Here is a 54,898-nt window from a genome sequence, read left to right on the forward strand (position 1 = left end):
AAATCCCAAACCCCAACAAACCCATAAAACAAAACCCCGCCGAAAATGACGGGGTTTGTCAGCGGTCTGAGGGCGCCCGAAGGCGCCCGCTCTTTTCGCATGGGACAGCCCGTTCAGTGAACCGCTGACCACACCTTGCGCTTGGTGAGATACACAAGCCCGCCGAACAGGACGAGGAAGACCATCACGGTGAAGCCCGTGGCCTTGCGCGCCTCGAGGTGCGGCTCGGCGGCCCACATCATGAAGGCTGCGACATCGCGCGCATACTGATCGACCGTCTCCGGGCTGCCATCGTCATAGGTTACCATTCCGTCGGAAAGGGGTGGCGCCATCGCCAGCGATGCAGCGCTGACGAAGTAGGGATTGTAATAGGTTCCCTCGGGAACCTCGTGCCCCTCCGGCGCCTCGCCATAGCCCGTCAGAAGCGCATGGATGTAGTCCACGCCTCCCTCGGCATACTGGGTGAAGATGTCGAAGAGGAAAGTGGGAAAGCCACGCTCCACCGCGCGCGCCTTGGCAAGCAGCGAGAAATCGGGCGGCACGGCGCCGTTGTTGGATGCCGCGGCCTGCTGAGGATTGGCGAAAGGATCGGGGAAATAGTCCGAGGGCTTGCCGGGACGGGTGAACATGTCGCCATTCTCGTCCGGTCCGTCCTCGATCTCGTACTCGGCGGCGATGGCGCGCACCTGCTCGTCCGTATAGCCCAACGCCTCGAGATTGCGGAAGGCGACGCGGCTGAGCCCGTGGCAGGAGGAGCAGACTTCGCGATAGACCTTGAAGCCGCGCTGGAGCTGGCCCTTGTCATACGTGCCGAAGGGACCGGCGAAGCTCCATTCCAGCTCCTGCGGCTTCTTCAGCGGATACTCCGCCGCCGGTGCCGCGGTGGCGAAAGCAACACCGAGACCGAGCGCAGCCAGCCCATGGAAAAACATCTTCATGTTGAAAATCCCCTTGCGCATTCGCCCGCTTACGCCTCTCTGGCGGTGGCCGGCGCGCCGGCCTGCTTCTTCTCGAGAACCGCCTCGGTGATCGAGTTCGGCAGCCGGCGCGGCGTCTCGATGAGCCCGAGCACGGGCATGACGACGAGGAAGAACGCGTAGTAGTAGAGCGTGCCGGCCTGCGCCATCGCAACGTAGATCCCCTCCGCAGGACGGGAGCCCAGCCAGCCCAGGAAGATGGCGTCGGCCACGAACAGCCAGAAGAACAGCTTGTACCAGGGCCTGTAGGCGGCGGAGCGCACCTTCGAGGTGTCGAGCCACGGCGCCAGGAACAGAAGCGCGATGGAGCCGAACATCACCAGCACGCCGCCGAGCTTGGAATCGATCGGCCCGATGTTGAAGGTGATGGCCCGCAACATCGCGTAGAATGGCAGGAAGTACCATTCGGGCACGATGTGGGCAGGCGTCTTGAGCGGATCCGCCTCGATATAGTTGTCCGGATGGCCGAGATAGTTGGGAATGTAGAAGACGAAATAGGCGAACACCAGCAGGAAGACGACCATGGCAAAGCCGTCCTTGATGGTCGCATACGGGGTGAAAGGCACGGTATCCGTCTTCTGCTTGACCTCGATGCCCGTCGGGTTGGTCTGCCCCGTCACGTGCAGCGCCCAGATGTGCAGCACCACGACGCCCGCAATCATGAAGGGCAGAAGATAGTGCAGCGAGAAGAAGCGGTTGAGCGTGGGATTGTCCACCGCGAAGCCGCCGAGAAGGAGCTGCTGGATCCAGTCGCCGACAAGCGGAATGGCTGTGAAGAAGCCGGTGATCACCGTGGCGCCCCAGAAGCTCATCTGCCCCCAGGGAAGCACGTATCCCATGAAGGCGGTGGCCATCATGAGGAGATAGATGATGCAGCCCAGAATCCACAGGAGCTCGCGCGGCGCCTTGTAGGAGCCGTAATAGAGGCCGCGGAAGATGTGCACATAGACGGCGATGAAGAAGAAGGATGCACCGTTGGCGTGCAGATAGCGCAGGAGCCAGCCGGAGTTGACGTCGCGCATGATCTTCTCGACCGAACCGAAGGCGATCTCCGTGTTGGCCGCATAGTGCATCGCAAGCACCACGCCGGTGAGGATCTGCACCGCCAGCATCATGCTGAGGATGCCGCCGAAGGTGTAGGCGTAGTTCAGGTTGCGCGGCACCGGATAGGCGACGAAGGAATCGTAGACCAGACGCGGCAGCGGCAGGCGCGCGTCCATCCAGCGCCCGAGGCCCGTCTTTGGGGTATAGGTCGAGTGTCCACCGCTCATGAAGAATGCGCTCCCTTGCCTACCCGATCTGGATGACCGTGTCGGAGATGAATTCGAAGGTCGGGACGGGCAGGTTCTCCGGCGCCGGTCCCTTGCGGATGCGCCCTGCCGTATCGTAGTGCGAGCCGTGGCAGGGGCAGAACCAGCCGCCGAAATCGCCAGCCTCGCCAAGCGGCACGCAGCCCAGATGCGTGCACACGCCGATCATCACCAGCCAGTTCTCCTTGCCTTCGCCGGCCGAACGGTCGATGTCGGTGGCCGGTGCGTCGGCAGGCAGGTTGGCGTTGCGCGCCACTGGGTCCTTGAGCTCCGACAGGGGAACCTCCCTGGCGGCCTCGATCTCGGCTTCGGTGCGATTGCGGATGAAGACCGGCTGGCCACGCCATTTCACCGTCAGCGACATGCCGGGCTCGACGCCGGAGACGTCCACCTGGATGGAGGCCAATGCGCGCGTGGAGGCATCGGGGCGCATCTGGTCGATGAACGGCCAGGCGGCAGCGGCGGCGCCCACGGCGCCGGCCGTGGCCGTGGCCACGTAGAGGAAATCGCGGCGGGTATGTTCGGTCGAATCGGTTGCGCTCACGGGACTGCGGTCCTTTCACCTTGATACTGCCGGAAGAAGGCATGTCGGCGGTTCCGCCTGCCCGTCGGATTCGCCACGACGGGCTGGCCGTTCCCCCGGCAATTGGCGATGGTTTCTATGCGCGACGACTTGACTTGTCCAGACGCCCGAAGGGCGAGATGGCAGATTGTCGCGGGAAAACATCCTCCTGAGCGATCGGGAGAAACATGTTCGGCCAGCAGCGCAGGCCGGGTGCCGCCGGCGCGGCGGAACAAACCCGGTGCGGACGCCTTCATCGCGCCCCAAGAAGAGACCGCACCGGAACGATCGGCCTCACGCCGTTTCCCCTCGGTATCTCAGGCTCGGCGGATGATCCCGAACCTCCTTGGGCTGAAGCGGGTGCGGCCGATGATTCCAGGCGCGCCGGTTGTCCCCGAACGAATGGACGGGCCTGAAACACCACGGACAGCGGACGGCCGCCCGCGGCACACTGCGACTGCAATGATCGCAAACGAATGACATGAAATGAGCAGACACGGATCGTACTCCCCGCGCGCAGGCGCATTGGCAAAGCTGGCTTTCAGGATTTGCTTGGGAGACCCGGAATGGAGCGGGCGCTGTTGTCTCAGGCCGTCGTCAACCCATCCCGGGCAAAGACATGCGTCTTCCGGGGCACCCTGGGCAGAAGCTGGCAGATTCGCATCGACATGACCCCCGCATGGCCGCCAATTGCGGCAAATGCAAGGAAACGGGCAGGCTTTCCACGCCCTTCGCGGAGCACCGTCCCCTATCGCGCGCCGAGCCGAGCGAGCACGGCGCGCGGAATGGCAAGCTGGCGCACCACCTCTTCGTGGCGTTTCAGGCCGCACAGCTCGCGCTGGATGAAATAGGCATAGACGGCTTCCGCCGCCTCCGCGAGCAGGGCATTGCGCTCCCCGCCCCTCTCCTGATGCGCGGCCAGTCTGGCAAGGGTCTCCTCGGCGCGCCGGCCGGCACGGCCCAGGGCCACCGCCATCTCCTCGGCCAGTTCATGATCGAGCGTGGCAATCCCGGTGCGCGGCCTGACGGAGCCTCCGGAATCGGCCGGACCATGCGTCATGGATGCCTCCCGCAACATGTCTCGTCTCGTGCCATCCCGAGGCAGCCCTATTGTGCCCGCCCCGGCAGGGGCGATCAACCGCCACGGCAGCTCCGCGGGGAGCCGCAGAAGCGTTCGGGATTGCCCGACGACAGGCCGCTCACGGCCACTTCACCACCGGCGGCATGCTGGAAAGGATGGAGTGCACGTTGCCGCCGGTCTTCAGCCCGAAGATCGTGCCACGGTCATAGAGCAGGTTGAATTCCACATATCGCCCGCGGCGGACGAGCTGTTCTTCCCGTTCCTGCTCGCTCCAGGGCGTGTTGAAGTTGCGTCGCACGAGCTGCTCATAGATGTCGAGAAAGGCAAGGCCGACATCCTTGGTGAACGCGAAATCGGCCTGCCAGCCGCCCTTCTCCTCGGGGCTTTTCAGCCAGTCGTAGAAGATGCCGCCAATGCCGCGCGGCTCTCCCCGGTGGGGCAGGAAGAAATACTCGTCGCACCAACGCTTGAAATGCCGGTGGTCGGCGACCGCGGCATGCCGCTCGCACACGCTGCGCATCGCTTCGTGGAAAGCGATCGAATCGGGGTCCTCGCGGGTGCGTCGGCGATCGAGCATCGGCGTCAGGTCGGCGCCGCCGCCGAACCACTGGCGTGTGGTGACGACCATGCGCGTGTTCATGTGCACGGCCGGCACATGCGGGTTCTGCGGATGGGCGATGAGCGAGATGCCGGACGCCCAGAAGCGCGGATCGTCTTCCGCGCCGGGAATCTGCCGGCGGAACTCGGGCGAAAACTCGCCATGGACGGTCGAGGTATGCACGCCCACCTTCTCGAACACGCGCCCGCGCAACATCGACATGACGCCGCCGCCGCCCCGGCCTTCCTCGCGCTGCCACGGCGTGCGCTCGAAGCGGCCCGGCGCGCGCTCCGCAAGCGGCCCCTCCAGCGCCTCCTCCAGAGCCTCGAAGGCGGCACAGATGCGGTCTCGCAGCTCCTCGAACCATGCCATCGCCGCCGCCTTCTTGTCTTCGATGTCCTCGGGCAATCCGGCCGGTATGTCGGGTTTGTCCATCGGGTTCCTCGTGGCAGCGGCAGACAAAGGACTCGCATTTTTCGTCTGCGATCCCTAATCTTCCTTTCCAACGGGTCAAGGAGTTCTTTCGTGCGTGTGCCCGCCAAGCCTCCCCTCGAGGGCCTGAAGCGTGCCCTCGACAAGAAGCGCGCCAGCGGCCATCGCCTGCCGCGCGACGGCTTTTTGCGCGAGACCTTCTCTCTGCCGCGTGAACAGGCGCGCGCCAAGGCGCGCGAGTGGCTGGAGCGCTGGCCCAAGCAGGCTTACTGGACGGAAATCGAAAGCTGGTGCGAGCGCCCCGGCGACATCATCGAGTTCACCATGCGCCGCCTGCCGAGCGCCGACTGAAGCGTCCGCCGCGACGTTCCCGGCCTCGCCCCACTCGCCCGGTCGAATGTACAGGAGAGAACGCGGCGCTACGCCGCGTTCCGGGCCTGCGTGATGCGCGAGCGGATGGCCTCCACCATGCTCTCGCGGATGATCGTCTCGCCATGCACCTCGCGCAGATGCGCCACCGCGCGGCGGATAACCTCCGCCTCCTCCTCATGCCGCGTGTGCCATTCGCACCCGGGGACAAGCGATCCGCAATGAAATTCCTTCATTGTCGTTCCTCCTTCGTTTTGCGCGTTGGCCATGCACACACTATAGCACATTTGGGCAGGCTGGCCGAATGCGGACGGGATCTGCATGGTCACAATTTGTACTGCGCTGCGATATCGGCAGTCTCTTCCCGGATCCAGGCCTTGAAATCCTTTACCTTTTGCGGCTCGGGCCGGTTCTGCGATGTCACCATCCAATAGCTGAACGCGGTTTCCGCCAGCTCCCGGAAGGGCCGCACGAGCAGCCCGGCCGACAGGGCATCGTGGGCAAGAAACGGCCAGGCGAGCAGCACCCCCTGCCCGGCGATGGCCGCATCGAGGGCGAGCGCCGCATCGGTGAAGCTGTCGCCTTCGGGCAGGTCGTTCTCGCTCATGCCGTGCGATGCAAGCCACAGATCCCAGCTCAGGTTGGAATTGGCATCGCGCACGATCGGCGCGCGGAGCAGGTCGCGCGGCGTCTTCAGGCGCTCGCAGAGCGCCGGCGCGCAGACGGGAAAGACCGCCAGATCCAGGACCCGCTCCGCCCTCACCCCCGGCCAGCCCCCCTTTCCCACGCGAAACGCCAGGTCGATGTCCGAAGCGTCGGGATTGACGAGCGCGACGGAAGCGTCGAGCCTCAGACGCAACTCGGGATGCCGTGCGGAGAAGCGCGAAAGCCGCGGAACAAGCCATTTTGCCGCGAGGACGGGCGCGGCGGAGATGGTCAGCACCGTATCGGCATGGCGGCGCGACAGCGCCACCGCCTCATCCAGCCGGCCGAAGCCCTCGCTCAACCAGCCGGCAATCCGCCGTCCGAAGGCCGTCGGCACCAGCCCCTTCCGGGTGCGCTCGAACACGGCCTGGCCAAGCTGGCGCTCGCAGCGCAACACATGCTGGCTCACCGCTCCCACCGAGACACCGAGTTCTTCCGCAGCGGCTGCCAGGGAGCCCAACCGCAGAACCGCCTCGACGGCGCGCAGGGCGTTGAGATGGACGCGATTCAGGTTTCTCATATAGTTTTTCTATATCAAAGCGCAGGCAATCTCCATTGAAGACTGCCGCAAAGAGGGGAAAATTGCGGTTATACAGCTCGGAGAACGAAGAAATGGTACAGATTTTCTTGAGATTGACCACCACCCTGCGCCGCCGCGGGCAGCAGCTTGAGGCGGTCGAGGACCACACGCGCGAGCAGGAGCCGTGGTGCCGCGATCCGCTGCTGCATCCCGACATTGCGGCGATGAGCCCGCGCGAACAGGCCGACCTGCCGTTGCGTGGCACGCATGCCTGCCGCTGCTGACGGCAGCCTACTCCGCCGCCAGCCTTCCGCCCAGGAAACCGCCCGACTGGCGCTTCCAGAGCTGGGCGTAGAGGCCGCCACGGGCCACCAGCGCCTCGTGGCTGCCCTCCTCCACGACGGCACCGTTGTCCAGCACGATCACGCGGTCGAGCGCGGCGATGGTGGAGAGGCGATGGGCAATGGCCACCACGGTCTTGCCTTCCATCAGCGTGGCGAGGTTTTCCTGAATGGCCGCCTCGATCTCCGAATCGAGCGCCGAGGTCGCCTCGTCGAGGATGAGGATCGGCGCGTTCTTCAGCATCATGCGGGCGATGGCGATGCGCTGGCGCTGGCCGCCGGAAAGCTTCACCCCGCGCTCGCCCACATGCGCGTCATAGCCTCTTCTGCCCTTCGGATCCGTCACGCCGAGGATGAAGTCATGCGCGGAGGCCCGCCGGGCGGCCGCCACGATTTCCGCCTCGCTGGCGCCGGGCCTGCCATAGGCGATGTTGTCGCGGATGGAGCGGTGCATCAGCATCGGCTCCTGGCTGACGACGCCGAACTGGGCGCGCAGCGAAGCCTGGGTGATCCTGCGGATGTCCTGCCCGTCGAGCAGGATGCGCCCGCCCTCCACATCGAAAAGCCGCAGCAGCAGGTTGACGACGGTCGTCTTGCCGGCGCCGGAGGGCCCGACCAGCGCCACCCGCTCGCCGGGCCGGATGTGCAGGTTGAGGCCGTCCAGCACGCCGCCATCCTTGCCGTAGTGGAACGACACGTTTTCGAAGCGGATGTCGCCCCTGGCCGTATCCATCACCCGCGCGTCCGCCGCGTCGCGGATGGCCGGGCGGCGCGAGATCACGCCCGTGGCGTCCTGCACGGTGGCATAGGCGCGGATCAGCCCGTTGACGGAGAACATCATGTAGCCCGACATCTGGTTGAGCCGGAAGACCAGCCCCATGGCGGCGGCGATCTCGCCCGTGGAGGCATTGCCGTTCATCCAGCTCATCACGGCCAGCGTGCCCACCGCCGCCATCATCATGCCGTTGAGGATGAAGACGGTGGCCCGCACGCGCGTAATGGCGCGCGTCAGCGTTCGCACCGCCCTCAAAAGCCGCGTCATGCCGTCGCGCACATAGGCGTGCTCGCGCCGTCCGCTGTCATACAGCTTCACGGCCATGATGTTGGTAAAGGCGTCGACCATGCGCCCGTTGAGGATGGAACGCTCGTCCGCGCGGCGCCTGCCGGCCTCGCGCAGGGGCGGCAGAAGGTAGCGCGCGGCCAGGAGAAACGCCGCAAACCACAGCCCCAGCACGAGGCCGAGCAGCGGGTCGAGCGCGGCCAGAATGGTGGCGGCCAGGAAAAGGAAGGTCAGGAAGCTCCAGATGGTCTGCAGCGCGGAGACGATGAAGTCTCCGGTCGCCTCCCCGCCCTGCATGATCTTGGTGGCGATGCGGCCGGCAAAATCGTTCTGGTAGAACTCGTAGGGCTGGTCCATCACCCGGCGGAAGGCCTGCCAGCGCACCCGCTGATAGAAGGAGGGCGCGATCACCTGTTCCTCAAGAACCGTATTGGCGAGCATCACCGCCGCGCGGGCGAAGAGAACGAGAAAGCCAAGTCCCAGCAACACCGGCCAGTGCTCGGCGAGAAGCGTGTCGGGTGTCGAGGCGTCGAGAATGTCGATCAGCTTGCCGAGGCCCCAATACAGGCTGGCATCCACCGCGCCCGCCAGGCCGCCGATCAGCAGCAGCAGGATGAACGGCCCCTTGGCCTGGGCGGCGAAGAAAAGGATGAAGCGGAAGGCATCGGTCGGCAGCACCTCGCGCTCGGTGTCGCCGAAGGGGTCGATCACCCCTTCGGCGCGCCGCCACAGGCGCTCGCTCAGCCCTGGCCGTTCCTCATCCGTGCTCATCTCTACTCCGCAGCCTCCGCCGCCTGTTCGACATTGATGAAACCGCCCGACTGGCGCTGCCAGAGCTGGGCGTAGATGCCGCCCCTAGCGATCAGCTCGTCATGGCTGCCTTCCTCGACGATGCGTCCGCCGTCCATCACCACCAGCCGGTCCATGGCGGCGATGGTCGACAGCCGGTGGGCGATGGCGATCACCGTCTTGCCGGCCATCAGCGCCGCCAGGTTCTCCTGAATGGCGGCCTCCGCCTCCGAATCGAGAGCCGAGGTCGCCTCGTCCAGGATCAGGATCGGCGCGTCCTTCAACATCACCCGTGCAATGGCGATGCGCTGACGCTGACCGCCGGAAAGCTTGACGCCGCGCTCGCCCACATGCGCGTCGAAACCCTTCCGCCCCTTTATGTCGGCCAGCCCCTCGATGAAGTCCAGGGCCTCGGCGCGCCGAGCCGCCTCGCGCATCATCTTCTCGCTGGCATCGGGGCGGCCATAGAGAATGTTTTCGCGCACCGAGCGATGCAGCAGCGAGGTATCCTGAGTGACCACCCCGATTTGCGCGCGCAGCGAATCCTGCTTCACCCCGCGGATGTCGGTGCCGTCGATCAGGATGCGGCCACCCTCAAGATCGTAGAAGCGCAGCAGCAGATTGACCAGCGTCGACTTGCCGGCACCGGAACGGCCCACCAGCCCCACCTTCTCGCCCGGGCGGATCGTCAGCGACAGGTCCTCGATCACGCCGCCCTTCTTGCCGTAGTGAAAGCGGATGCGATCGAAGACGATCTCGCCCCTGGTGACCTGCAGTTCCCTCGCCCCCTGCTTGTCCTCGACAAGACGCGGCAGCGAGATGGAGGAGATGCCGTCCTGCACCGTGCCGATGTTCTCGAACAGCATGGTCAGTTCCCACATGATCCACTGCGACATGCCCCACAATCTCAGCACCAGGCCGATGACCACGGCAACGGCGCCGATCGACACCATCTCGCCCAGCCACAACCAGATCGACAGCCCGCCGACGGCGAACAGGCACAGCGAATTGAGAAGGTAGAGCAGGCCGTAGAGGCCCGTGACGAGCCGCATCTGCCTGTAGACTGTCTTCAGGAAGCCCGACATGCCCTCGCGCGCATAGTCGGCCTCGCGGCGTGCATGGGAGAACAGCTTCACCGTCTGGATGTTGGTGTAGCTGTCCACAACGCGGCCGGTCATCACCGCGCGCGCGTCGGCCTGTTCCTTGGCCACGCGTCCCAGCCGCGGCACGAAATGGCGAAGCAGCAGGACATAGCCGACCAGCCAGGCCGCCAGCGGCGCGGCCAGCCGCAGGTCGGCCGACGCCACGATCACCAGCATGCCGGCGAAATAGACCGTGACGTAGTTGAGGACGTCGATCAGCTTGATGACGCATTCGCGCACGGCAAGCGCCGTCTGCATGAGCTTCGTGGCGATGCGCCCGGCAAACTCGTCCTGATAGAAGGCCATAGACTGCTTGAGCAGGTAGCGGTGCACCTGCCAGCGGATGCGCATGGGAAAGTTGCCGAGCAGCACCTGATGGTTGGTCAGGGAATGCAGCACCACCGTCAGCGGCAGGAAAACGAGGACGATGAAGGCCATCCCCGCGAGCTTCCAGCCCTCTTCCTGGAGGAAGGTCTCCCGGTCCCGGTTGGCCAGCCAATCGACGATGTTGCCGAGGAAGGAGAACATCCAGACCTCGGTGATCGCGATCACGGCGGTAAGAATCGCAAGCAGCGTCAGATAGCCCCACGCGCCCCGGATGAAATACAGGCAGAAGGCAATCAGCGTCCTGGGCGGCTCCCCCGGCTCCTCGGCGGGAAAGGGCGGCAAACGTCGTTCGAACCAGCTAAACATCGTATCGTCCTCGATGGCGTCTCTCGCCCCTCAACGGTGCCCCTTGCGCGGCACGGTGGGCATTGCCGGCCCCGAATGTGCGCTCGGCCGGGCTTTGGTCTCGGTGGGAAGCCGCTTGGTGCCGGCATCCTTCCCTGGCACTTGCAGTGGGGGATGCGGCATTTGCACTCCCTTGCCAAGGGCGGCGGCAAAGGCTCCTGACAGGGTTTTGGCGGGAGCCTGCGGTGGCAGTGCGGCGACGGATTGTGCGGGCGCCTTGCGCCCCCTGGAGATTCCTGCAGACATGAAGCGAATCCTTGTTCAATCCGGAAAGGGTTCCCGGCGGATTCGCTCGCTGGACTTCTAGAAAGTAGGGAGAATCTTCGGAACGAAAACCGCCGTCAGGCCATGCGCCCAATGCCGGGCCGCATACGGACGAAGGAAATGAGAACCAGATTGTCCATACCTGCCTCCAGCGGTTTAAGTGAATTGCCGCGCACTTATATCTATGGTGGATGGAGATGACCAGAGGCTGCCCCCTTGCCGGCACCCCCTTCTCCGCCGATGTGTCCGGAAAGCTACACTTGAGAGCGTCATGAACCGCCGTGGCATCCGCATTGCGCTTTACCAGCCTGACATTCCGGGAAACACCGGGGCCGTGCTGCGTCTTGCCGCCTGTCTGGGCCTTACGGTGGATCTCATCGAGCCGGCAGGCTTCGATCTGTCGAACCGGGCGCTGAAGCGCGCCGGCATGGACTATCTGGAGCTTGCCGCCCTGCAGCGCCACGCCTCCTGGGAGGAGTTCGAACATTGGCGACGTCGGGAGGGATACCGGCTGCTGCTGTTCACCACCGCCGCTGCCGTGCCCTACACGGCCTTCTCCTTCCGTGATGGCGACATCCTGCTGTTCGGGCGCGAATCCGCCGGCGTGCCGGAGGAGGTCCACGCGGCGGCCGACTGCCGGCTGCGCATCCCCATGCGGCCGGAGGCCCGCAGCCTCAATGTCGCCCTCGCCGCCGCCATGGCCTGCGGCGAGGCGCTGCGCCAGGCCGGATAGCGCCATCCATTTCTTGTCAAAAAGCGGCAGGCCCATGGCTTCCTCGTTCCGTCATCGAGGAGGCCGGGCTACACCCTCAAGCTTGGTTGAGGTCAAGGCTCAATTGCGCTTTTTCTGCGCGGGCTTGCCGGCCATCTCCAGAAGTGCCTGGCGCGTCAGCGTGAAGCCGGAGTCGACCCACGCATCTTCCAGCCGGGAAAGAAGGGCCCCCAGTTCGGCGCCGGGTGCATGGCCCCCTGCCAGCAGGTCCCTGCCCTTGACCGGCATGATCGGCCTTTCCCAGCCTGCCAGGATGTCGAGCAGTCGCCGGAAGCCTTCCGCCGCGCCCTGCGCCTTCTCATCCGTGCTGGCGCGCGCGGCCGCCAGAGCCAGGCGCAGGCGCGTCTCGATGCCTGCGGCATCGCTGCGGTAGAGCAGCCTGGCGAAATCGCTCTGGCTCGATGCCGGATCGGGAAGCGGCGCCTCGGCCCAGGCGAGAAGAGCCGCCGTCTCGGCGCGGGAAAGCCGCAGCCGCGACGCAAGCCCCCTCACCCGCTGCACATCGGGCCGGATCATGGCTGCCAGCCGCAGCAGCGGATCGGGCCGCCAGCCGAGCGCCTGCTCGGTCTCGACGAGGGAGGGAATGGCATCAATGCCCCATTTCTCCGTTTCGGGCAGCAGAATGCCCAGCACGTTGGTGGTGCGCATCCACAGCAGCGCCCGCCCCGGATCGGGCGCCGAAAGCAGCTTCTTCAGCTCGCTCCACACCCGCTCGGCGGAAAGACGGGCAAGCCCCTCCTTCAGACGCGCACAGGCCTTCAGCCCCTCCGCGTCGGGCCGGCCCGCGCCATACCAGGCAAAGAAGCGGAAGAACCGCAGGATGCGCAGGAAATCCTCGCGGATGCGCGTTTCCGCGTCACCGATGAAGCGCAGGTTGCCGGCCCTCAGGTCTTCGAGCCCGCCCACCAGGTCCACCACCGTCCCGTCAGCCGTGGCATAGAGCCCATTGATCGTGAAGTCGCGGCGCTGCGCATCGCTTTCCCAGTCCCGCCCGAAGACGACCCGCGCCCGGCGGCCGTCCGTCTCGACGTCGGCGCGCAGCGTCGTCACCTCATAGGGTTTTCCCTTGGCGACCACGGTCACCGTGCCGTGCTCATAGCCCGTGGGCACCACCTTGAAACCGGCCGCTTCCGCCCGCCGCGTCGTCTCGTCCGGCGGAGTGGTCGTGGCGATATCGACATCGGTGACCGGCTGGCCCAGAAGCGCGTTGCGCACGGCCCCGCCGGCAATGCGCGCCTCCTCGCCATCTGCGTTGAGAACGGCAAGCAGCGCCTGCAGACCCGGTTCATCGAGCCAACCGGCTCCCGAAAGCGTCACGGGGCTCATCGCGCATACAGCCTTTCATAGAGCATATGGAGGATGCCAGCGGTGACTCCCCATATGAAGCGTTCGCCATAAGGCATTGTGTAATAAAAGCGTTCCCGTTCCTGCCAGATGCGGCTTTCCCGCCGGTGATTGGCAGGATCCATGAGAAAGGACAGAGGCACCTCGAAGGCCGCCTCCACCTCCTGCGGGTTGAGGCGGAGCGTGAAGCCCGGACGCACCACCCCGATGACGGGACGGATGCGATAGCCGCTGCCCGTCACGTAGTCCGGCATGCGGGCGACGATTTCGACATGCGCCGGATCGAGGCCGATCTCCTCCTGCGCCTCGCGCAGGGCGGCGGCTTCCGGCGAAGGGTCCGCGTCGTCGATTCGCCCGCCGGGCAGCGCGATCTGGCCGGAGTGGCTGCGCAGATTGGCTGACCGCTGGGTGAGGATGACGGTGCCTTCCTCCCCGTGATCGACGACCGGCACGAGCACGGCCGCATCGTGCAGCCGGCTTCTGAGGAGGAGCTGGGCAATGTCGGGGTTGAGCCGGTGATCGCCATAGAGATCGGGCCTGGCTTCCAGCTCCTGCGCGGCCGCGCGGCGGCGCAATTCCTGCGCCGAGAACAGAGAGCTTTCGGTTGCGCGCGCGCTCATCCGCTCAGCGCCTTAAGTTCCTGTGCCGGCATGATGGGAAACACCGCCCCGGCCGAGCGCACCGCAAACATGCGCCGGCCACCAATCTCCAGCTCCTCGCCGAGCGCGGCAAGCTCGTAGGTCACCGGCCGCGCCAGCAGCGCCTCCAGCCGGCCACGCACCAGAAGATAGGGCTTCATGCCGCTCGTGCCGTCCTCGTCGGCAAAGCGGATGGGATGGTCGGGGCCCGCCTCGACCACATCGCCCACATTGGTGCGAAAGGTCAGACGCTGGCTTTCGCCCCGCCCTGTCACCGCCATCTCGACGGCAAGGAAGGGCGCGTCCTCGACACGGATGCCCACCTTCTCTGCCGGCGTCACGAGATAGGTCTTTCCGTCCTTGTCCTTGCGCAGCACGGAGGAGAAGAGCTGCACCAGGGGCATGCGGCCGATGGGCGTGCCCAAATAGAACCAGGTGCCGTCGGCCCGGATTTCCATGTCGAGATCGCCGCAGAACGGCGGATTCCATCGCTCCACGGGCGGCACACCCCGTCCCGCACGGGCTGCGCGGGCAATCAGGGCAGACAGCGCGGCGGCATCGGGAGCCTCCGAAAGCGGCTTCTGCTGGCCGGAATTGTTGCGGTCCGCATCAGTCATGGTCACGAAATAGTCACTGTTCTTCGGCTTGTCAGCCTTGGGAACTGATTTAAGCTTCCCTGGTGGCTGCCTGTGAGTCCCATCTATCGCAGAGTGGGCCATTTCGGCAAAGCAAGGACAACAGCCGCATGAGCATCATCGCCAGGGAAAATCAGGCCGGCGCAAGGATCGGCGAGAAGGAAATGGTGGCCGAGGCCGAAGCGGCGCTCGCCGACATCGCGCGGGTGCGGGAAGGCATCGGCCGCGTGATCTTCGGCCAGGAAGCGGTGGTGGAACGCACGCTGGTGGCGCTGCTGGCCGGCGGGCATGCGCTTCTGGTGGGTGTGCCGGGACTTGCCAAGACCAAGCTTGTGGAAACCCTTGGCGTGGTTCTGGGGCTTGATGCACAGCGCATCCAGTTCACGCCGGACCTTATGCCATCGGACATTCTGGGCTCCGAGGTGATGGAGCAGGACGAGACGGGCCGCCGCGGCTTCCGCTTCATCCCGGGGCCGATCTTCGCCCAGCTCCTGATGGCCGACGAGATCAACCGCGCAAGCCCGCGCACCCAGTCCGCCCTCCTGCAATCCATGCAGGAATATCATGTCACCGTCGCCGGCCACCGGCATGACCTGCCCTCCCCCTTCCACGTGCTCGCCACGCAGAACCCGCTGGAGCAGGAAGGCACCTACCCGCTGCCCGAGGCCCAGCTCGACCGTTTCCTGATGCAGGTGGACATCCTCTATCCCGAACTCGACGCGGAAAGGCGCATTCTGCTGGAGACCACGGGCGCCGAAGAGGCAAAGCCCGAAAACGTGCTTGGCCCGGAGCGGCTCAAGCAGGTGCAGGCGCTCATCCGTCGCATGCCGGTGCCCGAAAGCGTGGTGGAGGCCATCCTGGCACTGGTGCGCTCGGCGCGCCCCGGCCTCGGCCATCCAGAGACGGATCGGCATGTGGCCTGGGGTCCGGGCCCGCGCGCCAGCCAGGCGCTGACGCTGTGCGCCCGCGCCCGCGCGCTTTATGACGGGCGTCTTGCCCCTTCGGTGGACGATGTGCGCGCGCTGGCAGAGCCGGTGCTGCAGCATCGCATGGCGCTCACCTTCGCCGCACGGGCGGAGGGCATGAGCGTGCGCGACGTCATCGCCCGGCTGGTCAAGGCGCTGGGGTGACGGGAAAGCGGGGCTGATGGCGCGGATTGGAGAAGTCACCACCACGGTCGAGACACAGGACGCGCTGGTGCGTGCCAAGACGCGCGCCGCGTTGGTGCCCGACATGCTGGTGGAGGCGCGCCGCGTGGTCAACAACGTGATCGCCGGCTGGCATGGGCGACGCCGGCGCGGAATCGGCGAGAATTTCTGGCAGTTCCGCCCCTATGTCGAGGGCGAGGCGCTGTCTCGCATCGACTGGCGCCGTTCGGCACGCGACGACCACATCTATGTGCGCGACAGGGAGTGGGAGGCCGCCCATACGGTGTGGCTGTGGGCCGACCGCTCGCCTTCCATGCTGTTTCGTTCGAGGCACGCGGCAACCTCCAAGGAGGCGCGGGCACTGGTGCTGATCCTGGCGCTGGGGGAGCTTCTGTCGCGCAGCGGCGAGCGCATCGCCTGGCCGGGCCTTGCCGCCCCCTTCGCGGCCCGCAACGGCGCCGAGAGGCTTGCCCAATATCTCAGCCATGACGAACCGGACAGCAGCCGCCCCGACCTGACTGTGGTGCGCCGCTTTTCCGACCTCATCGTCGCCGGCGATTTTCTCGACCCGCCGGAAGACACCATGCGCTGGCTCGACCCTCTGGCGCGGGCCGGCGCGCGCGCGCACCTGATCGAGGTTGCCGACCCGGCGGAGGAGACCTTTCCCTATAGCGGCCGGACGGAATTTCGCGATCCGGAAACCGGAGAGAAGCTGACGGCGGGCCGCGCCGAGACGCTGGGCGAGGATTATCGCCGGCTCTATCTGGCGCGGCGCGAAACGCTTGCGCGCTGGTGCAAGAAGCTCGGCTGGAGCTATACGGTGAACCATACCGATCGGCTCGCCTCGGAAGCCCTCATCAGCGTGCATCTGGCGCTCACGGCGGAAATGGATGTCGGCCGATGAGCTTCCTTCCCCTTTCCTTCGGCGCCCCCATGGTTCTTTGGGGCCTGCTTGCGCTTCCCGTCATCTGGTGGCTGCTGAGGCTCACCCCGCCGCGGCCGCGCGAGGAGACCTTTCCGCCCCTGGCCATTCTGGCGCGCATTCTCCGGCGGGAGGAAACGCCTCATCAAAGCCCCTGGTGGCTGACGCTGCTCAGGCTGATGCTCGCCGCCCTCGTCATTCTGGCGCTCACCGATCCCGTGTTCAATCCGCGCGAAAAGACAGCCATGCAGGGCGGCGCGCTGGCCGTCGTGCTGGACAACGGCTGGGCGGCGGCGCCCGATTGGGAGCGGCGCACCGCCACCGCCGCGAGGCTCATCGAGGATGCCGGCCAGAGCGACATGCCGGTGATCCTGGCGCTGACAGCGGAACAGCCGGCGCAGGACATCGGCCCCTTCGATGCCGGCACGGCGCTCGAAAGGCTGAATGCCGCCGCGCCCCGCCCTGTGCCCACAAACCGGCCTGCGGCCTATGCCCGCGTGGCCGATGCCCTGGCCGGCCTGCCAGGCGCCACTCTGGCCATCCTCGCGGACGGGCTGGCGGGCGCGGGCGATGATGCAGCGTTCGAGCGGCTGTTTGCCGCCGCCCCGGCCGAGATTCTGTGGGTGGCGCCGCAGCAGCCCGCCATTGTGGCGCTATCCGACAGCGCCAATGAGCCCGACCGCTTCGTGGTGACGGCGATCCGCCCCGATCGCGGCACGGGCCCCCGCCAGGTGGTGGTGTACGCCTCGGATGAACGCGGGCGGCGCATCGCCGAGACCGCCATCGCCTTCGGCCCCGGAGCAACGCGCGCCGAGGGGGAAATGCGGGTTCCCTTCGAGCTGCGCAATGACTTCGCCTCCATCGCCATCGCCGGCGAGAACCACGCCGGCGCAATGCGCCTGCTGGATGAGAACGACCGGCGCAGGCGCATCGGCCTTCTCTCCCAGCACGAGGCGGACCAGGCCCAGCCGCTGCTCTCCCCGCTCTATTATATTCGCCGCGCGCTCGCCCCCTATGCCGATCTGGTGGAGCCGGAAAGCGCCGAGCTGACCGAGGCCGTTCCGCAGCTTCTGGAAAGGAAGCCCGCGGCCATCATCATGGCCGATGTCGGCACCCTGCCCGATTCCGCCCGCACGGCGCTGGTCGAATGGATGAACGACGGCGGCACCCTGATCCGCTTTGCCGGACCGCGGCTGGCGGCTGCGGAACACGATGCCGAGCTTCTGCCGGTGCGCCTGCGCACCGGCGAGCGTTCGCTGGGCGGTACCCTGTCCTGGTCGGAGCCCCAGCCCGTCGATGCCTTCCCCGCCAGTGGCCCGTTTTCAGATCTCGGCCCGCCGCGCGACGTCACGGTGAGCCGCCAGGTGCTGGCCGAACCTTCTGCCGACATCGTGGAGCGCACCTGGGCCACGCTTGCCGACGGCACCCCACTGGTGACGGGCGCGGAACGCGGCGAGGGACGCGTCATCCTGTTCCATGTCACGCCCGAGGCCACCTGGTCCAACCTGCCGATCTCGGGCAGCTTCGTGGAGATGCTGCGCCGGCTCGTGCAGCTTTCCCGCAATCAAGGCACGCTGGCGTCGGAGCAGGACGACCAGGCAGCCCGGCTGCCGCCCTACCGCATGATCTCGGCTTCCGGCACGCTGGCACCTCCGGGCCCGGAGGCCGAACCCCTGGAGCCGCGCGCCGGCGCGTCGGTAACGCTCACCAACCCGCCGGGACTCTACGGCTCGGAGGAAGGGGTGGTGGCCCACAATCTTCTCTCGCCGGACGCGCAGCTTGCCGTCCTCGCCCGGCCTCAATCTCCGGTGGCGATGCAGGACATGGGCTACGCCTTCGACGAGTCCCGGCCGCTCAAGGGCGCGCTGATGCTGGCGGCCCTCGCGCTTCTGGCGCTCGACACGCTGGCCGTTCTCTGGCTCGGCGGGGTGTTGTCTCGCACTCCCCGCCGCCGCACCGCGGCCACGTCCGCCGCTCTGGGGGTGATGCTGGCGCTCAGCCTTGCCGCGCCGGATCGGGCGCATGCGCAGGACGTCCCGCAACCCGGCGATGCCGAGGCAATCGCCGCCGTCTCCTCCACCCGCATCGCCTATGTGGTCACGGGCGTCGCCTCGGTGGATGCGGTAAGCCGCGCCGGCATTCTGGGCCTGTCCCGCTTCCTGGCCGAGAAGACCGCGCTGGAGCCTGGTCCGCCGGCCGGCGTCGACATCGCCACAGATGAATTGTCCTTCTATCCGCTCATCTACTGGCCCATCGACGCCAGCGCCGAGATGCCCTCCGAGGAGGCGATCGCCCGCATCGACGCCTACATGCAGCAGGGCGGCACCGTGTTGTTCGACACGCGCGACCAGTATTCGGTGGGCTTCGGCGCGACGGACGCGGTGAGCCCCGAGACGCAGCGCCTCCGCGACATCCTGTCGGGGCTGAATGTGCCGCCCCTCGAACCCGTGCCGGAGGACCACGTGCTCACCAAGGCGTTCTACATCCTCTCGGAGTTTCCGGGCCGCTACAACGGCAGCGCGCTGTGGGTGGAGGCTTCCGTCACCGCCGAAAGCCGCGCTGACAGGCCGGTGCGCACGGGCGACGGCGTCACGCCCATCATGATCACCGCCAACGACTTCGCAGGCGCCTGGGCCATTGATGCCAACGGCGAGCCCCTGCTGCCCACCGTACCGGCCGATCCCGTGCAGCGCACCTATGCGCTGCGCGCCGGTGTGAACATCATGATGTATATGCTGACGGGCAACTACAAGTCGGACCAGGTCCATATCCCGGCCCTGCTGGAAAGGCTCGGGCAATGATGAACTGGTCGCTCGGCTTCGATCCGCTGTTTTCCTGGGGTGTTCTGGCGACCCTGCTTGTCCCGCTTGCCGGTCTTGCCGGGCTCGGCCTGTTTCTGGGTCAGCGCGGTGCGCTTCTGCGCCTTGCCGCGCTGGCGGCCCTGGCGCTGGCGCTTTTCAACCCCGTGCTTCTGGAAGAGGAGCGCGATCCGCTGAAGAGCATCGTCGCCCTGGTGGTGGATGTGAGCCAGAGCCAAGAAATCGGCGACCGCGCCGCGACCACCGCGCAGGCGGTGGAGGCGCTGCGGCAGCGGCTTGGACGCTTCGACCAGTTCGAGGTGCGGGTGGTGGAGGCCGGGCGCGGCGATACCGCCGACGAGCGCACGGACACCAGGCTGTTCAGCGCCCTGGAAGGGGCGCTGCGCGATGTGCCGCCGTCGCGCGTGGCCGGCGCGATCATGATCACCGACGGTCAGGTGCACGACACGCCGGCCGATGCCTCCGGCCTTTCCGGCCCGCTGCATGCGCTCATCACCGGCAAGCAGGACGAGCACGACCGGCGCATCCGCTTCGAGCGGGCGCCGCGCTTCGGCATTGTCGGCCAGCCGCTGGACATGACCTATCGCATCATCGACACGCAGGCCGAGAGCGGCGAGGCGGAGGTGGAGGTATACGTCAATGGCGAGCTGGCGCTGGTGGAGCAGGCGGTGATCGGCCGCGAGATGGCGCTCGAAGTCACCATCCCCGGCGCCGGCCGCAACATCGTCGAGCTCAGAACGCCGGTGCAGGAAGGCGAGCTGACGGAAACCAACAACCGCGCCGTCGCGCTGGTGGACGGCATTCGGGAGAATCTGCGCGTCCTCCTTGTCTCCGGCGAGCCGCACTCGGGCGAGCGCACCTGGCGCAATCTCCTGAAATCCGATGCATCCGTCGATCTCGTGCACTTCACCATTCTGCGCCCCCCGGAAAAGCAGGATGGGACGCCGATCAACGAGCTGTCGCTCATCGCCTTTCCCACGCGCGAGCTTTTCGTGGAGAAGATCGAGGATTTCGACCTCATCATTTTCGACCGCTACCAGCACCGCGACGTGCTGCCGATCCTCTACTACGACTACATCGCCGAATATGTGGAAAATGGCGGCGCGCTGCTGATCGCGGCCGGGCCGGAATTCGCCGGGGAGCAGTCCATCGCCCACACGCCCCTCATCTCCGCCTTGCCGGCACTTCCCAGTGGCGAGGTGACGGAAACCGGCTATCACCCACGGTTGACGGAGACCGGCAATCGCCATCCCGTAACCCGCGGGCTCGACGGTTCCGGCTCCCAGCCGCCGCGGTGGAGCCGCTGGTTCCGCATCGTCGGCATCGACCGCCCTCAGGGCGAGGTGGTGATGAGCGGACCGGACGAACGCCCGCTCCTGCTGCTTGCGCGCCACGGAGAGGGGCGCGTCGGGATGCTCCTTTCCGACCATGGCTGGCTGTGGGCGCGCGGTTTCGAGGGCGGCGGGCCCTATGTGCAGCTTTATCGCCGCATCGCCCACTGGCTAATGAAGGAACCGGAGCTGGAAGAGGAGCGGTTGACGGCGTCTGGCCGCGGCATGCGTCTGGAGATCACCCGCCAGACCATGGCCGAGGAAGCCGATCCGGCAACGGTGACCGCGCCCTCGGGCGAGACGCGCGAGGTGCCGCTGACGGCGGTGCAGCCCGGCCTGTTTCGCGGCATCCTGGATGCGCAGGAGATCGGCCTTTATCAGGTGGAGAATGGCGCGCTGAGCACAGTGGCCCATGTCGGCCCGGTCAACGCGCCCGAATTTACCGACACCGTATCGACGCAGGAGGTGCTGCGGCCGGTGGCCGAGGCGACGGGCGGCAGCGTGCGCCGGCTGGAGAGCGGGCTCTCCGGTCTCGACATTCCCAACATCGTGCCCGTGCGGGCGAGCGCCGTCACGGCCGCCGGCCGCGACTGGATCGGCCTGAGGACCACCAGCGACAGCGTCCTGCAGTCCGTACGCCGCGTGCCGCTGTTTGCGGGTTTCCTGGGCCTCGGCATGCTGCTCCTGGCGTTCGGCGCGATGTGGTATCGTGAAGGGCGGTGACGCAGCGCGGGCGCAGCCGCTACCCGGCCTTCGCCGAAACGGCGTCGCGCGCCAGCACCGCATGGACCACGTCACCGCGAAGCGCATCCAGCGCCCCGTCCTTCAGCTCAAGGCCGAGCAGGCGGTTGGGATCGACCGGACGCGGCATGCGCAGCTGGCCGGCGGGCAGGCGCGCAAAACCAAGCGGCCCGTAATACGGCTCGTCCCCCACCAGCACGACGACGCCGGCGCCCGCCTTCCTTGCTGCCTCCACCGCCATCTTCACGAGCTTTCGGCCAATGCCCCGGTTCTTGTAAGGCGGACGCACGGCAAGCGGCCCGAGGAGAAGGCCCCTGCCCGCCCCCGCGGCGATGGGTGTCATTCGCACCGAGGCGATCACCTGGCCATCCTGCATGGCCACGAAGGAAAGCGCCCGCTCATGCGGGCCATCCTCGCGGATCCTGTAGGCGGCGCGGGCAAAGCGGCCGGGACCGAAAGCCTCGGCGTTGATCTGTTCGATTTCGGCGTCGTGCGCCGGCTCTTCCGGCAGAAAGGCGATGTCGATGTCGGCAAGGGACATGGGGAGGCTTCCGATGGCAGGACAGACAGATGCGGGTGCCGGCAGCATCGGCCGGCCGCGCCCGCCTGGGGCGCGCATCAGCGTGCTCGTCGTCGCAGCACCGGAAGATGGACCATCGCATCAGCCTCCAGAACGCGGTTCCGCTAGCACCAAACGCTCCCTGCGTCCACTGAAATGATCGTCATCGGCCACCCGTCCCGCGAAGGTTGACGATGCGTTCACCAGGCCCATGCTTGGGGCCGCCGCCGCGGGCGCTTACATGCCCGGGGAAACGATAGGAGAAAATGGCATGGGTCTGCTCGTCGACGGCGTCTGGCGCGATCAATGGTACGATACATCGAAGACAGGTGGCCGCTTCGAGCGGTCGAAGTCGCAGTTCCGCGACTTTATCACCCGCGACGGCCGGCCGGCCGAAGGGCGCGAACGCGGCTTCAAGGCCGAAACCGGCCGCTATCACCTCTATGTCTCCTATGCGTGCCCCTGGGCACACCGCACGCTGATCTTCCGCAAGCTCAAGAAACTGGAGGACGTCATTTCCGTCTCCGTGGTGCATCACTTCATGGGCGAGAACGGCTGGACCTTCCGCGCGGAAGACGGGGCGACGGGCGACACGCTCTACGGCGCGGACTTCCTGCACCAGATCTACACGCGGGCGGATCCGCATTATTCCGGCCGCGTGACCGTGCCGGTCCTGTGGGACCGCAGGACCGAGACCATCGTCAACAACGAATCGGCAGAGATCATCCGCATGTTCAACGCCGCCTTCGACGACTGGGGCGATGCCTCGGTGGACTTCTACCCCGAGAGCCTGCGCACGGAGATCGACGCCGTCAACGCGCTTGTCTACGAGCATATCAACAACGGTGTCTACAAGGCCGGTTTCGCAACGACCCAGGAGGCTTACGAGGAAGCCTTCACCGCCCTCTTCGAGGCGCTGGACGAGGTCGAGGCGCGGCTGTCGCGCCAGCGCTATCTGGTAGGCGAACGGCTGACGGAGGCGGACTGGCGGCTTTTCACCACGCTGGTGCGCTTCGATCCCGTTTATGTCGGCCACTTCAAGTGCAACCTGAGACGCATCGCCGACTATCCGAACCTGTCGAACTATCTGCGCGAGCTCTACCAGGTGCCGGGCGTGGCCGAGACGGTGAACATGCAGCACATCAAGGCGCACTACTACGCCAGCCATGCCACCATAAACCCGACGCGCATCGTGCCGCTGGGCCCGCAGATCGACCATTGGGCGCCCCACGACCGCGACCGCCTGCCTGCCACGTCCTGAACGGCCTACCACTCCGCCGAGGCAGGCGCGCCCTGGAAAACCTCCAGAAGACGCCTGCGGGTCGCTTCCGTGGTTTCGGGCGGCAGCGCATCGAGCGGGAAGAACCGCGCCTCGGCGATCTCCCGGTCCGGCACATGGGGTCCGGTCCGGCGGAACGCGGTGACGAGATAGACCGCCACATGGTCGCGGCGGCTGGCCCTGCGGTTGAAGTGAACAGACTTCAGTTCCGGCGCGCCGGTCAGCGCGATGTTGCCCTCCTCGGCCAGCTCGCGCGCGAGGGCCGCCTCCATGGTCTCGCCGGGCTCCACGCCGCCGCCCGGCAGTTGCCAGCCCGGCACATAGGTATGGCGCACCAGAAGCACGGCACGCGCTGGCGCATCGAAAACGATGCCGCGAACGCCAAGCGTCATGGGCCTGCGCAGCAGGAACCAGAGATGGAAAAGGCGCACGCGCAGCCGCCTGTCGCGCACGCTGCGGGAAGGCAGCGCGCTCATGCCGCGCCTGCCCCGGGCTGGAAAGGCGCGTCGGCCTGGACTACACACGGGGCATGTTTCGCTTGGCGCATTTCTCCGACATTCATCTGGGGCCTCTGCCCGACATAACCTATCGCGAGCTCGCCTCCAAACGCATCACCGGCTACATCAACTGGCACCGCCGCCGGCGCGTCAATCTCGACAATGGCATCCTCGACCGCATTACCGACGACATGCTGGCGGCCGAGCCGGATCATATCGCGCTCACCGGGGATCTGGTGAACCTCGCCCTCGACAAGGAGATCGAGATGGCGCGGCTGTGGCTGGAGGGTCTGGGCGAGCCGGATGCCATCTCCGTGGTGCCCGGCAATCACGATGCCTATGTGCCGGGCGCGCTTGCCAGGGTGTGCGGCGCCTGGGGCGCCTACATGGCCGGCGACGGGCAGCCGGCCCCCAGGAGCCGCCGCGGCTTCCCCTATCTCAGGGTGCGCGGGCCCGTGGCGCTCATCGGCCTCTCCTCGGCGCGCGCCACGGCGCCATTTCTGGCCAGCGGCTATTTTACCGAAGCGCAGGCAAGGCGCACCGCCAGGCTTCTGGACGAGACGGGCGCAAAGGGACTGTTCCGCATTCTCATGATCCATCATCCGCCCGTGCGCGGCGCCACCGGACCGCACAAGCGACTGTTCGGCATCACCCGGTTTCAGAAGATGGTGCGCCGCCACGGGGCGGAGCTGGTGTTGCACGGCCACACCCACCTCCCCACCGTGCACCGCGTGGACGGGCCGACGGGCAGCGTGCCGGTGGTGGGCGTGGCCGCCGCCGGCCAGGCCCATGGCGGAGCCAAGCCGCCCGCCCATTACAACCTGTTCGAGATCGTCGGGGCGCCGGGCGCCTGGCAGGTGCGCCTCACGCGGCGCGGCGCCATGGACGGGACACCGCAGATCGGAGAGATTTCCACCCAGCTTCTGGTGTCAGGCGAGCGCGCGCCCGCCTGAGGCAGAAGCCTCAGCGCAGCAGGCTCTCGATCTCGGGAAACCGCTCGGACAGGAAGAAGAAAACGCTTCCCGCCCCCACCAAGCCGCCGGCAAGAACGAGCAGGAGACCGGAGAAGAAGGCGCGCCATCGGCTGCGCGGCCTGGGGCCTGCCGCCCGCACCGGCTGCACGCCGCGCGGCAGGGCCTCGACCTCACCCTCGACCATGCGCTGGCGCTCCACCACCCGCTCGGCGATATAGCGGGTGACATGGTCGGCCACCTGCGCCATGTCGGTCGATTCCGCCAGCACCACACGGCCCATGCGCGTGTCGCGCACGAAACGATAGGTGCGCCGGTCGCGCCCCATGGTGACATGCGCCACCGCGTCGATCCACAGGCGCGGCTGGGTGCCCGAGGAGATGGCGAAATCGAAGGTCGGATCGTCCTGCGGCACCTCTGCAAAGACGGGCTGCAGTTCCTGCGCCAGAAGCTCCAGGCGCATGCGGCCGGCCTCGCGCATCTCCACCACCACGTCCTCGCGATCGGCGGCGGCATTGCGCATCTCGCGCACGGCATCGGAAAGCTTGCGCACATTGGCCGCGGGAGCGACGTTCTGGCTGGCCTCGCTCATGATGGTTCTCCAGGCCAAGAATTGTCCTTAACCTACCGTTAACACGGGCAGGCAGGAAAATCATCTCGATTTGTTCCGTTTTCGTGCTTGTGCACCGCTGAAGCTTCAGTGGCCGCCGTCTGCCTGCCGTATCGCCAGATCGAGAAGCGCGGCCATGTCCTGCGGCGCCTCTTCCGGGAGCATATGGCCGAGATCGGGATAGAGATGGGCGGTGAAATGCGCCGGCAGATCCCGCGCCTGTGCAACCGGCAACACCGTATCGAGCAGACCCCATGCCACGTGAACCGGCACGGGAAGCGCGGCCAGCCTGTCGCGCGGCAGAACGCCCTGACGGCCATCGCGCACGATCAGGCCGCAGATGCGCTGCAGCATCGCCTGCTGGCCCGGAACGGCGCGCATGGCCAGCACCTCGCGCAGCGCGCCTTCGTCGATTGCCGGGCGCCGGCCGGACATGAGGCACAGGCTGTCGCGCAGCGCCGCCGCGTTGTCGGCACCGATGAAGCGCTCAAGCAGCGGCGCATTGATGTGCGGTCCGAAGCCGCCGGGGGCAAGCAGGGCGAGCGAGCGCACCCGCTGCGGCGCGGCGAGCGCCATAAGCGCCGCCACCGCGCCGCCGAAAGAGTGGCCGGCCAGATGAAACCGCTCAACCGCGCGCGCGTCGAGATCGGCCAGCACGGCCCTTGCGGCGACCGCCGCCGGCCCGGCCTCGGGAAAGTCGAGCGAACCGCCGTGGCCCGGTAGATCGTAGGCGAGAATCCGAACGCCGCCGAGGCGTTCACGCACGCCCGCCCACGCGCGGTGGGAGCCCGCCAGCCCATGCAGCAGGACGAGGGCGCTCCCACCCTCGCCCGTGCAGCACGCGTGGAGACCGCCGCTCACCCGACGATACGGTTGGCGGCAGAGGTCACGGCCTCCAGCGAAGCGGTGACGATGTTGGTGTTGATGCCGACCCCGAAGAGCCTGCCTCCGGGGTGCTCCATCTCGACATAGCTCACCGCCGCCGCGTCGGTGCCGCGCTGCAGCGAGTGCTCGGAATAGTCGAGAACCGTCATCTCCACGCCCAGATGGGCCGAAAGCGCGTTGACGAAGCCGTCGATGGGGCCGGTTCCGGTGCCGCGGATGGTCTTTTCCTCGCCGCCATCCAGAATGGTGGCCTCCACGATGCGCCGCCCCTTCGCCTCCGGCGCGGGAAAGGTCTGGTGATCGAGGAACTTCAGCCGCGCACCGGGCTGCTCGACATAGAGCTCCAGAAAGCGTTCGTAGATGCGCCGGGAGGGCAGTTCCTTGCCTTCCGCGTCGGTGATCGCCTGGATGTCCTCGCGAAACTCCACCTGCAGGTTGCGCGGCAGGTTGAAGCCGTAGTCGGCCTGCATCACATAGGCGATGCCGCCCTTGCCGGACTGGGAGTTGATGCGGATGATGGCCTCGTAGGTGCGGCCCACATCCTGCGGGTCGATGGGAAGATAGGGCACCTCCCACAGTTCCTTGTTGGACTGGCGGTAGGCCTTCATGCCCTTGTTGATCGCATCCTGATGGGAGCCGGAAAAGGCGGTGTAGACCAGCTCGCCCACATAGGGGTGGCGCTCGGGAATGCGGAGCTGGTTGGAATATTCGTAGACATCCTTGATGCGATTGATGTCCGAGCAGTCGAGCATCGGATCGACGCCCTGCGTGTACATGTTGAGCGCCAGCGTCACGATGTCGACATTGCCGGTGCGCTCGCCATTGCCGAACAGCGTGCCCTCCACCCGGTCGGCGCCCGCCATCAGGCCGAGCTCCGTGGCGGCGATGCCGGTGCCGCGGTCGTTGTGCGGGTGCAGCGACAGGATGATGCAGTCACGCCGGTCGAGATTGCGGTGCATCCATTCGATCTGGTCGGCATGGATGTTGGGCGTGGACATCTCCACCGTGGCCGGCAGGTTGAGGATCAGCTTGTTGTCGGGCGTCGGGTCGATGATCTCGGTGACGGCGTTGCAGATTTCCAGCGCCACCTCCAACTCGGTGCCGGTGAAGCTTTCCGGCGAATACTGGAAGCGGTAGCCGCCCCCCGCCTTCGCCGCCATGTCGGTGATCATCTTGGCGGCGTCGGTGGCGATCCTCTTGATGCCGGCGACATCCTTGCCGAAGACGACGCGCCGCTGCAGCTCGCTGGTGGAGTTGTAGAAATGGACGATGGGGCGCCGCGCGCCCTCAAGCGCCTCGAAGGTGCGGGCAATCAGCTCCGGCCGGCACTGCACCAGAACCTGAAGCGAGACGTCCTCCGGCACGTTGCCCTGCTCGATGGCCCAGCGCGTGAAATCGAAATCGGTCTGCGAGGCGGACGGAAAGCCGATCTCGATCTCCTTGAAGCCCATGTCGAGAAGCAGGGCGAACATGCGCGCTTTGCGGTCATGGCCCATGGGGTCGATGAGGGCCTGGTTGCCGTCGCGCAGGTCGACCGAGCACCAGATCGGCGCCTTCTCGATGCGCTTCGATGGCCATGTGCGGTCCGGCAGATCGACCTGCGGGTAGGGCTGGTACTTGCGGGCTGCGGCGGGCATGCCCTTGCGGCCCGCATTGCGACTGGCAGCTTCGTTCTTGGCGTCCATCTTCGATCACTCCCGGCGGCGGCAGGTTTGGTCCGATGCTCCGCGCCGTCTGTCAAGACTTCAATCAAAAGGTTCTTTCGGGGGAAGGAGCAAACCAGCGCGACCGGCGACATCGACCGCCGGGCGCCCCTTCAACGGACCCGGCGATCGCCAGTAAGGCCGAGAAGCAGAAGAGCCGAAGCAAGCACGCGCACCGCCGCGCCGCGGGCGGCGGAACGATCCAAAGGGAAAGGGCATGCGCTCATCAACATGAGCGCTTGATAACCGACACCGCCCCACCGCGCAAGAGCAGCTTGACAGGCAGGACATGCTGGCCACCGACCGTTGGCCTTCGATCAGGCCGCTTCAAGTGCCTTGTCCTCGCCTCATGCTCTTCGAGAAGACGCAGGCCCGCGGGCAGGCGCGGCATCAGCAAACGGCTGCCTTCGCCTTCCTCTCCATGACCTCCCTGTAGGCCGCGTGCAACCTCTCGCGCACGCCCGGCCCTGCGCGGGGAAGCGTCGGCATAATGCCCAGATGCTCCTCGCGCAGCTCCTCCATGAACTCCTCCCACAGCGCCGGGCCGCCCTCCTCCAGCAACTGCGCGCGGATCGACAGCTCTTCCGTCACCGGCAGCCATTTGCGGCCCCAGGCGCCGATCAGGGCGAAGACGGGCAGAAGCTCGATGCCCTTCTCCGTCAGGCTATAGATCGCCTTCTGCTTATGGCTCGGATCGTCCCGCTTCGAGATGACGCCTTCCGCCAGGAGCCGTCGCAGCCGGTCGGCCAGGATGTTGGAGGCGATTCCCTCCTGGTTCTGGGAAAGCAGCTCGCGAAAGTGCCGGCGATTCCCGAACATCATGTCGCGCACGACGATCAAGGACCATTTGTCCCCCAGCACCTCCAGCGTGAGATTGATGGGGCAGCCCGAGCGGTGGGTGGTGTCTTCCTTGTCGACGGTCAATCCGATCCTCCGAACAAAACCGATTGTAATGTAGGATCGGTTTGACTAATCTACAACCAGTTGCAAAATGCAATCACAATGCCATGTCACCGGCTGACCACCATTGAAGGTCGCGCGGAGGAGAGAATGGCCAGGCTTGTCTTCGCAATGAACCTGTCGCTGGACGGGTATGTCGATCACCAGAACTTTGCCCCGGGGCCTGAGCTCTTTCGCCACTGGACAGAGCATGTGCACAGGCTGACCGGCTCTGTTTACGGCCGCCGCACGTACGAAATCATGCGCTACTGGGATGATGACCATCCAGAATGGACTGCGGAGGAGCACGCGTTTGCGATGCAATGGCGGCGCCAGCCGAAGTGGGTTGCTTCGCGCACGTTGAAATCGATCGGCCCCAACGCAACCCTCGTCGAGGGAGACATCGAGGCGACGATACGGGACCTGAAGGACCGGCTCGAAGGCGAAATCGCCGTTGCCGGACCGGATCTGGCGGGGAGTCTGACCGATCTCGCCATGATCGACGAATACCGGCTCTACTTCCACCCTATCGTGCTTGGCCACGGCAAGCCCTTCTTTGTCGGGCGGCGGCCGCGACTGCGCCTCCTGGCCTGCGACCTTGTCGACGAGGATACGGTGAGGCTGACCTACATTCCCACCTAGCTGCTGCGCCACGCCGCGGCGGGCAGATCGCCGACATGCACTCTCGTTTCGCGGGGCGACGGAAAGACCGGGGGAGGATGAAATGACGGATCTGAGAGACATGGCGCACAGATGCTACCACGCTTACCTCGACAAGGATCGCGCGGCGATCGAGGCGCTGATCGCCGAAGACTTTCATTTCTCAAGCCCGCTCGACAACCGCATCGACCGCAAGACCTACTTCGAGCGCTGCTGGCCGAGCAGCGAAACGATCTCGGACTTCCGCTTCATCCGTCTCGTGGAGCACGGGCATCAGGTCTTCGTCACCTATGAAGGGCTGTGGCGGGGCCTGCTGCGCACGATGCGGGTGCCGCTGCTCGTCCTCCACGGCACCGCCGATCCCATCTTCCCGTCGCAGCACGGCGCCTTGCTTGCCGAGTCCGTCACGGGAGTGAGGTTCGCGAAGCTGGAAGGCGGCGGCCACGAACTGCATTCACGCCATTGGGACCGGATCATCGAGGCAATCGCCGCGCACGCAGCCAATCCAGGGCATTCGGCGAAAACAGGGATGCAAACCGCGTTCGAAACAGGAGCGAAGTGATGAGACGCCTTGTCGTCTGGAACATGATGACCCTCGATGGCCACTTCGAGGGCAAAACCCCGTGGGATCTCGGCTTTCACGAGTTGGTATGGGGTGACGAGCTGGAATCGTTCTCGCTTGAACAGGGCAAGGAGATCGGCACGCTGCTTTTCGGGCGGCGCACCTATGAAGGCATGGCCAGCTACTGGAAGAACGAGACCGGGGCGATTGCCGAGATGATGAACGCGGTGGAAAAGGCGGTGGCGACGCGAACACTTGGCGAGGTTACATGGAACAACACCCGGCTGCTGAAGGGTGAGGCCGCGCAGGCGGTCAGGGCGCTGAAAACGGAGGAAGGCAAGGACATCTACGTGTTCGGCAGCGCCCAACTGCTCACCTCTCTCCTTGAGGCCGGTCTTGTTGACGAATACCGCATCTGCGTCGTGCCGGTGGTGCTGGGCGGCGGCAATCCTCTGTTCAAGCCTCTGAGCCGGCCGGTTCGGATGCATCTCGCCAGTACGCGCCCGCTCAAGACCGGCGGCGTGGTCCTGACCTATGCGGTGGGCAGCTAGCCTGAAGGGAACGAGGGCTCGCGCCGGCGCGGCTCCGGCTCGCTTCGCGGGAGGTTGCCACGACGCATCCGCCCAGCAGCGCAGCGATGGGGCCGGCTTGAGGGTTCGTCCGAACTTTTTCGCGCGGACCCGTCGGAAACGGCGGTCGCATTACGTCTTTTGGGACGAGCCGCACGCGGCATCCGATCGCCAACCACGGAGGAAGACAAGATGAGCCTGCCAAAGATCGTCTCCAGAAAGGAGTGGCTGGAGGCCCGAAAGGCGCTGCTTGCCAGGGAGAAGGAGCTGACGCGGGCACGCGACGCGTTGAATGCGCAGCGCCGCCGCCTGCCCATGGTGAAGATCGAGGAGCAATATATCTTCGAAGGATCCGACGGCAGGAAGAGACTGATCGACCTCTTCGAGGGGCGGCGCCAGCTCATCATCGACCATTTCATGTTCGATCCGCGCTGGGAGAAGGGCTGTCCCGGCTGCACGGGCGACGCCGACGAAATGTCGGACGGCCTCATACGGCACCTGAACAGCCGCGACACCTCCTTCGCCTGCATATCGCGGGCGCCACTGGAGAAGATCGAGCGCTACAAGGCCGAGAGGGGCTGGCGCTTTCCCTGGTATTCTTCCTTCAGCAGCGACTTCAACTACGATTTCGGCGTGACCATCGACGAGCGCCGCGCCGCGCCGATCTACAACTACCGCACCAAGGAAGAGCATCTGAAGGCCGGCACCGGATACTACTTCGAAGGCGAGCAGCCCATCGAGAGATCCGGTCTGAGCTGTTTCCTGCGCGTCGGCGACGACGTCTATCACACCTACTCTACCTTCGCACGCGGCGACGAGGCGACCGGTGGCTCCTACTACTGGCTCGACCTGACCGCGCTCGGTCGGCAGGAGGAGTGGGAAGAACCGAAGGGACGCGTGGAAAGCGCGCGTGCCAACGTGCCCTTTTTCGACGAATGACGGGGGAGTTTTCAGGCATGGAGGAACATGACGGTATAAGCCGGCGCCCGCTGCTGAAGGGTGCCGCGGCGTTGCTTGCGCTGGGCATTGCTGCCCCTGCCCGCGCAACCGCGGCGAATGGACGGACAGACGGGACCGGCGCGGCTTTCTCGCCCGATGCGCTCGCGGCCCTGCGCGCGACGATGGAGCGTCATGTCGCCGAAGGCTACCTGCCGGGTGCGGTGTGGCTTCTCCACCGCAATGGCGAGACTCACGTGGGCACCGCCGGAACCTTCGAGCTTGGCGGCGGTCAGCCCATGGCGCGCGACACCATCTTCCGCGTCGCCTCCATCACCAAGCCGGTTACCGCCGCCATAGCGATGAAGCTGGTGGAGGATGGCGTCATCGGCCTCGACGATCCGGTGGACCCTTTGCTGCCGGAACTGGCCGCGCCGCGCGTGCTGGCAAGCATCGAGGCGGAGCTGGAAGATACCGTGCCGGCGAAGCGCCCGGTCACACTGCGCCATCTCCTGACGCAGACCTTCGGGCTCGGCGCCATCATGGTTTTCCCCGAGCGATATCCGATCCAGGCCGCCATGCGCGAGGCCGGCCTTGCGCCATCATGGACGCTGCCGAAAATGTCGTCGGACGAGTACATGAAACGGCTCGGCGCGCTGCCGCTCGCCTATCAGCCGGGCGAACGCTTCCTCTACAACAACGGCCTCGACGTGGCCGGCATTCTGGTGGAGCGGGCGACCGGAAAGCGGCTCGCGGACGTCCTGCGCGAATGGCTGTTCGAGCCCTTGGGCATGGAGGACACCGGCTTCTTCGTGCCGCCGGAAAAGCAGCATCGGCTGCCCACCCAGTACGGGCCGGATTTCGCCGCCGGCGATGGCTCGCTCATCGTCTACGACGCCGATCTGGGGATCGACTTCACCACACCGCCACCCATGGATTCCGGCGCCGGCGGGCTGGTGACGACGGTCGATGACTACGCCGCCTTCACACGCATGATGCTGAACGCAGGGGAACTCGGCGGCATACGCATCCTCAGACCCGAAACGGTCGCCGAGATGACGCGCAACCAGCTGACCGAAGCGCAACGGCGCACCAGCGACGCCGCCCTCTTCATGGAGGATGGCGGCGCGAGCTGGGGACTCGGCATGTCGGTGGCGGTCCACCGGACCAAGCCCTGGCTCACGCCCGGCGCCTTCGGCTGGAACGGCGGGTACGGCACCACTGCCTATACGGACCCGACCAATGGCCTCACCGCCATGTTCTTCAGTCAGCGGATGATGGACTCTCCAGAGCCGCCAAAAACTTACGTCGATTTCTGGACTCAAGTCTACAAGGCGCTCGTCTGACCGGGCAGCCTCCACAGAAGGATCTTGCGATGAAGAAGACACGCCATGGAAGCTGCCATTGCGGGGCGGTGCGCTTTTGCGCCGATCTGGACCTCGGCGACGGCACCAGCCGCTGCAACTGCTCCATCTGCGCCAAGGGGCGGTTCTGGAAGGCGATCGTCGCCGACGCGGATTTTCAGCTTCTCTCCGGCCAGGAGATGCTTAGCGAATACCGTTTCGGCAGCAACAGCATCGCCCACCTCTTCTGCCGCACCTGCGGGATCAAGCCCTTCGGTCGGGGCCGCCTGGAAGAGCTCGGCGGCACCTTCTACGCCATCAATGTCGCCTGCCTCGACGATGCGACCCCGGAGGAACTGGCCTCCGCACCCGTCGCCTTCGAGGACGGCCTCAACGATGCCTGGGACCGGGTGCCGGCCGAAACGCGCCATCTCTGACAGGATCGGCGTGGAAAATTTCCGGCGCGGTGTCGGACGGCGCTCCCTTTCTTCGTCCTGGGTAGAAACGAGGAAGGAGACAGGATCATGAGCCTGCACGCACAAGAGACATCCCGGCCCGCCCGGCGCCCGCTGCGCAGCACCGGCGCCGTCCTCTCGGGCCTGCTGCTGATTTTCGCCGCCTCGCTTGCGACGGACCAGCTTTTCCATGCCATCGGCGTCTATCCTCCCTGGGGCGAGCCGATGAGCACCGGCCAATACCTTCTGGCCCTTGCCTACCGCGTCGTCTACGCGGTGGCGGGCAGTTATGTCGCCGCCCGCTTCGCGCCGACACGGCCCATGCTGCACGCCCTGGTCCTCGGCGCCATCGGCGTGCTGCTGAGCGCTGCCGGCGCCGCGGCCATGTGGCACATGGGCGACCACTGGTATCCGGTCTCTCTCGTCCTGATCTCGCTCCCCTGCGCCTGGGCCGGCGGCATGCTGTATCTCAGATCCCGGCACCACGAGTCCTGACAACCCTGGAGGAAGCCATGCGCTACATGATGTTGATGATCCCCGCCGGATATGAGCAAGCCCCTCCCGGCGCCATGCCCGAGGCCGAGCACGTGGACGCGATGATGCGCTACAACGCCGAGCTTCAGGAGGCTGGCGTTCTGGTGGCGCTCGATGGCCTGCACCCACCCTCCATGGGCGCGCGCGTCTCCTTCGCCACGGGCCAGCCGGTGGTCACGGACGGTCCCTTCGCAGAGGCGAAGGAAGTGGTGGGCGGCTACTGGATCATCGACGTCGCCTCGCTGGAGGAGGCGGTGGAATGGGCGAAGCGCTGCCCCGGAAAGCCGAGCGAGACCATCGAGATCCGCAAGATCATGGCGGAGGAGGATTTCTCCGCCGAGGTACGGGACGTGCTCGACAGATACCCGAACGTGACGTAGCGCGGGCAAGGCCCGCTTCAGCCGCCGCCGTTCCCGTTCTTGGCCTTGTGCGCCGGCTCCACGTGGATGGTGACGCGGACGCCGGAAAACGCCGCTTCCAGCGCATCCTCGATGCGGTCGCAGATGCGATGAGCGCGCTCCACCGTCATGTCCGAGGGCACCACAAGGTGGAACTCGATGAAGCGGGCACGGCCTGCCTCGCGCGTCTTGAGATCGTGGAACTCCAGCGCCCCGTCGCTGTTGGCGTGCACGAGACGCTCGATCTCGGCCAGATCCTCCGGCTCGACCGCGACATCCATCAGCCCCTGCACCGAAGCTTTCACCATGTGCCAGCCATGCCAGAGAATGTTGACGGCGACGATGACGGCCATCAGCGGATCGAGCCACAGCCAGCCCGTGGCAAGCGCCATCAGAAGGCCGGCGATGACACCGGCTGAAGTGACGACATCCGTCCACAGATGGCGTGCATCCGCCATCAGCGCCGGCGAGCGCGCGGCACGCCCCGCGCGCATGAGGATGGCGGCCCAGACGCCGTTGCCCACCGCTGCAAACGCGTTGATTGCAAGCCCCACCGCCGGCACCGCCAGCGGGCTCGGCTGAGCGAAGGCCAGCACCGCCTCGCGCAGGATGAGAAGCGCGGCGACGACGATCAGCACCCCTTCCAGAACGGCGGAGAGATACTCCGCCTTGTGATGGCCGAAGGGGTGGTTGTCGTCGGCGGGCGTGTGCGCCACGCCGATGGCATACCAGGCCACGCCGGAAGCCACCACGTTGACGATGGACTCCATGGCGTCGGAGAACAGCGCCACCGAGCCTGTCAGCCACCAGGCCACAAGCTTGAGCGCGAAGATCGCCACACCGACGACGATGGACCAGAAGGACAGGCGCCGCACCCTGCTTGCCGATTTCATGGCCTCCCGCACCCTCTCGATCCGGTCGCAGCGCAACCGGCGCGGCCGGCGGGCATCACGCCGCCTCGACCTTCGCCCTGCGGGGCAGATGCGCCACCACATTCTCGATCATGCGCATCCCGGCGTTCTGCCCCAGCGTCATGATCGATTCGGGGTGGAACTGCACAGCCGCCACGGGCTCGCTTCTGTGTTCGACGGCCATCACCACGCCGTCCTCCGTCCGCGCCGTCACGTCGAAGACATCGGGAAGATGCGCCGGATCGGCGATGATGGAATGGTAGCGCCCCACCGTCACTTCCTCCGGCAGGCCGGAGAAGACGAGGCTCTCCCCCGTCACGCGAATGCGCGAGGGCTTTCCATGCATGGGCTCGTCAAGCTGGCCCAGCGTGCCGCCATACGCTTCCACCAGCGCCTGCAGCCCAAGGCACACGCCGAAGATGGGCAGCTTGCGTTCCCGCGCCCTGGCGATCGTCGCCTTGCAATCGAAATCGGACGGCGTGCCCGGCCCCGGCGACAGCACCACCAGATCGGGTGCCACGCGGTCGAACACAGCATCGTCCACCGGGGTGCGCACCGTGGTGACGGCAGCGCCCGTCTGGCGGAAATAATTGGCCAGCGTGTGCACGAAGGAATCCTCGTGATCGACAAGCAGGATCTTCACGCCCTGGCCCATCTTGGCCGTCTCTCTCGCCTCGTTCGCCATATTGGTCTTCCCTGCCTCGCGGATGGCCGAAAGCATGGCGGACGCCTTCAGCTCCGTCTCCGCCTCCTCCTCCGCACCGTCGGAATCATACAGAAGGGTGGCGCCCGCCCGCACCTCGGCAATGCCGTCCTTGATGCGGATCGTCCTCAGCGTCAGGCCGGTGTTCATGTCGCCGTTGAAATGCACCATGCCCACCGCCCCGCCATACCAGGCACGGGGGCTCTTCTCGTTGTCTTCGATGAAGCGCATGGCCCACAGCTTCGGCGCCCCGGTCACCGTCACCGCCCAGGCGTGGGAGAGGAAGGCGTCGAAGGCGTCCATCCCCTCGCGCAGCCGGCCCTCGATGTGGTCCACCGTATGGATGAGGCGCGAGTACATCTCGATCTGCCTGCGGCCGATGACCCGCACCGAGCCGGGCTCGCACACGCGCGACTTGTCGTTGCGGTCCACGTCGGAGCACATGGTCAGCTCCGCCTCGTCCTTCCTGGAGTTCAGGAGCTTCAGGATCTGCTCGGAGTCGGAGATGGCATCGTGGCCGCGCTTGATGGTGCCGGAGATGGGGCAGGTCTCCACGCGCCGCCCCGACACGCGCACGAACATCTCCGGCGAGGCGCCGATCAGATATTCGCGCTCGCCGAGATTGATGAAGAAGGAATAGGGGGACGGGTTGGTCTGCTTCAGGCGGCGAGAGATCTGCGACGGGCGGCTCTCGCAGCGCTCGAAGAACATCTGCCCCGGCACCACCTCGAAGAGGTCGCCGCGCCGGAAGCTCTCCTTGGCCTTCTCGACGAGCCGGGCATATTCGCCGGGCGCGTGGTCGCCGCGCGGCGGCCTCTCGGCCGCCGGCACGAAGGGTTCCACCTGCCCTTCCCTCGGCAGACCAGCGGTGGAAAAGCCCTCGCCCGCATAGTCATAACGGTCATGCCAGGCCGTGGCAGTATAGTGGTCGACGACAAGTATCTCGTCGGGCAGGTAAAGCACCAGGTCGCGCTGGCTTTGCGGACGCTCGAGCTTCAGCTCCACGGGATCGAACTGAAAGGCGAGATCGTAGCCGAAGGCGCCGTAGAGCCCCAGATTGGCGTCGTCTGCGGTGTGGAACAGTCCGGTGATCGCCCGCAACACCGTGAAGACGGAAGGAAGGCGCGAGCGCTCCTCCTCCGATACCACCCCGCGCGGCTCGGCAACGGCAAGCGCCACGCAGGCGCGACCGCGCTCCCGCACCGTCACGTCCGGCAGGCGGTCCACCGCCGCCGCCAGCGCCGGCAGCATTGCCTCCCCGCGCCGGTTCAGCGCCTCCAGCCTCATGGCGCGTCCGCGCGCCGAAATGGCCAGCGGAGGGTCGATGATGGCGGTGTCCCAGCGTGTGTAGCGGCCCGGATACTCGTAATTGGAGGAGAAAACGGCCCCCCGGCGCTCATCCAGCGCGTCGATATAGGTGTCGATGGCGCCCTCGTAGGGCGTTTCGCTGCGGCTGCGCACCACCCGGATGCCGCCTGCCGTGACAAACCGCTCGCTGCCGTCTTCCAAGACTTCCACGCTCATTCTCCGCTCCCTTGCAGATGCTGCCGGGAAGCCCCCATAACGAAAATGGCCGCCCGGTTTTCACCTGCGGCCAATCCCCAAGGTTGCATGCAAACGCCTGCGCCGGCCGCTTTCAGCGGGCCCGCCACCAAAGCCTTGCGTCGACAACCGTGCTCATGCGCCTTCCATAGCCGCGAACGGACACCCGCGCAACCACTTTGGACGCCCGCCGCGCTCATCCCTTCCGCCGCCCATTGGCGCCGCGCTGGATGAGCGCCACGAGAAGCCAGGAAAGGCTTGCCCAGGCGAGCCCCAGCGCCCAGCCGGCGGCGACGTCGCTCGGCCAGTGGACTCCCAGATAGACCCGCGACACCCCCACCAGGAGCGAGATGAAAAGGGCCACGAACGCCACATAGACCCGCACCCGCAGATCGTCGAAGAAACGCATGACGAGCGCGGCAAGGGTGAGATAGGCCACGGTGCCTACCACCGCGTGGCCGCTCGGGAAGCTGGCGGTGTGAACGGTGTCCAGATGGGTGACGAGATCGGGGCGCGGGCGGGCGAAATACCCCTTCAGGATATGGGTGAGCAGCGCCCCGGACCCCACCGAAAGGACGGCGTAGAGCGCCGGCCCCCAGCGCCGGGTGAGAAGCAGCAGGCCGACGACGACGGCCAGGGTAAGCACGATGAGCGTGTAGCCGCCGAGCGCGGTGATCTCCAGCGCCGCCTCCTCCAGCCATGGCGGCCCGAAGGGATCGGCGGGGTCGGCCGCGCTGCGCAGGGCAAGGAAAAGGCGCTCGTCGACGGCCCGCATGCTGCCCTTGGCCACCGCCCCGGCTATCCACAGAAAGACGAAGGCGCCGAACGCCAGAGTTCCAAGCACGATGGCCGGCACCACGGTCTCCCGCCGCTTCATGCCGCGCACCAGGCCGCGCATCGTCAAGAATTGTCCGCTGTCCGCCAATGCCGTCATACCTCCGTAGCTGAAAGCCGCGCTTGAAAAAGATGGCGCAGAGACAAATGTCTCCTATGCTGGATGCCAAGACACATTCATCCGGCAGGAGCAAGGCAGGTCCATGGTCTGGTCGTTCAATATCGGCAGGATTTTCGGAACGGTGGTGCGCATCCACGTCACCTTCCTGCTGCTGCTCGTGTGGATCTGGTTCATGCACTACCAGATCGGCGGCGCGGCGGCGGCGTGGGAGGGCGTCGCCTTCATCCTGGCGGTCTTTGCCTGTGTGGTGGCGCACGAGTTCGGCCATGCCCTTGCCGCCCGCCACTACGGCATCCGCACGCCGGACATCACGCTTCTGCCGATCGGCGGGCTCGCCCGGCTCGAACGGATGCCCGAGGAGCCGGGCCAGGAATTCGTCATCGCCGTGGCCGGGCCGCTGGTCAATGTGGTGATCGCGCTCGTCATCTTCCTCCTGCTCGGCGGCACGGCCGGCGTGGAGCAGATGCTGCAGGTGGAGAATCCGCGTGCCGACTTCCTGGTACGGCTGGCCGGGGTGAACCTCTTCCTGGTCTTTTTCAACATGATTCCCGCCTTCCCCATGGATGGCGGGCGCGTCCTGCGGGCGGCGCTCGCCACCCGCATGCCCTGGGCACGGGCCACGCAGATCGCCGCGAATATCGGCCAGGGACTGGCCTTCCTGTTCGGCTTCCTGGGCCTTCTCTACAACCCGTTGCTCATCTTCATCGCCATCTTCGTCTATCTGGCGGCGGCGGCGGAAGCGCAGAACGCGCAGATCCGCGACATCGCCAACAGCGTGCTGACCGGCGATGTGATGGTGACGGAGTTCGCCGCCCTCGACCGTTCGGCAACCATCGGCGAGGCCATAGACAGGCTTCTGGCCACCACACAGAGTGAGTTTCCCATCCTCGACGCCCATGGGCGCATGGAGGGGCTTCTGACCCGCAACGACATGATCGCCGCGCTGAAGGAAACCGGCCCCGAAATGCCCGTCGTGGGCGCCATGCGCACCGGCCTTCCCGCCGTCCACCGGATGCAGAGCCTGACGGAGGGCTTTCGCCTGATGCAGGAGACGAGCGCGCCCGCCGTGGCGGTGGTGGACAGCGAGGGCCGGCTGGTGGGGCTTCTCACCCACGAGACGATCGGCGAGATGATGATGCTGCGCGCCGCCATGCCGGAGGGCTTTCGCCTCGGCCGACTGCGCAGGAGTCCGCCGCTCGCGCGGCGTCCTTGACAAGCGCCCCGCCCTGCACCACCTTCTGGGCATGATGGCACGATACGCAGACACCCTTTCCTGTCTCCTTCGGGAGTGTCCCATCGCGGGACGCTGACCCCGGGGTTCGGTGCCATGCGCCTCCGGACCACGGGGCGCATCAAGGCTGCAGATTCGCTGAGGACCGGACGGCGAAGAGCGGCAAATCCAGGCGCATCTCCAATAGAAACAACCATCAAGGCCGCAGGCTGCGGCAGCCCTTGGATCGAAAACCATGCAGAACGTGCAGAAAAAGCGTGGGCGCAAGCCCAGAATCACCATTTCCAGAACCGACCATGACCGCCTGCTCGGCCTTGCGGAAGCGGCGGAGGAGCGCAATCCGACCTTCGCCGAAGCCATGATCGAGGAGCTGGAGCGGGCCCGCGTTGTCGAGGATTCCGCGCTTCCCGAGACCGTGGTGCGCATGGGCTCCACCGTCACCTACACGGCCGATGGCGGCGCGCCCACCACCGTCACCCTGGTCTTTCCCGGCGAGGCCGACATCACCCAGGGCAAGGTGGCGGTCACGGCCCCGGTGGGCACCGCGCTCATCGGCCTGTCCGTCGGCCAGTCCATCGACTGGACGGCCCGCAACGGGCGCATCCACAGGCTGACAGTGACCGACATCCGCCAGCCCGCAGGAGAGATGGAGGCCGTGAAGGCGCCGGCCTAAAGGCCGGCGCTCACAGCCTCTCGCCACCCCCGCGCACGATCGCCTTGAGCACATCGCGCACACCGATGGCGCCCAGGAAGCGTGATGATTCGTCGAACACCGCGACGGGCGCCGTCTCCGACTGGTGCATGGCATGCATCACGGTCCTGAGCGGCGTGCCGGCTTGGGCCCAGAACACCTTGGGCTTGTCCTCCGGCAGCGGCTCGACATTGTCGCAGGCCACCCAGATGGCCGGCCTGCCGTCGCGCTCGGCGTCCACCACCAGCATGTTCTCGTCGAGCCTGAATCGGGTGGTGCAGCGCCGGTCGAGCCACAGCCAGTCCTCGCCGGCGGCCGGCAGGTCGCGGGCATCGCGCATGACGTTCCAGGCGGTGAGCACCGACATCGGGTTCACGTTGGAGATGAAGTCGCGCACATAGTCGTTGCGCGGCCTGAGGACGATGTCCTCGGGGGTTCCGGTCTGCACGATGCGCCCGCCCTCCATGATGGAGATGCGGTTGCCGATCTTCAGCGCTTCCTCCAGATCGTGACTGACGAAGAGGATGGTCTTCTTCAGCCGCTCCTGCAGCTCGATCAATTCATCCTGCAGCTTGGTGCGGATGAGCGGATCGAGAGCGGAGAACGGCTCGTCCATGAGCAGGATCGGCGCCTGCGTGGCAAAGGCACGGGCAAGCCCCACGCGCTGCTGCATGCCGCCGGACAGCTCGTGCGCGTATTTGCCCGCCCAGTCCTCCAGATGCACAAGCTCGAGCTGCGCCATGACGCGCTCCTTGCGCTCCTTCGCCGGCACGCCGGAAAGCTCCAGCCCGAAGCCCACATTCTCCTCCACCGTCCGCCAGGGCAGAAGCGCGAACTGCTGGAAGACCATGGCCACACATTCGCGGCGGATCTTCCTGAGCTCGGCCTGCGAACAGGTGACCACATCGGCCGACCAGTCGCCGTCGCGCACGATCACCTGGCCGCGCGCCACCGTGTTGAGCCGGTTGACGGCGCGCAGCAGCGTCGACTTGCCGGAGCCGGAAAGGCCCATCAGCACCGAGATCTCGCCCTTCTCCACCGTCAGATCACAGCCCGCGCACCCCAGCACGGCGCCCGTCTTCTCCAGGATCTCGGTGCGGCTCGCCCCCGCATCGAGAAGCGGCATGGCGGCGGCGCGCTCCTTGGCGCTGCCGAAAACGATGTCGACACCGCGGAAGTCGATGGCCGGCTTCATCGCTCGCCCTCCCGGCCGATGCGCGCCATGCGGTCGAGGATGATCGCCAGAACCACGATGGCCAGCCCTGCTTCCAGTCCGAGCGGAATGTTGACCGAGTTCAGCGCCCGCACGACCGGCTTGCCAAGGCCGTTGGCGCCGATCAGAGCGGCGATGACCACCATGGACAGCGACAGCATGATGCATTGGGTGAGCCCCGCCATGATGGAGGGAAGCGCGGCCGGCAGTTCCACCTTCCACAGAAGCTGGCGCCGCGTCGCGCCGAACGCCTCGCCCGCCTCCAGCATGGGCTTTGGCACCGAAGTTATGCCAAGATAGGTGAGCCGTATGGGCGCCGGCGAGGCGAAGATGACGGTCACGATGAGCCCCGGTGCGGCCCCGAGGCCGAACAGGATGAGCACCGGGATGAGATAGACGAAGGTGGGCAGGGTCTGCATCAGGTCGAGGATGGGCCGCAGAACCTGATAGACGCGGGCATTGTGCGCTGCCCAGATGCCGACGGGAACGCCGATGGCCATGGAGACGGCGGCAGCGGCCACCACCAGGACGAGGGTTTCCACCGTCTCCTTCCACAGGCCCTGGTTGATGATGAACAGCAGGCCGATGGCCACCCCGACCGCCAGCTTCCAGGAGCGCTGCAGGACATAGGCGAGAGCGGCGATCGCCAGCACCACGAGAACCGGCGGCATCCACAGGAGGAAACCGGCCATGCCGTCCAGGAGGACGGCCAGGCCGCTGGCCAGATTGTCGAACAGCCAGGCGAAATTGGTTGTCAGAAAATCGAAGAAGGCGCGGCCCCATCTGCCGATGGGTATCTTCCAGGCCGCGATCCATTGCGTAACGGGATCCATGGGAAAACGGTCTTCCGGGTCGCTTCACGTTCGGGCGGAAAGGAAATCGGGCGCCGCTGGCACGGCGCCCGTCACTTGCCCTACAGTCCGAGATGCGCCCTCACCGCCGCGAGCCCATCCTCCCCCTCGAAGGTGGTGACGCCCGCAAGCCAAGGCTCGAGCGCCTGCGGATGCGCCTTCAGCCAGGCCGTGGCCGCCGCCTTCGGCTCCGCGCCGTCATCGAGGATGGCGCCCATGATCTCGTTTTCCATCTCCAGCGAGAAGACCATGTTCTTCAGAAGCTGTCCGAGATTGGGGCACTCCTCGGCAAGACCGGCGCGCACATTGGTGTGCACCGTGGCGCCGCCATAGTTGGGGCCGAACACATCGTCACCGCCGTCGAGATACGCCATGTCGATATTGGCGTTCATGGGATGCGGCTCCCAGCCGAGGAAGACCACGTGCTCCTGGCGCTGCACCGCACGGCGCACCTGGGAGAGCATGCCCGCCTCCGAGCTTTCCACCAGCTCGAAGCCCGAAAGGCCGAAGGTGTCGTTCTCGATCATCTCCAGGATCAGCCGGTTGCCGTCATTTCCCGGCTCGATGCCGTAGATCTTGCCGTCCAGTTCCTCGCGGAACCTGGCGATGTCGGCAAAGGTCTTCAGGCCGGCATCATAGGTGTATTGCGGCACGGCAAGGGTGTATTTGGCCCCTTCCAGATTGGTGACGATGGTCTCCACCGAGCCATCCTCGCGATAGGGCGCGATGTCGGCCTCCATGGTGGGCATCCAGTTGCCCAGGAAGACATCCACATCCTTGTTCTTGAGCGAGGCGTAGGTGACGGGCACGGACAGCACCTGCGTTTCCGGCTCGTAGCCCAGCCCTTCGAGCACCACCGAGGCGGTCGCCGTGGTGGCGGTGATGTCGGTCCAGCCGACATCCGAGAAGGTCACGGAGCGGCACTCGGCGGGCTCGGCGGCGAAACCGGCGCCGGCCCAAAGGCCGAGGGCCACACCAAGACCGACTGCGACAAATCTGTTCTGAGACATGACGGTTCTCCCCTGGGATTGTGCTTCGATGTAATTTCTTGCGCGCGCCGTTTAACCGGCTTTGCCATTTCTTTCAAACGCAAGCACCATTTCGGTCCGGCCGCAAGCCGAAAGAATGCGCTTCGTGCAAGGACGTCCGCCCGCGCGCGCAGGATCGCCTCGCCCGGCTTTCTCCGTCCGGCCTTCGGCGAGGAAAGCGGGAAACGGGGCGCATTGATCGCGCCTCTCTGCTTGTCTGCGGCGCGTCCAGCGGCCCTCGGCTTCTCCGCACCCTGCCTCTCGCGGGCCCACAGATGCCTTCGGGAACCGACCTCGAAGGGAGTGGCCGCCGCCGCTCTTCCGAACACCCGCTGCGCATCCGGTTCCCGCGAGGGCGATGGGGCAGGAGAAGGGCGGCGGTGCGGGCGGGGATGAGAAAGGGAGGAGGAGCGAATGGCGAATAGGGAGTAACGAGCAACGGGTTTGCAGGGGGAAAAGTTTGGAGGGCTTGAACCCGTCCCCACGCGGAATGGGGATCGAGCGCGGTTCCGCAGGCTGCGACGGGATGCCCCGGCAAGGCGGGCGACCGGCATCACAGGTTGTGACGGCGACGGAAAGGCCCTATCTCAACGCATCAGGCGCCGTTGAGCGCCCTTGCGCTCGGTCACGAAGGAGGCGCCCGTGATTGGTTGGATCGTCGATTTCTTTTTCCACATGCTTCGCCTGCTCGCCCGCCTTCTGCGCCGCGCATTCTCCTGGCTCGGCTGGCCCTTTCAGGCGCTGCGGCGCTGGTATGCCCGGCGCGGCTGGATCCTGCGCACGACGGTGGCGGGCGTGGTTCTCCTGTTTCTCGGGCTTTACGGCTACTTCTTCTGGCAGACCCAGATATGGCACGGGTTCGACCCCGACTATGTGCGCGCCTACGGGCTGGAAGGGCGCGGCGTCTCGGCCGGCGAGCAGGTGGCGGCGACGGGGGATGCGGGGGCGCGCACCTGCGGGCGCTCCGCCATCACCGACGTGGCTGCCGACCTGACCGACTTCAACGTCAACGAGAATGCGTGGATCACGTCCATGCTTCTCTACAAGCTGGGCTTTTTCGGCCTCGACTGGGACGACACGCCGTTCTTCGACAACAAGGCTTCCTTCCAGCGCGGCGTGAACCAGACGGTGCGCCGCACCGCCGTGGAGCTGGTGGACGCGCTGGGCCGCGTGCGCGGCACCTCGCAGATCGACAGCGATCTGCAGAAAGCCCGCGAAAACATCCAGTTCTCCGAGGATGCCTGGTATTTCGGGCTCAACCCCTTCGGCCCCAAGACGCCGACCCCCAGCTTCTACCGCACGGCGATCACCTCGCTGCGCAGCTTCAACGACCGGCTGGAGCGCTGCGAAGCGGTCTTCGACGCGCGCGCCGACAATCTGATTCAGTTCCTGGACCGCGTCGCAAACGATCTCGGCTCCACCTCGGCCATCCTGCGCGAGCGCTCCGAAAACTACAATGCCGGATGGTTCGACACGCGCGCCGACGACCGTTTCTGGTTCGCCTACGGCCAGCTCTACGGCTATTATGGGATGCTGCATGCCGCCCGCGCCGACTTCGAGGATGTGGTGGCGCAGCGCTCGCTGGAATCGCTGTGGGAAACGACGGAAGACCAGTTCCGCGCCGCGCTCGACATCACGCCGGCCATCGTCTCCAACGGCCGCGAAGCCGGCTGGATCATGCCCACACACCTCGCGACCATGGGCTTCTACATTCTGCGCGTGCGATCGAACCTGGTGGAGTTGCGGCAGGTGCTGGATCGATGAACGAAATTGTCGTGCTGCAGTCGATCAGACACGGTCAATATGCTATCTAAGTCTACGCCGCGACAGTGAGGAAGCAGCCATGGCACTGGTTTGGCCGGTCTATAATGGAAGAGAACCCACACGAGGCGGCCCATGGGCAAATATCTCAGCGCCCGACGCGATCTCGCTGTTCGAGCTCAGTGAGGCGGATTTTCTATCCGATCTGGACAAGACACCTCGCTTTGGCGACCAGCGACGCGAATTTTTCCACGAAGGTTTCAGGCACATAGTTATTGAAATTGAACCTGATGAAGCCAGGAGGTCAGGATTGAAGCCGGGCTTCTATATCTCAAGGGTTGACCCAGAAGAGGCCTTTCGGCGGCTGATTGAGCACGCATTTGTGGGTGCACTCGGCTCGGAGAACGTTGTTCGGGTGGAATATTCCTCCACCACGGATTCAAGTGGAAACGATGCCATAAGAATTACCGTCGTGATAGCGCCTGGCGCAGTGAAACGTTTGAGAGAGGGAGCGGCACTCGATGCACTCGTGAGGCTTCGTGAGCGTTTGCGCGATATGCGGGAGGAGCGCAATCCGATCATTGAATATGCCACCGAAGCCGAACTGGCACAGAATGCCGGTCATTAATCCGGATCACTTATTGGAACAGGCGGAGAGGCTGACCGCCCCTCCCGAAGCCGGAGCGCCCAGACAGGCTGATTTGCGAAGGGCCATCTCCGCTGCGTACTATGCGCTGTTTCATGAAATTCTCATTGAAGCAACAGATAACATGATCGGGCGGAAACATAGGCAGGAGGCCCGATATGAATTGGCCTACCGCAGCGTTGATCACAAATCGCTGCGATTATTGTGTGAAGAAATAAGAAAACAAAAGCTACCGGCAAAATACGCAAAATATGAACCAGAAGGTGGATTTGGACCGGATCTGTCAGCCGTTGCGACAGCCTTTCTGGAACTTCAGGAGAAACGGAACATCGCGGACTATGATCCGCTTTTCCGCGTGAGAACGTCAGACGCAGTTTTTGCGGTAGCAACCAGCCGCGATGCCATCCAGCGCTTGCGGGGCACACGCCGCGCGCGCCGAAAGGCCTTTCTTTCCCTGGTCTTCTTCTCTCCTAGAGGTCAAGGTTAGCGTACGCGGCCCGCTCTGTCGCATTTCCCTTAGATTCTGCCTCTTTCGGAATGACGACCGCTGCGGTTCAATGACCATATGCAGTGGGCGAGATGACCCGAGGTGAAAGGGATGGAGAAAGCGTGATGCCCGAGGTGAAATCCGACATCGAGATTGCGCGCGCTGCGCACAAGAAGCCCATTCAGGAGATCGGCGCCAAGCTCGGCATTCCGCCGGAGCACCTTCTGCCCTATGGCCACGACAAGGCGAAGGTCTCGGCCGACTTCATCGCCAAGGCACGGGCGAATGGCGACGGCAAGCTGATTCTCGTCACCGCCATCAACCCCACACCCGCCGGCGAGGGCAAGACCACCACCACGGTGGGCCTCGGCGACGGGCTGAACCGGATCGGGAAGAAGGCCGCGGTGTGCATCCGCGAAGCCTCCCTCGGCCCCTGCTTCGGCATGAAGGGGGGCGCGGCCGGCGGCGGCTATGCGCAGGTCGTGCCCATGGAGGACATGAACCTGCACTTCACAGGCGACTTCCATGCCATCACCTCCGCCCACAACCTGCTTTCCGCGCTCATCGACAATCACATCTACTGGGGCAACGAGCTGGGCATCGACATCCGCCGGGTCGCCTGGCGCCGCGTGATGGACATGAACGACCGGGCGCTGCGGCAGATCATCTGCTCGCTCGGAGGCGTGGCCAACGGCTTTCCGCGCGAGGGGGGCTTCGACATCACCGTCGCCTCGGAGGTGATGGCCATCCTCTGCCTGGCCACGGACCTGAAGGACCTGGAGCGCCGTCTGGGTGACATCATCATCGGTTATCGCCGTGACAAGACACCCGTGTTCGCCCGCGACCTGAAGGCCGACGGCGCCATGGCGGTTCTGCTGAAGGATGCGCTGCAGCCCAACCTGGTGCAGACGCTCGAGAACAACCCCGCCTTCGTGCATGGCGGCCCCTTTGCCAACATCGCCCATGGCTGCAACTCCGTCATGGCCACCACCACGGCGCTGAAGCTTGCCGACTATGTGGTGACGGAGGCCGGTTTCGGCGCCGATCTCGGCGCCGAGAAGTTCTTCGACATCAAGTGCCGCAAGGCGGGGCTGAAGCCCGCCGCAGCCGTGATCGTGGCGACGGTGCGCGCGCTGAAAATGAACGGCGGGGTGAAGAAGGAGGACCTGGGCACGGAAGACGTGGCAGCGGTGAAGAAGGGCTGCGCCAATCTCGGCCGCCACATCGAGAACGTGAAGCAGTTCGGCGTGCCCGCCATCGTGGCCATCAACCACTTCCACACCGACACGCAGGCCGAAATCGAGGCCGTGAAAGCCTATGTTGCCGCTCAGGGAGAGGAGGCGGTGCTGTGCCGGCACTGGGCGGAAGGCTCCGCCGGCATCGAGGAGCTGGCGCACAAGGTGGTGCAGCTTGCCGAAGGCGGCAGCTCGCAGTTCGCCCCGCTCTACCCCGAGGACATGCCGCTGTTCGAGAAGATCGACACCATTGTGAAGCGCATCTATCGCGGTTCGGAGGCGATTGCCGACAAGTCGGTTCGCGCCCAGTTGAAGCAATGGGAGGACCAGGGCTATGGCCATCTGCCGGTGTGCATGGCCAAGACGCAATACTCCTTCTCGACCGACCCCAATCTGCGCGGCGCGCCCACCGGCCATGTGGTGCCGGTGCGCGAGGTGCGCCTTTCGGCGGGCGCCGGCTTCGTCGTCGCCATCTGCGGCGAGATCATGACCATGCCCGGCCTGCCACGCACGCCGGCGGCGGAGAAGATCTTCCTGAACGAGGCGGGCCACATCGAAGGGCTGTTCTGACGCGGCGCCCGGCCCGCGCCTGGGCCGGGGCGTGACCGGATTCATTTGATCTGGCGGGATTTTTGTCCGAAAAGCGGACCCGCGTTTCGGGAATCCTGTCTGGGAGGCGTTCATGAATCCATCCGGCATCACCGCGCTTGTCACCGGCGGCGGCTCGGGCCTTGGCGAGGCGACGGCGCGCGCCCTGGCACAGCGGGGCGCAAAGGTGGCCATCGCCGATATCGGCATGGAGAGGGCCCGCACGGTGGCCGCTGAGATCGGCGGGCTGGCAGTGCGCTGCGATGTGACCAGCGCGGAGGAGGCGGAAACTGCCCTCGCCGCCGCGACGGAGAAGCTGGGGTCGCCGCGCATCCTCGTCAACTGCGCCGGCATCGCCGTGGCGATGAAGACCGTGGGCAGGGACGGGCCGCATCCGCTCGACCTCTATCGCAGGGTGATCGAGATCAACCTGCTCGGCACCTTCAACATGATCCGCCTCTTCGCCGCCCGCGCGCAGGAGCTGGAGCCGCTGGAGGGTGGAGAGCGCGGCGTCATCGTCAACACCGCTTCCGTTGCCGCCTTCGACGGGCAGATCGGCCAGGCTGCCTATGCCGCCTCAAAGGGCGGCGTGGTGGGCATGACGCTGCCCGTTGCGCGCGATCTCGCCCGCGCTGGCATCCGCGTGTGCACCATCGCGCCGGGCATCTTCAAGACGCCCATGATGGCCGGCCTGCCCGAGGAGGCGCAGGCCTCGCTCGCCCAGCAGGTGCCCTTCCCGCCGCGGCTCGGCGAACCGGCCGAATATGCGGCGCTTGCCTGCCATATCGTCGAAAACCAGATGCTGAACGGCGAGACGATCCGGCTCGATGGCGCCATCCGCATGGCGCCCCGATAGGACGCGGCGATGGCCAGGGCCGACCCCTTCCTCAAAACCGACGCACAAGCCATCCGGCTGGCGAAGACGCTGATGCGCACCGCCCGCTTTGGCGCGCTGGCCACCATCGACGCCGACGGCGCGCCGCTGGCAACCCGCGTGGCAGTGGCCACCGACACGGATGGCGCGCCGCTAATCCTGGTCTCCACGCTTTCCGCGCATACAGCGGCGCTGCAGGCCGAGCCGCGCTGCGCGCTGCTGGTGGGCGAGCCCGGCAAGGGCGACCCCCTCGCCCATCCGCGGCTGACCCTGAAGGCGCGGGCCGAAAGGCTGCAGCCCGGCACGGCCGGCCACGCGCATGCGAGGCGGCGCTACCTCAACCGACATCCCAAGGCGAAGCTCTATGAAGGCTTCCCGGATTTCAGCTTCTTCCGGCTGGAGCCGCAGGACGGGCTTCTCAACGGCGGCTTTGCCCGTGCCTACCGGCTGACGCGGGGGGAACTGCTGGCGCCGGCGCAGATCGCCGCCGCCCTCGCCGAGACCGAGCAGCAGGCCCTCGACCATATGAATGCCGAGCACGCCGACGCCGTCGAAGCCTATGCCACGGCGCTGGCCGCAGGCACGGCGGGCCAGTGGCGGCTTGTCGGCATCGACCCGGAGGGCATGGACCTCGCCCGGGGCGACGAGGTGCGGCGCGTCTTCTTCGAGGCGCCGCTCGGCGAGCCCTCGCAATTGCGCCCCGTGCTCGTGGCCATGGCCAGGAAGGCGCGCGGCGGCTAGGCCCATGCGCACGCTCATCCCGATCGACGACCCGGACGATCCGCGGATCGCCGCTTATCGCGACATCCGCGAGCGCGACCTCGTGGGCCGCCAGGGCCGCTTCGTGGCCGAGGGCAAGGTGGTGCTGAACGTGCTCTTCTCCGCCTCCCGCTTCGCCGCCGAATCGGTGCTGTTGCGCGACAACCGGGTGGCGGGGATGGAGGAGATCCTGCGCCGCGTGCCGGAGAAGGTGCCTGTCTATGTGGCGAGCGCGGCGGTGATGGACGCCATCGCCGGCTTTCCCATGCACCGCGGCGTGCTGGCGATCGGCCGCCGCGAATGCGAGGAGGATGCGCAGGCACTCCTTGCCCGCCTGCCGAAGCGGGCGCTGGTGGTGGCGCTGTCTGGCATCGCCAACCATGACAATATGGGCGCCATCTTCCGCAACGCCGCCGCCTTCGGCGCCGATGCGGTGGTCATGGATGCCGGCTCGTGCGATCCGCTCTACCGCAAGGCCATCCGCGTTTCCGTGGGGGCTGCACTCAAGGTGCCCTTTGCACGCGCCAGCACCGCCGAGGACATGGTGGAAGCCCTCCTCCGGGCCAGCTTCACGATCCTGGCGCTCAGCCCGCGCGGGGAGCGTGACATCGCGCAGGCCCGCCGCAGGGCGCGTACGGCGCTGCTTCTGGGCGCCGAGGGGCCGGGCCTGCCGGCTGCCCTGCTCGACCGCCTGCCATCGGTGCGAATTGCCATGCGCGAGGATTTCGACAGTCTGAACGTCGCCACAGCCTCTGCCATCGCGCTGCACAGGCTGTGGCGATAGCGGCTATTCGCCGGGCGATGTGGAGCCGGCGCGCAGGGCGCGCACGCGCTCGGCCAGGCTGGGCTGCCCGCCGGGCGCGCCCGTCCCTTCCTGCAGTGCGGAAAGCGCCCTGTCGATCGGCGAATCCGGCCCCTCCAGCGCGGCGGCCACGCTGACCACCTGCGCGGCCAGATCGGAGATCTGCTCGCGCAGCGCCTCGTCGCCGGCGCCGTCCTCCGCCCTGGCGATGGCGGAGCGCAGCCGCCTGTTCTCGCGCATCAGGGTGGAAAGCCGCGAGCGCAACCGCTCCAGCTCGCCCTTGCGGGCCGTCTGGCCGCCGGCGTCATCCGCACCCTGCTCGTCCAAAAGAGCGGCGATGCGCCGCGAAAGGTCCGTCACCTGCTCCTCCAGCCTTGCCTTTTCCTGCTCCACCTCGGCGAGCCGGCGTTCCGGGTCCGGCCCCTCCTGCCCCGCCGCCTGCCTCAGGCGGGCGATCTCCTTTTCCCGCCGCTCCAGCCGCTCGTCGCGGGTCGATACCGCGGCGATCAGCTCCTCCACCTTGCGTTCCATCTCCTGGGCGCGGGCGCGCGCAACATTGAGCGCCTCCTCCGCTTCGGTCTTCTGAGAAAGGGCGGCGCGGCGCGCCCGTTCGGCCTCTCGAACCTGGCCGCGCAGGGCCGCAATGGTGTCGTTGAGTCGCTCGAGGTCGCCCTCGCGCGCCACCACCTCCACCTGGAGGGTGCTGGCGGTAAGGCTTGCCTCCTCATAGAGGCGCGACAGCTCTTCCACCTGCCGCCCGCTCTCGGCCAGGCGGCGTTCGGTCTCGGCCAGCTTCGCGGTGAGCGTCGCGATCTCCGCCTCGCGCTCGGAAAGCCGGGCGGCGAGGTCGTCATGGCGGGCCTGAAGGGCGGCGAGCGCCTCCTCGCGCGCCGCACATGCCTCGCCAAGGCGGGCGATCTCCTCGCGCTGGCGGTTGATCTCCACCAGATCCTGCGCCGCCTTCTTCTTGATGGCTTCCGCCTTCATCTCCAACCGGCGTGTCGCCATGGCATGTTCGGCGCGCAGGGCATCCACCTGCGCCTCGATCTCCTGGCGGGTGAGCGGGGTGGTGGCCTCGATGCGCTGCCTAGCAAGCGCGCCGGCACGCCGCCACAGGGCGGGCGCGACCGCCAGCGCCAGCGCCGCAGCGACCAGGAAACCGAGAATGAACCAAAGAGCGGTCTCAATCACGAGGCGTGTCCGTCGGCGCCGGAGCGGCGGGCGCGTCCCGAAGGCCGCGCGCCCCGCCCTGTCTCGTTTCCACACGCCACCTGCCCGAGAGCCCCGCGGGTCCGCGCACGCAGCGCAAGCACGGCGCATACTCTGCCACGGCGCACGACAGCAAGCCAGAGCGCCCCGGCGCGCCGGACATCGGAGCGCCTCAGAAGGGGTTCCAGGTGGGGCTGGGCGTAAGCTTCAGATAGCCCAGATTGACACCCAGGCGGGCTCCGACGCCGGTGCGGATGGGCACGATGAGGACCGGCCCGTTCTTGAGCACATTGAAGCCGAGCCCGGCCACGAGATAGGCCGAGCCTGCGACGCCGGCATAACGCCGGTAAAGGTCGTTCACCGTTTCGAGATTGTAGACGAGGACCATGACGCGCGATCCCTGGCCGCCGAAGTCCCAGCCGATGGAGGGACCCTGCCAGTAGACCGGGTGATCGCCCGCATTCTTGGTGTAGAGCATGCCCTCGCCATAGGTGAGGCCGCCGACGATGGCGCCGGAGCCCTCCTCGCCCAGCACATAGCCGTTGGGCAGTCCGTAGGAGGAGAAGATCTTCTCCACCAGCGTGGCCAGCCCGCCGGAGGTAGCACCGAAGAAGTCGCTCCCGGCCTCTATGATTTCGTCCATCGTGTAGCCGTTCTGCTGGGCTCGGGCGGCGGGAACGGGCATGAGAATCGCCGCACCCAGCATCGCCAGGGCCACAAGGGCAAGACCCGCCTTCGCGCGGCTGAAGAAACTCATCAGCATCGGTCGTCTCTCCATTGTCGGGCGGCGCATGGCAGCCGCCGTCATTCGTTAGAAAGGGAGGGTAATCCGTAATCCTTTTTCAACCATTAAACGGGCGGCAAGATGGCACTTTCGCGGCCCGGTGGCGGGCGAGCCGCCAGGCAGGGCCGCTTCGGCGCGAATGTGGCCCTCCTTTGTTGCCGGGCGGCCCGCGATGTGTAACCACAATGCCACCTGCCGAGAGGGCGATTCGCGGCGGCACCGGCGGCGCCGCGCAGTGCTGAAACGGGGATTGTTGACAGGGGACGGTTCGAGACAATGAACGAGATTCTTTCGCTGAGCGCGCCCGATCTGGCTGCCCTTCTGTGCAGCCGCGTCTGCCACGACATCATCTCGCCCGTCGGGGCCATCAGCAACGGGCTGGAGCTTCTCGACGAGGGCGGCGCGGAAGAGGACGCGATGGCGCTCATCCGCGCCAGCGCCAGAAACGCCTCGGCGCGGCTGCAGTTCGCCCGCATCGCCTTCGGCGCGGCCGGTTCCGCCGGCATGCAGATCGACACCGGCGATGCCCACTCGGTGGCCATGGCCTTCATCCAGAACGAGAAGCCGGAGCTCGAATGGATCGGCGGGCGGGCGCTCTTGCCCAAGAACAAGGTGAAGCTGCTGTTGAACCTGCTTCTGGTCGCCAATGCCGCCATACCGCGCGGCGGCAAGCTGACGGTGCGCCTGGACGCGCTCGAAACGGCACCGAAATTCACCATCACCGCCCGTGGCCCGATGATGCGGGTGCCGCCAAAGTTCCTGGAGCTGCATTCCGGGCGTACCGCCGACGAGCCCATCGACGCGCACAGCGTGCAGTTCTACTATACGCTGCTTCTGGCGCGCGAAACCGGGATGAGCATTTCCATCCATGCCTCCGCCGAGGAGATCGTGCTGAGCGCGGCCTGAGACGGCAGCCGGCGCCGTTGCTTAAGAAGGAATTTACCACTCCCGTTTGCAGCGGCTTTACCGCTGCTGCTTACCATGCGCACCAGGTCTTGGTTAAAGGGGAGCGGAAGCATGAAGCGCTGCTTGATCGTCGATGACTCCAGTGTCATCCGCAAGGTGGCAAAGCGCATTCTCGCTGGCCCCGAGATGCTGGTGGGCGAAGCGGCCACCGCTCACGAGGCCATCGAGATATGCCGGCACGAGATGCCGGAGATCGTGGTCGTCGACAGCCTGCTGCCAGACATGGACTCGGCCGATCTCATCCGTCGGCTTGCCCTCATCGCACCCGAGGCGCGGCCGCACATCGTGCTGTGCCTGTGCCAGTTCGACGTCGGCCGCATCATGCGCGCCAAGCGCGCCGGCGCCAAGGGCTATATCCTGAAGCCCTTTACCCGCGACCAGCTTCTCGAAAGCTTCCGCGATTTCGACCTGGCGGCCTGAGGACGGCCCGCATTCCGCCCTTTCGCACCATCACCGGCCCCAACAAAAAACCCGGCTCCTCGAAGCCGGGTTGTGGCAGAAGCGGGGAAAAGCCTCAGGCTCACGCGCTTTCGCGCATTTCCTCCGGCTCGCGCAGCACGTAGCCGCGCCCCCAGACGGTCTCGATGTAGTTCTGCCCGCCGGAGGCAGCATCGAGCTTCTTGCGCAGCTTGCAGATGAAGACGTCGATGATCTTCAGCTCCGGCTCGTCCATGCCGCCATAGAGATGGTTGAGGAACATCTCCTTGGTGAGCGTGGTGCCCTTGCGCAGCGACAGCAGCTCCAGCATCTGGTATTCCTTGCCCGTCAGATGCACGCGCTGGCCGGCAACCTCCACCGTCTTGGCATCGAGATTGACCACCAGGTCACCCGTCGTGATGATCGACTGGGCATGACCCTTGGAGCGGCGCACGATGGCGTGGATGCGCGCCACCAACTCGTCCTTGTGGAAGGGCTTGGTCATGTAGTCGTCGGCGCCGAAGCCGAGCCCCCTCACCTTCTCCTCGATGCCGGCCATGCCGGAAAGGATGAGGATCGGCGTCTTGACCTTGGACAGGCGCAGCGTGCGCAGCACCTCATAGCCCGACATATCGGGCAGGTTGAGATCGAGAAGGATGATGTCGTAGTCGTAGAGCTTGCCGAGATCGACGCCCTCCTCGCCGAGATCGGTCGTATAGACGTTGAAGCTTTCCGACTTCAGCATCAGTTCGATGCTCTGTGCCGTCGCACTATCGTCTTCAATCAGCAGAACGCGCATTTCCTGTCCCCTTTCCGCCGCCGAGCCGCATCGGGCAGGCATCCGGGCACCGCAGCAGCGATGGCCTGAATCGGAGGCTGCCAGTTAATGGTTAACAAAACCTGATTCGGCATGGCAAGCGCTAAGATCACCTTTCAGCTTTTTCGGGCACTTGTTTGAATCCAAACGCAGAATCGTTTTCGTAGCTTGCATCCTCAAAAACCGGGTCGCCTCCTGCCCGGAAGCAGGCCGCGATGAACCCCATCCGTCCGGCGTCTTTACCGTGCCTTAAGTTCCTGGCCCATATGATTAACAACGCCCGTAAACGAATGGTT

55 protein-coding genes are annotated in these 54,898 nt (G+C 66.1%); 28 read left to right on the forward strand and 27 right to left on the reverse strand.

The genetic code is table 11. From position 1 onward, the window contains the following. Positions 1 to 113 precede the first annotated feature (113 nt). From NYR58_RS16290 to hemF, 5 genes are all read right to left on the reverse strand, one after another. Positions 114 to 938 carry a cytochrome c1 gene (locus NYR58_RS16290; RefSeq protein ID WP_261522178.1) on the reverse strand — a complete coding sequence of 275 codons (825 nt, stop codon included), beginning with the start codon at positions 936 to 938 and terminating at the stop codon, positions 114 to 116. A 29-nt stretch (positions 939 to 967) separates the two neighbouring features. Continuing rightward, entirely contained in the window at positions 968 to 2,248 is a 1,281-nt protein-coding gene (locus tag NYR58_RS16295; protein WP_261522179.1) for a cytochrome b, read from the reverse strand. A gap of 19 nt (positions 2,249 to 2,267) precedes the next feature. Further along, positions 2,268 to 2,831 (reverse strand): ubiquinol-cytochrome c reductase iron-sulfur subunit, encoded by a 564-nt coding sequence (gene petA / locus NYR58_RS16300; protein ID WP_261522180.1) that lies wholly within the window; start codon positions 2,829 to 2,831, stop codon positions 2,268 to 2,270. 766 nt (positions 2,832 to 3,597) lie between these two features. Continuing rightward, positions 3,598 to 3,909, reverse strand: a complete 312-nt coding sequence (locus tag NYR58_RS16305) for a DUF6665 family protein (RefSeq protein ID WP_261522181.1) — start codon at positions 3,907 to 3,909, stop codon at positions 3,598 to 3,600. Positions 3,910 to 4,048: 139 nt separating this feature from the next. Next, complete coding sequence (gene hemF / locus NYR58_RS16310; protein WP_261522182.1) at positions 4,049 to 4,963, reverse strand: oxygen-dependent coproporphyrinogen oxidase; 915 nt, start codon at positions 4,961 to 4,963, stop codon at positions 4,049 to 4,051. A 90-nt stretch (positions 4,964 to 5,053) separates the two neighbouring features. On the opposite strand from hemF, the gene NYR58_RS16315 reads away from it, so the two are divergent. Beyond that, positions 5,054 to 5,311 (forward strand): hypothetical protein, encoded by a 258-nt coding sequence (locus NYR58_RS16315; RefSeq protein WP_261522183.1) that lies wholly within the window; start codon positions 5,054 to 5,056, stop codon positions 5,309 to 5,311. A 68-nt stretch (positions 5,312 to 5,379) separates the two neighbouring features. Here the strand turns inward: NYR58_RS16315 and NYR58_RS16320 are convergent, their stop codons facing one another. Together NYR58_RS16320 and NYR58_RS16325 are read right to left on the reverse strand one after the other, a co-directional pair. Continuing rightward, positions 5,380 to 5,565: a DUF1059 domain-containing protein gene (locus tag NYR58_RS16320; protein WP_261522184.1), complete on the reverse strand. Its 186-nt coding sequence runs from the start codon at positions 5,563 to 5,565 to the stop codon at positions 5,380 to 5,382. A gap of 89 nt (positions 5,566 to 5,654) precedes the next feature. Next, positions 5,655 to 6,554, reverse strand: a complete 900-nt coding sequence (locus NYR58_RS16325; RefSeq protein ID WP_261522185.1) for a LysR substrate-binding domain-containing protein — start codon at positions 6,552 to 6,554, stop codon at positions 5,655 to 5,657. A gap of 92 nt (positions 6,555 to 6,646) precedes the next feature. On the opposite strand from NYR58_RS16325, the gene NYR58_RS16330 reads away from it, so the two are divergent. Then, a complete protein-coding gene (locus NYR58_RS16330) occupies positions 6,647 to 6,838 on the forward strand; it encodes a hypothetical protein (protein ID WP_261522186.1) in 192 nt (63 codons plus the stop codon). A 7-nt stretch (positions 6,839 to 6,845) separates the two neighbouring features. Here the strand turns inward: NYR58_RS16330 and NYR58_RS16335 are convergent, their stop codons facing one another. Both NYR58_RS16335 and NYR58_RS16340 read right to left on the reverse strand, forming a co-directional pair. Next, complete coding sequence (locus NYR58_RS16335) at positions 6,846 to 8,726, reverse strand: ABC transporter ATP-binding protein (protein ID WP_261522187.1); 1,881 nt, start codon at positions 8,724 to 8,726, stop codon at positions 6,846 to 6,848. A 2-nt stretch (positions 8,727 to 8,728) separates the two neighbouring features. Continuing rightward, complete coding sequence (locus NYR58_RS16340; protein ID WP_261522188.1) at positions 8,729 to 10,579, reverse strand: ABC transporter ATP-binding protein; 1,851 nt, start codon at positions 10,577 to 10,579, stop codon at positions 8,729 to 8,731. 574 nt (positions 10,580 to 11,153) lie between these two features. On the opposite strand from NYR58_RS16340, the gene NYR58_RS16345 reads away from it, so the two are divergent. Continuing rightward, positions 11,154 to 11,615 (forward strand): tRNA (cytidine(34)-2'-O)-methyltransferase, encoded by a 462-nt coding sequence (locus NYR58_RS16345; RefSeq protein WP_261522189.1) that lies wholly within the window; start codon positions 11,154 to 11,156, stop codon positions 11,613 to 11,615. A 99-nt stretch (positions 11,616 to 11,714) separates the two neighbouring features. Here NYR58_RS16345 and NYR58_RS16350 read toward each other — a convergent pair whose 3' ends face one another. Genes NYR58_RS16350 through NYR58_RS16360 form a run of 3 tightly spaced genes read right to left on the reverse strand, consistent with a single transcriptional unit; the run spans position 11,715 to position 14,253 of the window. Further along, positions 11,715 to 12,980: a CCA tRNA nucleotidyltransferase gene (locus tag NYR58_RS16350; protein ID WP_261522190.1), complete on the reverse strand. Its 1,266-nt coding sequence runs from the start codon at positions 12,978 to 12,980 to the stop codon at positions 11,715 to 11,717. Continuing rightward, a complete protein-coding gene (locus NYR58_RS16355) occupies positions 12,977 to 13,618 on the reverse strand; it encodes a CoA pyrophosphatase (RefSeq protein WP_261522191.1) in 642 nt (213 codons plus the stop codon). Before NYR58_RS16355 ends, NYR58_RS16350 begins: the two co-directional genes overlap by 4 nt. Next, positions 13,615 to 14,253: a DUF1285 domain-containing protein gene (locus NYR58_RS16360; RefSeq protein ID WP_261522260.1), complete on the reverse strand. Its 639-nt coding sequence runs from the start codon at positions 14,251 to 14,253 to the stop codon at positions 13,615 to 13,617. The genes NYR58_RS16355 and NYR58_RS16360 overlap by 4 nt, the downstream gene beginning before the upstream one ends. Before the next feature lie 128 nt (positions 14,254 to 14,381). On the opposite strand from NYR58_RS16360, the gene NYR58_RS16365 reads away from it, so the two are divergent. The 4 genes from NYR58_RS16365 to NYR58_RS16380 are packed head-to-tail and all read left to right on the forward strand — an operon-like array spanning position 14,382 to position 21,214. Next, positions 14,382 to 15,401 carry an AAA family ATPase gene (locus NYR58_RS16365; RefSeq protein WP_261522192.1) on the forward strand — a complete coding sequence of 340 codons (1,020 nt, stop codon included), beginning with the start codon at positions 14,382 to 14,384 and terminating at the stop codon, positions 15,399 to 15,401. A 16-nt stretch (positions 15,402 to 15,417) separates the two neighbouring features. Continuing rightward, a complete protein-coding gene (locus NYR58_RS16370) occupies positions 15,418 to 16,323 on the forward strand; it encodes a DUF58 domain-containing protein (RefSeq protein ID WP_261522193.1) in 906 nt (301 codons plus the stop codon). Beyond that, positions 16,320 to 19,142 carry a DUF4159 domain-containing protein gene (locus tag NYR58_RS16375; RefSeq protein WP_261522194.1) on the forward strand — a complete coding sequence of 941 codons (2,823 nt, stop codon included), beginning with the start codon at positions 16,320 to 16,322 and terminating at the stop codon, positions 19,140 to 19,142. Before NYR58_RS16370 ends, NYR58_RS16375 begins: the two co-directional genes overlap by 4 nt. Beyond that, complete coding sequence (locus NYR58_RS16380; RefSeq protein ID WP_261522262.1) at positions 19,142 to 21,214, forward strand: hypothetical protein; 2,073 nt, start codon at positions 19,142 to 19,144, stop codon at positions 21,212 to 21,214. The genes NYR58_RS16375 and NYR58_RS16380 overlap by 1 nt, the downstream gene beginning before the upstream one ends. Positions 21,215 to 21,233: 19 nt before the next feature. Here the strand turns inward: NYR58_RS16380 and NYR58_RS16385 are convergent, their stop codons facing one another. After that, complete coding sequence (locus tag NYR58_RS16385; RefSeq protein WP_261522195.1) at positions 21,234 to 21,773, reverse strand: GNAT family N-acetyltransferase; 540 nt, start codon at positions 21,771 to 21,773, stop codon at positions 21,234 to 21,236. A gap of 289 nt (positions 21,774 to 22,062) precedes the next feature. On the opposite strand from NYR58_RS16385, the gene NYR58_RS16390 reads away from it, so the two are divergent. Continuing rightward, entirely contained in the window at positions 22,063 to 23,052 is a 990-nt protein-coding gene (locus NYR58_RS16390; protein ID WP_261522196.1) for a glutathione S-transferase family protein, read from the forward strand. Between the two features lie 5 nt (positions 23,053 to 23,057). Here NYR58_RS16390 and NYR58_RS16395 read toward each other — a convergent pair whose 3' ends face one another. Further along, complete coding sequence (locus tag NYR58_RS16395) at positions 23,058 to 23,546, reverse strand: NUDIX domain-containing protein (protein WP_261522197.1); 489 nt, start codon at positions 23,544 to 23,546, stop codon at positions 23,058 to 23,060. Between the two features lie 53 nt (positions 23,547 to 23,599). Here NYR58_RS16395 and NYR58_RS16400 point away from each other — a divergent pair, with 53 nt between their 5' ends. Continuing rightward, entirely contained in the window at positions 23,600 to 24,520 is a 921-nt protein-coding gene (locus tag NYR58_RS16400; protein ID WP_261522198.1) for a metallophosphoesterase family protein, read from the forward strand. A 10-nt stretch (positions 24,521 to 24,530) separates the two neighbouring features. Here the strand turns inward: NYR58_RS16400 and NYR58_RS16405 are convergent, their stop codons facing one another. The 4 genes from NYR58_RS16405 to NYR58_RS16420 form a co-directional block, all read right to left on the reverse strand. Next, complete coding sequence (locus NYR58_RS16405; protein ID WP_261522199.1) at positions 24,531 to 25,130, reverse strand: hypothetical protein; 600 nt, start codon at positions 25,128 to 25,130, stop codon at positions 24,531 to 24,533. 105 nt (positions 25,131 to 25,235) lie between these two features. After that, positions 25,236 to 26,009 (reverse strand): alpha/beta fold hydrolase, encoded by a 774-nt coding sequence (locus NYR58_RS16410; RefSeq protein WP_261522200.1) that lies wholly within the window; start codon positions 26,007 to 26,009, stop codon positions 25,236 to 25,238. Further along, the gene (leuA, locus tag NYR58_RS16415) at positions 26,006 to 27,670 is read right to left on the reverse strand and encodes a 2-isopropylmalate synthase (RefSeq protein WP_261522263.1); all 1,665 of its coding nucleotides are present in this window, start codon (positions 27,668 to 27,670) and stop codon (positions 26,006 to 26,008) included. Before leuA ends, NYR58_RS16410 begins: the two co-directional genes overlap by 4 nt. A 456-nt stretch (positions 27,671 to 28,126) precedes the next feature. Continuing rightward, complete coding sequence (locus NYR58_RS16420; protein WP_261522201.1) at positions 28,127 to 28,660, reverse strand: winged helix-turn-helix transcriptional regulator; 534 nt, start codon at positions 28,658 to 28,660, stop codon at positions 28,127 to 28,129. 126 nt (positions 28,661 to 28,786) lie between these two features. Between NYR58_RS16420 and NYR58_RS16425 the strand changes: the two genes are divergently transcribed. The 8 genes from NYR58_RS16425 to NYR58_RS16460 all read left to right on the forward strand — a co-directional run bounded on the left by NYR58_RS16425 (position 28,787) and on the right by NYR58_RS16460 (position 34,114). Next, on the forward strand, positions 28,787 to 29,317 hold the full coding sequence (locus tag NYR58_RS16425; RefSeq protein ID WP_261522202.1) for a dihydrofolate reductase family protein: 531 nt from the start codon (positions 28,787 to 28,789) through the stop codon (positions 29,315 to 29,317). Between the two features lie 82 nt (positions 29,318 to 29,399). Beyond that, positions 29,400 to 29,897 carry a hypothetical protein gene (locus NYR58_RS20605; protein WP_378074667.1) on the forward strand — a complete coding sequence of 166 codons (498 nt, stop codon included), beginning with the start codon at positions 29,400 to 29,402 and terminating at the stop codon, positions 29,895 to 29,897. Then, on the forward strand, positions 29,897 to 30,448 hold the full coding sequence (locus NYR58_RS16435; RefSeq protein ID WP_261522203.1) for a dihydrofolate reductase family protein: 552 nt from the start codon (positions 29,897 to 29,899) through the stop codon (positions 30,446 to 30,448). Before NYR58_RS20605 ends, NYR58_RS16435 begins: the two co-directional genes overlap by 1 nt. A 210-nt stretch (positions 30,449 to 30,658) precedes the next feature. Beyond that, positions 30,659 to 31,405, forward strand: a complete 747-nt coding sequence (locus NYR58_RS16440; RefSeq protein ID WP_261522204.1) for a DUF899 domain-containing protein — start codon at positions 30,659 to 30,661, stop codon at positions 31,403 to 31,405. Positions 31,406 to 31,422: 17 nt separating this feature from the next. Beyond that, a complete protein-coding gene (locus tag NYR58_RS16445) occupies positions 31,423 to 32,748 on the forward strand; it encodes a serine hydrolase domain-containing protein (RefSeq protein WP_261522205.1) in 1,326 nt (441 codons plus the stop codon). Between the two features lie 29 nt (positions 32,749 to 32,777). Further along, complete coding sequence (locus NYR58_RS16450) at positions 32,778 to 33,182, forward strand: GFA family protein (RefSeq protein WP_261522206.1); 405 nt, start codon at positions 32,778 to 32,780, stop codon at positions 33,180 to 33,182. 87 nt (positions 33,183 to 33,269) lie between these two features. Next, positions 33,270 to 33,695: a hypothetical protein gene (locus tag NYR58_RS16455; protein ID WP_261522207.1), complete on the forward strand. Its 426-nt coding sequence runs from the start codon at positions 33,270 to 33,272 to the stop codon at positions 33,693 to 33,695. Between the two features lie 17 nt (positions 33,696 to 33,712). Then, positions 33,713 to 34,114, forward strand: a complete 402-nt coding sequence (locus NYR58_RS16460) for a YciI family protein (protein WP_261522208.1) — start codon at positions 33,713 to 33,715, stop codon at positions 34,112 to 34,114. Between the two features lie 17 nt (positions 34,115 to 34,131). Here NYR58_RS16460 and NYR58_RS16465 read toward each other — a convergent pair whose 3' ends face one another. The 3 genes from NYR58_RS16465 to NYR58_RS16475 all read right to left on the reverse strand — a co-directional run bounded on the left by NYR58_RS16465 (position 34,132) and on the right by NYR58_RS16475 (position 38,186). Beyond that, entirely contained in the window at positions 34,132 to 35,025 is an 894-nt protein-coding gene (locus NYR58_RS16465) for a cation diffusion facilitator family transporter (RefSeq protein ID WP_261522209.1), read from the reverse strand. Between the two features lie 55 nt (positions 35,026 to 35,080). Beyond that, the gene (locus NYR58_RS16470) at positions 35,081 to 37,270 is read right to left on the reverse strand and encodes an anthranilate synthase (RefSeq protein WP_261522210.1); all 2,190 of its coding nucleotides are present in this window, start codon (positions 37,268 to 37,270) and stop codon (positions 35,081 to 35,083) included. A 214-nt stretch (positions 37,271 to 37,484) separates the two neighbouring features. Beyond that, entirely contained in the window at positions 37,485 to 38,186 is a 702-nt protein-coding gene (locus NYR58_RS16475) for a phosphatase PAP2 family protein (protein ID WP_261522264.1), read from the reverse strand. Between the two features lie 139 nt (positions 38,187 to 38,325). On the opposite strand from NYR58_RS16475, the gene NYR58_RS16480 reads away from it, so the two are divergent. Then, positions 38,326 to 39,456 (forward strand): site-2 protease family protein, encoded by a 1,131-nt coding sequence (locus NYR58_RS16480; protein ID WP_261522211.1) that lies wholly within the window; start codon positions 38,326 to 38,328, stop codon positions 39,454 to 39,456. A gap of 253 nt (positions 39,457 to 39,709) precedes the next feature. Then, a complete protein-coding gene (gene rnk, locus NYR58_RS16485; RefSeq protein WP_261522212.1) occupies positions 39,710 to 40,147 on the forward strand; it encodes a nucleoside diphosphate kinase regulator in 438 nt (145 codons plus the stop codon). Positions 40,148 to 40,157: 10 nt separating this feature from the next. Here the strand turns inward: rnk and choV are convergent, their stop codons facing one another. The 3 genes from choV to NYR58_RS16500 form a co-directional block, all read right to left on the reverse strand. Continuing rightward, positions 40,158 to 41,360, reverse strand: a complete 1,203-nt coding sequence (gene choV / locus NYR58_RS16490) for a choline ABC transporter ATP-binding protein (RefSeq protein ID WP_261522213.1) — start codon at positions 41,358 to 41,360, stop codon at positions 40,158 to 40,160. Continuing rightward, positions 41,357 to 42,211 carry a choline ABC transporter permease subunit gene (gene choW / locus NYR58_RS16495; RefSeq protein WP_261522214.1) on the reverse strand — a complete coding sequence of 285 codons (855 nt, stop codon included), beginning with the start codon at positions 42,209 to 42,211 and terminating at the stop codon, positions 41,357 to 41,359. The genes choV and choW overlap by 4 nt, the downstream gene beginning before the upstream one ends. A gap of 80 nt (positions 42,212 to 42,291) precedes the next feature. Beyond that, on the reverse strand, positions 42,292 to 43,239 hold the full coding sequence (locus NYR58_RS16500) for a choline ABC transporter substrate-binding protein (protein WP_261522215.1): 948 nt from the start codon (positions 43,237 to 43,239) through the stop codon (positions 42,292 to 42,294). A gap of 660 nt (positions 43,240 to 43,899) precedes the next feature. Here NYR58_RS16500 and NYR58_RS16505 point away from each other — a divergent pair. From NYR58_RS16505 to NYR58_RS16535, 7 genes are all read left to right on the forward strand, one after another. After that, positions 43,900 to 45,021 (forward strand): DUF2333 family protein, encoded by a 1,122-nt coding sequence (locus NYR58_RS16505; protein ID WP_378074668.1) that lies wholly within the window; start codon positions 43,900 to 43,902, stop codon positions 45,019 to 45,021. Positions 45,022 to 45,100: 79 nt separating this feature from the next. Next, a complete protein-coding gene (locus NYR58_RS16510) occupies positions 45,101 to 45,646 on the forward strand; it encodes a hypothetical protein (protein ID WP_261522216.1) in 546 nt (181 codons plus the stop codon). Beyond that, on the forward strand, positions 45,633 to 46,151 hold the full coding sequence (locus NYR58_RS16515; protein ID WP_261522217.1) for a hypothetical protein: 519 nt from the start codon (positions 45,633 to 45,635) through the stop codon (positions 46,149 to 46,151). The genes NYR58_RS16510 and NYR58_RS16515 overlap by 14 nt, the downstream gene beginning before the upstream one ends. A gap of 125 nt (positions 46,152 to 46,276) precedes the next feature. Continuing rightward, positions 46,277 to 47,956 carry a formate--tetrahydrofolate ligase gene (locus tag NYR58_RS16520; protein ID WP_261522218.1) on the forward strand — a complete coding sequence of 560 codons (1,680 nt, stop codon included), beginning with the start codon at positions 46,277 to 46,279 and terminating at the stop codon, positions 47,954 to 47,956. Between the two features lie 112 nt (positions 47,957 to 48,068). Continuing rightward, complete coding sequence (locus NYR58_RS16525) at positions 48,069 to 48,830, forward strand: 3-hydroxyacyl-CoA dehydrogenase (RefSeq protein WP_261522220.1); 762 nt, start codon at positions 48,069 to 48,071, stop codon at positions 48,828 to 48,830. Between the two features lie 9 nt (positions 48,831 to 48,839). Further along, positions 48,840 to 49,589: a HugZ family pyridoxamine 5'-phosphate oxidase gene (locus NYR58_RS16530; protein WP_261522221.1), complete on the forward strand. Its 750-nt coding sequence runs from the start codon at positions 48,840 to 48,842 to the stop codon at positions 49,587 to 49,589. A gap of 4 nt (positions 49,590 to 49,593) precedes the next feature. Further along, positions 49,594 to 50,391 (forward strand): TrmH family RNA methyltransferase, encoded by a 798-nt coding sequence (locus NYR58_RS16535; RefSeq protein ID WP_261522222.1) that lies wholly within the window; start codon positions 49,594 to 49,596, stop codon positions 50,389 to 50,391. 3 nt (positions 50,392 to 50,394) lie between these two features. Here NYR58_RS16535 and NYR58_RS16540 read toward each other — a convergent pair whose 3' ends face one another. Together NYR58_RS16540 and NYR58_RS16545 are read right to left on the reverse strand one after the other, a co-directional pair. Next, entirely contained in the window at positions 50,395 to 51,600 is a 1,206-nt protein-coding gene (locus tag NYR58_RS16540) for a hypothetical protein (protein WP_261522223.1), read from the reverse strand. 190 nt (positions 51,601 to 51,790) lie between these two features. After that, the gene (locus NYR58_RS16545; RefSeq protein WP_378074672.1) at positions 51,791 to 52,324 is read right to left on the reverse strand and encodes a DUF1134 domain-containing protein; all 534 of its coding nucleotides are present in this window, start codon (positions 52,322 to 52,324) and stop codon (positions 51,791 to 51,793) included. Between the two features lie 354 nt (positions 52,325 to 52,678). On the opposite strand from NYR58_RS16545, the gene chpT reads away from it, so the two are divergent. Continuing rightward, positions 52,679 to 53,308 (forward strand): histidine phosphotransferase ChpT, encoded by a 630-nt coding sequence (gene chpT, locus NYR58_RS16550; protein WP_261522225.1) that lies wholly within the window; start codon positions 52,679 to 52,681, stop codon positions 53,306 to 53,308. Between the two features lie 111 nt (positions 53,309 to 53,419). Beyond that, positions 53,420 to 53,788 (forward strand): response regulator, encoded by a 369-nt coding sequence (locus tag NYR58_RS16555; RefSeq protein ID WP_261522227.1) that lies wholly within the window; start codon positions 53,420 to 53,422, stop codon positions 53,786 to 53,788. A 100-nt stretch (positions 53,789 to 53,888) separates the two neighbouring features. Here NYR58_RS16555 and ctrA read toward each other — a convergent pair whose 3' ends face one another. Then, positions 53,889 to 54,584, reverse strand: a complete 696-nt coding sequence (gene ctrA, locus NYR58_RS16560) for a response regulator transcription factor CtrA (protein WP_261522229.1) — start codon at positions 54,582 to 54,584, stop codon at positions 53,889 to 53,891. Positions 54,585 to 54,898: the final 314 nt, after the last annotated feature.

Source organism: Chelativorans intermedius (assembly GCF_025398255.1).
Taxonomy (GTDB): domain Bacteria; phylum Pseudomonadota; class Alphaproteobacteria; order Rhizobiales; family Rhizobiaceae; genus Chelativorans; species Chelativorans intermedius.

What these genes read in the sequence shown, in the direction of transcription:
- NYR58_RS20605 (WP_378074667.1), top strand. Translation starts at nt 29,400, where the DNA reads ATGACGGATCTGAGAGACATGGCGCACAGATGCTACCACGCTTACCTC.
- NYR58_RS16535 (WP_261522222.1), top strand. Translation starts at nt 49,594, where the DNA reads ATGCGCACGCTCATCCCGATCGACGACCCGGACGATCCGCGGATCGCC.
- NYR58_RS16480 (WP_261522211.1), top strand. Translation starts at nt 38,326, where the DNA reads ATGGTCTGGTCGTTCAATATCGGCAGGATTTTCGGAACGGTGGTGCGC.
- NYR58_RS16440 (WP_261522204.1), top strand. Translation starts at nt 30,659, where the DNA reads ATGAGCCTGCCAAAGATCGTCTCCAGAAAGGAGTGGCTGGAGGCCCGA.
- NYR58_RS16295 (WP_261522179.1), bottom strand. Translation starts at nt 2,248, where the DNA reads ATGAGCGGTGGACACTCGACCTATACCCCAAAGACGGGCCTCGGGCGC.
- NYR58_RS16450 (WP_261522206.1), top strand. Translation starts at nt 32,778, where the DNA reads ATGAAGAAGACACGCCATGGAAGCTGCCATTGCGGGGCGGTGCGCTTT.
- NYR58_RS16425 (WP_261522202.1), top strand. Translation starts at nt 28,787, where the DNA reads ATGGCCAGGCTTGTCTTCGCAATGAACCTGTCGCTGGACGGGTATGTC.
- choW (WP_261522214.1), bottom strand. Translation starts at nt 42,211, where the DNA reads ATGGATCCCGTTACGCAATGGATCGCGGCCTGGAAGATACCCATCGGC.
- NYR58_RS16470 (WP_261522210.1), bottom strand. Translation starts at nt 37,270, where the DNA reads ATGAGCGTGGAAGTCTTGGAAGACGGCAGCGAGCGGTTTGTCACGGCA.
- NYR58_RS16555 (WP_261522227.1), top strand. Translation starts at nt 53,420, where the DNA reads ATGAAGCGCTGCTTGATCGTCGATGACTCCAGTGTCATCCGCAAGGTG.
- NYR58_RS16350 (WP_261522190.1), bottom strand. Translation starts at nt 12,980, where the DNA reads ATGAGCCCCGTGACGCTTTCGGGAGCCGGTTGGCTCGATGAACCGGGT.
- NYR58_RS16360 (WP_261522260.1), bottom strand. Translation starts at nt 14,253, where the DNA reads ATGACTGATGCGGACCGCAACAATTCCGGCCAGCAGAAGCCGCTTTCG.
- NYR58_RS16290 (WP_261522178.1), bottom strand. Translation starts at nt 938, where the DNA reads ATGAAGATGTTTTTCCATGGGCTGGCTGCGCTCGGTCTCGGTGTTGCT.
- NYR58_RS16355 (WP_261522191.1), bottom strand. Translation starts at nt 13,618, where the DNA reads ATGAGCGCGCGCGCAACCGAAAGCTCTCTGTTCTCGGCGCAGGAATTG.
- NYR58_RS16445 (WP_261522205.1), top strand. Translation starts at nt 31,423, where the DNA reads ATGGAGGAACATGACGGTATAAGCCGGCGCCCGCTGCTGAAGGGTGCC.
- ctrA (WP_261522229.1), bottom strand. Translation starts at nt 54,584, where the DNA reads ATGCGCGTTCTGCTGATTGAAGACGATAGTGCGACGGCACAGAGCATC.
- hemF (WP_261522182.1), bottom strand. Translation starts at nt 4,963, where the DNA reads ATGGACAAACCCGACATACCGGCCGGATTGCCCGAGGACATCGAAGAC.
- NYR58_RS16325 (WP_261522185.1), bottom strand. Translation starts at nt 6,554, where the DNA reads ATGAGAAACCTGAATCGCGTCCATCTCAACGCCCTGCGCGCCGTCGAG.
- NYR58_RS16460 (WP_261522208.1), top strand. Translation starts at nt 33,713, where the DNA reads ATGCGCTACATGATGTTGATGATCCCCGCCGGATATGAGCAAGCCCCT.
- NYR58_RS16525 (WP_261522220.1), top strand. Translation starts at nt 48,069, where the DNA reads ATGAATCCATCCGGCATCACCGCGCTTGTCACCGGCGGCGGCTCGGGC.
- NYR58_RS16395 (WP_261522197.1), bottom strand. Translation starts at nt 23,546, where the DNA reads ATGAGCGCGCTGCCTTCCCGCAGCGTGCGCGACAGGCGGCTGCGCGTG.
- NYR58_RS16365 (WP_261522192.1), top strand. Translation starts at nt 14,382, where the DNA reads ATGAGCATCATCGCCAGGGAAAATCAGGCCGGCGCAAGGATCGGCGAG.
- NYR58_RS16400 (WP_261522198.1), top strand. Translation starts at nt 23,600, where the DNA reads ATGTTTCGCTTGGCGCATTTCTCCGACATTCATCTGGGGCCTCTGCCC.
- NYR58_RS16530 (WP_261522221.1), top strand. Translation starts at nt 48,840, where the DNA reads ATGGCCAGGGCCGACCCCTTCCTCAAAACCGACGCACAAGCCATCCGG.
- choV (WP_261522213.1), bottom strand. Translation starts at nt 41,360, where the DNA reads ATGAAGCCGGCCATCGACTTCCGCGGTGTCGACATCGTTTTCGGCAGC.
- NYR58_RS16340 (WP_261522188.1), bottom strand. Translation starts at nt 10,579, where the DNA reads ATGTTTAGCTGGTTCGAACGACGTTTGCCGCCCTTTCCCGCCGAGGAG.
- NYR58_RS16320 (WP_261522184.1), bottom strand. Translation starts at nt 5,565, where the DNA reads ATGAAGGAATTTCATTGCGGATCGCTTGTCCCCGGGTGCGAATGGCAC.
- NYR58_RS16515 (WP_261522217.1), top strand. Translation starts at nt 45,633, where the DNA reads ATGCCGGTCATTAATCCGGATCACTTATTGGAACAGGCGGAGAGGCTG.
- rnk (WP_261522212.1), top strand. Translation starts at nt 39,710, where the DNA reads ATGCAGAACGTGCAGAAAAAGCGTGGGCGCAAGCCCAGAATCACCATT.
- NYR58_RS16500 (WP_261522215.1), bottom strand. Translation starts at nt 43,239, where the DNA reads ATGTCTCAGAACAGATTTGTCGCAGTCGGTCTTGGTGTGGCCCTCGGC.
- NYR58_RS16390 (WP_261522196.1), top strand. Translation starts at nt 22,063, where the DNA reads ATGGGTCTGCTCGTCGACGGCGTCTGGCGCGATCAATGGTACGATACA.
- NYR58_RS16510 (WP_261522216.1), top strand. Translation starts at nt 45,101, where the DNA reads ATGGCACTGGTTTGGCCGGTCTATAATGGAAGAGAACCCACACGAGGC.
- NYR58_RS16380 (WP_261522262.1), top strand. Translation starts at nt 19,142, where the DNA reads ATGAACTGGTCGCTCGGCTTCGATCCGCTGTTTTCCTGGGGTGTTCTG.
- NYR58_RS16520 (WP_261522218.1), top strand. Translation starts at nt 46,277, where the DNA reads ATGCCCGAGGTGAAATCCGACATCGAGATTGCGCGCGCTGCGCACAAG.
- chpT (WP_261522225.1), top strand. Translation starts at nt 52,679, where the DNA reads ATGAACGAGATTCTTTCGCTGAGCGCGCCCGATCTGGCTGCCCTTCTG.
- NYR58_RS16330 (WP_261522186.1), top strand. Translation starts at nt 6,647, where the DNA reads ATGGTACAGATTTTCTTGAGATTGACCACCACCCTGCGCCGCCGCGGG.
- NYR58_RS16305 (WP_261522181.1), bottom strand. Translation starts at nt 3,909, where the DNA reads ATGACGCATGGTCCGGCCGATTCCGGAGGCTCCGTCAGGCCGCGCACC.
- NYR58_RS16375 (WP_261522194.1), top strand. Translation starts at nt 16,320, where the DNA reads ATGAGCTTCCTTCCCCTTTCCTTCGGCGCCCCCATGGTTCTTTGGGGC.
- NYR58_RS16385 (WP_261522195.1), bottom strand. Translation starts at nt 21,773, where the DNA reads ATGTCCCTTGCCGACATCGACATCGCCTTTCTGCCGGAAGAGCCGGCG.
- leuA (WP_261522263.1), bottom strand. Translation starts at nt 27,670, where the DNA reads ATGCCCGCCGCAGCCCGCAAGTACCAGCCCTACCCGCAGGTCGATCTG.
- NYR58_RS16405 (WP_261522199.1), bottom strand. Translation starts at nt 25,130, where the DNA reads ATGAGCGAGGCCAGCCAGAACGTCGCTCCCGCGGCCAATGTGCGCAAG.
- NYR58_RS16455 (WP_261522207.1), top strand. Translation starts at nt 33,270, where the DNA reads ATGAGCCTGCACGCACAAGAGACATCCCGGCCCGCCCGGCGCCCGCTG.
- NYR58_RS16465 (WP_261522209.1), bottom strand. Translation starts at nt 35,025, where the DNA reads ATGAAATCGGCAAGCAGGGTGCGGCGCCTGTCCTTCTGGTCCATCGTC.
- NYR58_RS16335 (WP_261522187.1), bottom strand. Translation starts at nt 8,726, where the DNA reads ATGAGCACGGATGAGGAACGGCCAGGGCTGAGCGAGCGCCTGTGGCGG.
- NYR58_RS16345 (WP_261522189.1), top strand. Translation starts at nt 11,154, where the DNA reads ATGAACCGCCGTGGCATCCGCATTGCGCTTTACCAGCCTGACATTCCG.
- NYR58_RS16475 (WP_261522264.1), bottom strand. Translation starts at nt 38,186, where the DNA reads ATGCGCGGCCTGGTGCGCGGCATGAAGCGGCGGGAGACCGTGGTGCCG.
- NYR58_RS16435 (WP_261522203.1), top strand. Translation starts at nt 29,897, where the DNA reads ATGAGACGCCTTGTCGTCTGGAACATGATGACCCTCGATGGCCACTTC.
- NYR58_RS16370 (WP_261522193.1), top strand. Translation starts at nt 15,418, where the DNA reads ATGGCGCGGATTGGAGAAGTCACCACCACGGTCGAGACACAGGACGCG.
- NYR58_RS16545 (WP_378074672.1), bottom strand. Translation starts at nt 52,324, where the DNA reads ATGCTGGGTGCGGCGATTCTCATGCCCGTTCCCGCCGCCCGAGCCCAG.